The organism is Shimia ponticola, assembly GCF_007995215.1.
Lineage (GTDB): Bacteria > Pseudomonadota > Alphaproteobacteria > Rhodobacterales > Rhodobacteraceae > Shimia_B > Shimia_B ponticola.
The window spans coordinates 1251324-1308113 of sequence record NZ_VCDK01000003.1 but is presented as its reverse complement, the minus strand read 5'-3'; the positions used below and the strand labels follow the sequence as shown (position 1 = coordinate 1308113).

General features: G+C 58.0%; 55 protein-coding genes and 1 pseudogene (2 of these 56 running past the window's edge). 37 read left to right on the top strand and 19 right to left on the bottom strand.

Going from position 1 to position 56790, the window contains the following annotated elements; translation table 11 throughout:
- Positions 1-429 carry the final stretch of a 2-hydroxyacid dehydrogenase gene (locus FE702_RS09735; RefSeq protein ID WP_147126036.1) on the top strand. It extends 522 nt beyond the left edge of the window, so the window shows 429 of its 951 coding nt (coding positions 523-951); its start codon lies off the left edge, out of view; it ends in the stop codon at positions 427-429.
- Here FE702_RS09735 and FE702_RS09730 read toward each other — a convergent pair.
- From FE702_RS09730 to FE702_RS09720, 3 genes are read right to left on the bottom strand one after another with little or no spacing between them, the layout of a single operon-like run.
- The gene (locus FE702_RS09730; protein ID WP_147126035.1) at positions 426-1187 is read right to left on the bottom strand and encodes an SDR family oxidoreductase; all 762 of its coding nucleotides are present in this window, start codon (positions 1185-1187) and stop codon (positions 426-428) included. The two genes, FE702_RS09735 and FE702_RS09730, sit on opposite strands and share 4 nt — an antisense overlap.
- On the bottom strand, positions 1184-2221 hold the full coding sequence (locus FE702_RS09725) for a zinc-dependent alcohol dehydrogenase (protein WP_147126034.1): 1038 nt from the start codon (positions 2219-2221) through the stop codon (positions 1184-1186). Before FE702_RS09725 ends, FE702_RS09730 begins: the two co-directional genes overlap by 4 nt.
- A 9-nt stretch (positions 2222-2230) precedes the next feature.
- The gene (locus FE702_RS09720) at positions 2231-3334 is read right to left on the bottom strand and encodes a mandelate racemase/muconate lactonizing enzyme family protein (protein WP_147126033.1); all 1104 of its coding nucleotides are present in this window, start codon (positions 3332-3334) and stop codon (positions 2231-2233) included.
- A gap of 104 nt (positions 3335-3438) precedes the next feature.
- On the opposite strand from FE702_RS09720, the gene FE702_RS09715 reads away from it, so the two are divergent.
- The 6 genes and pseudogenes from FE702_RS09715 to FE702_RS19005 form a co-directional block, all read left to right on the top strand.
- Entirely contained in the window at positions 3439-4209 is a 771-nt protein-coding gene (locus FE702_RS09715) for an FCD domain-containing protein (protein ID WP_222611797.1), read from the top strand.
- Positions 4206-5123, top strand: coding sequence for a sugar kinase (locus tag FE702_RS09710; RefSeq protein ID WP_255449645.1), 918 nt, complete (start codon positions 4206-4208; stop codon positions 5121-5123). Before FE702_RS09715 ends, FE702_RS09710 begins: the two co-directional genes overlap by 4 nt.
- On the top strand, positions 5120-6028 hold the full coding sequence (locus FE702_RS09705) for an NAD(P)-dependent oxidoreductase (RefSeq protein ID WP_147126032.1): 909 nt from the start codon (positions 5120-5122) through the stop codon (positions 6026-6028). The genes FE702_RS09710 and FE702_RS09705 overlap by 4 nt, the downstream gene beginning before the upstream one ends.
- A gap of 1 nt (position 6029) precedes the next feature.
- Positions 6030-7049 carry a Gfo/Idh/MocA family protein gene (locus FE702_RS09700; RefSeq protein ID WP_147126031.1) on the top strand — a complete coding sequence of 340 codons (1020 nt, stop codon included), beginning with the start codon at positions 6030-6032 and terminating at the stop codon, positions 7047-7049.
- Complete coding sequence (locus FE702_RS09695; RefSeq protein WP_147126030.1) at positions 7046-8212, top strand: mandelate racemase/muconate lactonizing enzyme family protein; 1167 nt, start codon at positions 7046-7048, stop codon at positions 8210-8212. The genes FE702_RS09700 and FE702_RS09695 overlap by 4 nt, the downstream gene beginning before the upstream one ends.
- A gap of 685 nt (positions 8213-8897) precedes the next feature.
- A pseudogene (locus tag FE702_RS19005) lies at positions 8898-9032 on the top strand (IS6 family transposase); the annotation flags it as partial.
- A gap of 159 nt (positions 9033-9191) precedes the next feature.
- Here the strand turns inward: FE702_RS19005 and FE702_RS09690 are convergent.
- On the bottom strand, positions 9192-16559 hold the full coding sequence (locus tag FE702_RS09690) for a hypothetical protein (protein ID WP_222611796.1): 7368 nt from the start codon (positions 16557-16559) through the stop codon (positions 9192-9194).
- A gap of 585 nt (positions 16560-17144) precedes the next feature.
- Positions 17145-17516 (bottom strand): winged helix-turn-helix transcriptional regulator, encoded by a 372-nt coding sequence (locus FE702_RS09685; RefSeq protein ID WP_147126028.1) that lies wholly within the window; start codon positions 17514-17516, stop codon positions 17145-17147.
- Between the two features lie 130 nt (positions 17517-17646).
- Here FE702_RS09685 and FE702_RS09680 point away from each other — a divergent pair, with 130 nt between their 5' ends.
- Positions 17647-18255, top strand: a complete 609-nt coding sequence (locus FE702_RS09680) for an NAD(P)H-dependent oxidoreductase (protein WP_147126027.1) — start codon at positions 17647-17649, stop codon at positions 18253-18255.
- The gene (locus FE702_RS09675) at positions 18242-18943 is read left to right on the top strand and encodes a glutathione S-transferase family protein (RefSeq protein WP_147126026.1); all 702 of its coding nucleotides are present in this window, start codon (positions 18242-18244) and stop codon (positions 18941-18943) included. Before FE702_RS09680 ends, FE702_RS09675 begins: the two co-directional genes overlap by 14 nt.
- A 68-nt stretch (positions 18944-19011) precedes the next feature.
- On the opposite strand, the gene FE702_RS09670 is transcribed toward FE702_RS09675, so the two are convergent.
- Positions 19012-19941 carry a LysR family transcriptional regulator gene (locus FE702_RS09670; protein WP_147126025.1) on the bottom strand — a complete coding sequence of 310 codons (930 nt, stop codon included), beginning with the start codon at positions 19939-19941 and terminating at the stop codon, positions 19012-19014.
- An 85-nt stretch (positions 19942-20026) separates the two neighbouring features.
- Between FE702_RS09670 and FE702_RS09665 the strand changes: the two genes are divergently transcribed.
- The 6 genes from FE702_RS09665 (at position 20027) to FE702_RS09640 (ending at position 26500) form a co-directional block, all read left to right on the top strand.
- Positions 20027-21088: an ABC transporter ATP-binding protein gene (locus FE702_RS09665; protein ID WP_147126024.1), complete on the top strand. Its 1062-nt coding sequence runs from the start codon at positions 20027-20029 to the stop codon at positions 21086-21088.
- 68 nt (positions 21089-21156) lie between these two features.
- Positions 21157-22410: an ABC transporter substrate-binding protein gene (locus FE702_RS09660; RefSeq protein WP_147126023.1), complete on the top strand. Its 1254-nt coding sequence runs from the start codon at positions 21157-21159 to the stop codon at positions 22408-22410.
- An 84-nt stretch (positions 22411-22494) separates the two neighbouring features.
- Entirely contained in the window at positions 22495-23526 is a 1032-nt protein-coding gene (locus FE702_RS09655) for a carbohydrate ABC transporter permease (protein WP_147126022.1), read from the top strand.
- Positions 23527-23536: 10 nt separating this feature from the next.
- Complete coding sequence (locus FE702_RS09650) at positions 23537-24418, top strand: carbohydrate ABC transporter permease (RefSeq protein WP_147126021.1); 882 nt, start codon at positions 23537-23539, stop codon at positions 24416-24418.
- Positions 24415-25434: an ester cyclase gene (locus FE702_RS09645; protein WP_147126020.1), complete on the top strand. Its 1020-nt coding sequence runs from the start codon at positions 24415-24417 to the stop codon at positions 25432-25434. Before FE702_RS09650 ends, FE702_RS09645 begins: the two co-directional genes overlap by 4 nt.
- Positions 25424-26500: an ester cyclase gene (locus FE702_RS09640; RefSeq protein ID WP_430303168.1), complete on the top strand. Its 1077-nt coding sequence runs from the start codon at positions 25424-25426 to the stop codon at positions 26498-26500. The genes FE702_RS09645 and FE702_RS09640 overlap by 11 nt, the downstream gene beginning before the upstream one ends.
- A gap of 51 nt (positions 26501-26551) precedes the next feature.
- Here FE702_RS09640 and FE702_RS09635 read toward each other — a convergent pair whose 3' ends face one another.
- Together FE702_RS09635 and FE702_RS09630 are read right to left on the bottom strand one after the other, a co-directional pair.
- Positions 26552-27316 (bottom strand): SDR family NAD(P)-dependent oxidoreductase, encoded by a 765-nt coding sequence (locus FE702_RS09635; RefSeq protein ID WP_147126190.1) that lies wholly within the window; start codon positions 27314-27316, stop codon positions 26552-26554.
- A 121-nt stretch (positions 27317-27437) separates the two neighbouring features.
- Positions 27438-28064 (bottom strand): inner membrane-spanning protein YciB, encoded by a 627-nt coding sequence (locus FE702_RS09630; RefSeq protein ID WP_147126019.1) that lies wholly within the window; start codon positions 28062-28064, stop codon positions 27438-27440.
- Between the two features lie 155 nt (positions 28065-28219).
- Here FE702_RS09630 and FE702_RS09625 point away from each other — a divergent pair, with 155 nt between their 5' ends.
- The 5 genes from FE702_RS09625 to FE702_RS09605 all read left to right on the top strand — a co-directional run bounded on the left by FE702_RS09625 (position 28220) and on the right by FE702_RS09605 (position 35662).
- Complete coding sequence (locus FE702_RS09625) at positions 28220-28819, top strand: rhomboid family intramembrane serine protease (protein ID WP_147126018.1); 600 nt, start codon at positions 28220-28222, stop codon at positions 28817-28819.
- Between the two features lie 122 nt (positions 28820-28941).
- Positions 28942-29175 (top strand): mersacidin/lichenicidin family type 2 lantibiotic, encoded by a 234-nt coding sequence (locus tag FE702_RS09620; RefSeq protein ID WP_147126017.1) that lies wholly within the window; start codon positions 28942-28944, stop codon positions 29173-29175.
- A gap of 24 nt (positions 29176-29199) precedes the next feature.
- A complete protein-coding gene (locus FE702_RS09615; protein ID WP_147126016.1) occupies positions 29200-32280 on the top strand; it encodes a type 2 lanthipeptide synthetase LanM family protein in 3081 nt (1026 codons plus the stop codon).
- 5 nt (positions 32281-32285) lie between these two features.
- Positions 32286-33458, top strand: coding sequence for a gluzincin family metallopeptidase (locus FE702_RS09610; RefSeq protein ID WP_147126015.1), 1173 nt, complete (start codon positions 32286-32288; stop codon positions 33456-33458).
- Positions 33455-35662 (top strand): peptidase domain-containing ABC transporter, encoded by a 2208-nt coding sequence (locus FE702_RS09605; protein WP_147126014.1) that lies wholly within the window; start codon positions 33455-33457, stop codon positions 35660-35662. The genes FE702_RS09610 and FE702_RS09605 overlap by 4 nt, the downstream gene beginning before the upstream one ends.
- 1 nt (position 35663) lies before the next feature.
- Here FE702_RS09605 and FE702_RS09600 read toward each other — a convergent pair whose 3' ends face one another.
- Together FE702_RS09600 and FE702_RS09595 are read right to left on the bottom strand one after the other, a co-directional pair.
- Positions 35664-38831 carry an efflux RND transporter permease subunit gene (locus FE702_RS09600; protein WP_147126013.1) on the bottom strand — a complete coding sequence of 1056 codons (3168 nt, stop codon included), beginning with the start codon at positions 38829-38831 and terminating at the stop codon, positions 35664-35666.
- Between the two features lie 15 nt (positions 38832-38846).
- On the bottom strand, positions 38847-40040 hold the full coding sequence (locus FE702_RS09595; RefSeq protein ID WP_147126012.1) for an efflux RND transporter periplasmic adaptor subunit: 1194 nt from the start codon (positions 40038-40040) through the stop codon (positions 38847-38849).
- A gap of 336 nt (positions 40041-40376) precedes the next feature.
- Here FE702_RS09595 and FE702_RS09590 point away from each other — a divergent pair, with 336 nt between their 5' ends.
- On the top strand, positions 40377-40904 hold the full coding sequence (locus FE702_RS09590) for a cold-shock protein (RefSeq protein WP_147126011.1): 528 nt from the start codon (positions 40377-40379) through the stop codon (positions 40902-40904).
- A gap of 9 nt (positions 40905-40913) precedes the next feature.
- Here the strand turns inward: FE702_RS09590 and FE702_RS09585 are convergent, their stop codons facing one another.
- The 5 genes from FE702_RS09585 to rplS form a co-directional block, all read right to left on the bottom strand.
- Positions 40914-41723 carry a division plane positioning ATPase MipZ gene (locus FE702_RS09585; RefSeq protein WP_147126010.1) on the bottom strand — a complete coding sequence of 270 codons (810 nt, stop codon included), beginning with the start codon at positions 41721-41723 and terminating at the stop codon, positions 40914-40916.
- A gap of 124 nt (positions 41724-41847) precedes the next feature.
- Positions 41848-43047: a multidrug effflux MFS transporter gene (locus FE702_RS09580; protein WP_255449644.1), complete on the bottom strand. Its 1200-nt coding sequence runs from the start codon at positions 43045-43047 to the stop codon at positions 41848-41850.
- 121 nt (positions 43048-43168) lie between these two features.
- Positions 43169-43561 carry a GtrA family protein gene (locus FE702_RS09575; RefSeq protein WP_147126009.1) on the bottom strand — a complete coding sequence of 131 codons (393 nt, stop codon included), beginning with the start codon at positions 43559-43561 and terminating at the stop codon, positions 43169-43171.
- A 112-nt stretch (positions 43562-43673) separates the two neighbouring features.
- Positions 43674-43895 (bottom strand): 50S ribosomal protein L31, encoded by a 222-nt coding sequence (gene rpmE, locus FE702_RS09570; RefSeq protein WP_147126008.1) that lies wholly within the window; start codon positions 43893-43895, stop codon positions 43674-43676.
- Between the two features lie 5 nt (positions 43896-43900).
- Entirely contained in the window at positions 43901-44275 is a 375-nt protein-coding gene (gene rplS / locus FE702_RS09565; RefSeq protein ID WP_147126007.1) for a 50S ribosomal protein L19, read from the bottom strand.
- Between the two features lie 374 nt (positions 44276-44649).
- On the opposite strand from rplS, the gene ffh reads away from it, so the two are divergent.
- From ffh to trmD, 10 genes are all read left to right on the top strand, one after another.
- Positions 44650-46155, top strand: a complete 1506-nt coding sequence (gene ffh / locus FE702_RS09560) for a signal recognition particle protein (RefSeq protein ID WP_147126006.1) — start codon at positions 44650-44652, stop codon at positions 46153-46155.
- 49 nt (positions 46156-46204) lie between these two features.
- A complete protein-coding gene (locus tag FE702_RS09555) occupies positions 46205-46624 on the top strand; it encodes a YeeE/YedE family protein (protein WP_147126188.1) in 420 nt (139 codons plus the stop codon).
- Positions 46624-47052, top strand: coding sequence for a DUF6691 family protein (locus FE702_RS09550; protein WP_147126005.1), 429 nt, complete (start codon positions 46624-46626; stop codon positions 47050-47052). The genes FE702_RS09555 and FE702_RS09550 overlap by 1 nt, the downstream gene beginning before the upstream one ends.
- The gene (locus tag FE702_RS09545; RefSeq protein ID WP_147126004.1) at positions 47049-47561 is read left to right on the top strand and encodes a GNAT family N-acetyltransferase; all 513 of its coding nucleotides are present in this window, start codon (positions 47049-47051) and stop codon (positions 47559-47561) included. The genes FE702_RS09550 and FE702_RS09545 overlap by 4 nt, the downstream gene beginning before the upstream one ends.
- Entirely contained in the window at positions 47558-47854 is a 297-nt protein-coding gene (locus FE702_RS09540; RefSeq protein WP_147126003.1) for a chorismate mutase, read from the top strand. Before FE702_RS09545 ends, FE702_RS09540 begins: the two co-directional genes overlap by 4 nt.
- Positions 47855-47891: 37 nt before the next feature.
- On the top strand, positions 47892-48272 hold the full coding sequence (gene rpsP, locus FE702_RS09535) for a 30S ribosomal protein S16 (protein ID WP_147126002.1): 381 nt from the start codon (positions 47892-47894) through the stop codon (positions 48270-48272).
- An 8-nt stretch (positions 48273-48280) separates the two neighbouring features.
- Positions 48281-48427, top strand: coding sequence for a hypothetical protein (locus tag FE702_RS18610; protein ID WP_186827038.1), 147 nt, complete (start codon positions 48281-48283; stop codon positions 48425-48427).
- Positions 48427-48939: a ribosome maturation factor RimM gene (gene rimM, locus FE702_RS09530; RefSeq protein ID WP_147126001.1), complete on the top strand. Its 513-nt coding sequence runs from the start codon at positions 48427-48429 to the stop codon at positions 48937-48939. The genes FE702_RS18610 and rimM overlap by 1 nt, the downstream gene beginning before the upstream one ends.
- Before the next feature lie 67 nt (positions 48940-49006).
- On the top strand, positions 49007-49807 hold the full coding sequence (locus tag FE702_RS09525) for a sulfotransferase family protein (protein WP_147126000.1): 801 nt from the start codon (positions 49007-49009) through the stop codon (positions 49805-49807).
- 4 nt (positions 49808-49811) lie between these two features.
- The gene (gene trmD, locus FE702_RS09520; protein WP_147125999.1) at positions 49812-50597 is read left to right on the top strand and encodes a tRNA (guanosine(37)-N1)-methyltransferase TrmD; all 786 of its coding nucleotides are present in this window, start codon (positions 49812-49814) and stop codon (positions 50595-50597) included.
- Between the two features lie 3 nt (positions 50598-50600).
- Here trmD and FE702_RS09515 read toward each other — a convergent pair whose 3' ends face one another.
- Positions 50601-51065 (bottom strand): hypothetical protein, encoded by a 465-nt coding sequence (locus FE702_RS09515; RefSeq protein ID WP_147125998.1) that lies wholly within the window; start codon positions 51063-51065, stop codon positions 50601-50603.
- Positions 51066-51154: 89 nt separating this feature from the next.
- Positions 51155-51736, bottom strand: coding sequence for an FMN-dependent NADH-azoreductase (locus FE702_RS09510; protein ID WP_147125997.1), 582 nt, complete (start codon positions 51734-51736; stop codon positions 51155-51157).
- A 119-nt stretch (positions 51737-51855) separates the two neighbouring features.
- On the opposite strand from FE702_RS09510, the gene FE702_RS09505 reads away from it, so the two are divergent.
- Both FE702_RS09505 and FE702_RS09500 read left to right on the top strand, forming a co-directional pair.
- Positions 51856-52731, top strand: a complete 876-nt coding sequence (locus tag FE702_RS09505; protein ID WP_147125996.1) for a LysR family transcriptional regulator — start codon at positions 51856-51858, stop codon at positions 52729-52731.
- The gene (locus tag FE702_RS09500; protein WP_255449643.1) at positions 52728-53612 is read left to right on the top strand and encodes a DMT family transporter; all 885 of its coding nucleotides are present in this window, start codon (positions 52728-52730) and stop codon (positions 53610-53612) included. The genes FE702_RS09505 and FE702_RS09500 overlap by 4 nt, the downstream gene beginning before the upstream one ends.
- Here the strand turns inward: FE702_RS09500 and FE702_RS09495 are convergent.
- Together FE702_RS09495 and FE702_RS09490 are read right to left on the bottom strand one after the other, a co-directional pair.
- Positions 53601-53969, bottom strand: a complete 369-nt coding sequence (locus FE702_RS09495; protein WP_147125995.1) for an ArsR/SmtB family transcription factor — start codon at positions 53967-53969, stop codon at positions 53601-53603. The genes FE702_RS09500 and FE702_RS09495 overlap by 12 nt on opposite strands.
- A 31-nt stretch (positions 53970-54000) precedes the next feature.
- Positions 54001-54942: a hypothetical protein gene (locus FE702_RS09490; RefSeq protein WP_147125994.1), complete on the bottom strand. Its 942-nt coding sequence runs from the start codon at positions 54940-54942 to the stop codon at positions 54001-54003.
- Positions 54943-55201: 259 nt separating this feature from the next.
- Here FE702_RS09490 and FE702_RS09485 point away from each other — a divergent pair, with 259 nt between their 5' ends.
- The 4 genes from FE702_RS09485 to FE702_RS09470 all read left to right on the top strand — a co-directional run.
- A complete protein-coding gene (locus FE702_RS09485; RefSeq protein ID WP_147125993.1) occupies positions 55202-55534 on the top strand; it encodes an AtpZ/AtpI family protein in 333 nt (110 codons plus the stop codon).
- Positions 55534-56283, top strand: coding sequence for a F0F1 ATP synthase subunit A (locus tag FE702_RS09480; RefSeq protein ID WP_147125992.1), 750 nt, complete (start codon positions 55534-55536; stop codon positions 56281-56283). The genes FE702_RS09485 and FE702_RS09480 overlap by 1 nt, the downstream gene beginning before the upstream one ends.
- A 58-nt stretch (positions 56284-56341) precedes the next feature.
- Complete coding sequence (locus FE702_RS09475; RefSeq protein ID WP_147125991.1) at positions 56342-56578, top strand: F0F1 ATP synthase subunit C; 237 nt, start codon at positions 56342-56344, stop codon at positions 56576-56578.
- A gap of 74 nt (positions 56579-56652) precedes the next feature.
- Positions 56653-56790: the 5' end (the start) of a F0F1 ATP synthase subunit B' gene (locus FE702_RS09470; protein WP_147125990.1), read on the top strand. The gene runs 390 nt beyond the window's last position; the window shows 138 of its 528 coding nt (coding positions 1-138); its start codon is at positions 56653-56655; the stop codon falls past the right edge of the window.

The window sequence follows — 56790 nt, the reverse complement described above, 5'->3', positions numbered from 1 at the left end:
AAGCAGGACGTCCCTTATCGGTACTTTGACACTCTCGCGGCGATGGCTGCGCACTGCGATGTGCTGGTCAACATCGCGCCCGGCGGCGAGGCGACACATCACCTGATAAACCGCGACATACTGGAAGCGATCGGCCCCGACGGGCGGCTGATCAATGTCGGGCGCGGCTCGACCGTGGATGAAGCTGCGCTGATCGAGGCGCTGCGCACCGGCACGCTTGGCGGTGCCGGGCTCGATGTCTACGAGAATGAGCCGCACATCCCGGAAGCGCTGCGCGAGATGCACAACGTTGTGCTGCTGCCCCATGTGGCGAGCGCAAGCATCGAAACACGGCGCGCTATGGGTGATCTGGCCGTAGACAACCTGATTGCGTGGAAAGAGGGACGGCCGCTTTTGTCGCCCGTCCCGGAAAGCGCGTCGCTGGTTTAGCGGCCCATCCAGCCGCCATCGACCACGAGGATTTCACCGTTCACGTAGTCCGATGCTGCGGAGGCGAGGAAGACGGCAGGCCCACCAAAATCGGCGGGCGTGCCCCAGCGTCCTTGAGGGATACGTTCGAGAATGGATTTGGAGCGCGCCGGGTCGTCCTGCAGCGCCTGAGTGTTGTCCGTGGCGATATAGCCCGGCGCAATAGCGTTCACATTGATCCCGTGCGGGGCCCATTCATTGGCCAGGGCTTTGGTCAACTGCCCGATCCCGCCCTTGGAGGCCGCGTAGCCCGGCACCGTGATCCCGCCCTGAAAGGTCAAGAGCGAGGCGGTGAAGATGATCTTGCCTGAACCGCGCGCGATCATACCGCGTCCGATTTCGCGGCTCAGGATGAATTGCGAAGAAAGGTTCACGTCGATGACTTCATCCCACAGCGCGTCCTCATGCTCTGCCGCGGGCTTGCGCTTGATGGTGCCTGCGTTGTTCACAAGGATATCGGGAGCGTGTCCGTCCGCCTCGATCTGCGCGGCGAAGGCCTGCACCGCAGCCCGGTCCGAGAAATCGCACGCATAGGCGCTGAAGGCACGGCCTTTCGCAGTGACGGCCTGCTCTACGGCGCTGCCTGACGGCTCAAGGCTCGCGCTGACACCGATGATATCTGCGCCCGCTTCGGCGAGAGCTTCGGCCATGCCGCGTCCGATACCGCGCTTGCAGCCTGTCACAAGGGCAGTTTTCCCCGTCAGATCGAACATGCTCATGCGTCCGCTCCCACTTTGATAAGGCTCTTGAGGGCGGTCGGGCTGCTATCGAGCGCTTCGAATGCGGCCTGGATGTCCGACAACGGGCTGACATCGGTGATCACCGTATCCGCATCAATCGCACCAGATGCGACAAGCGCAATGGCTTTGTCGTAATCAGCCGGCTCGTAGACGCGCGCGCCGATCAGCTTCAACTCGCGCCAGAAGAACTGAAAAAGGTCGATCTGCGGCTTTTGCGCGTGGATCGCCACCATAACAATGCGCGCCCGGGTCGCGGCAACCGCCGTCATCGCGTCAACACCTGGCTGCGTGCCGGAGACCTCGAATACGACATCCGCGCCTTTGCCCCCGGTCCGGGCGTTGATTGCCTCCGCGAGGTCCTCCTCTGCCGGGTTCACGGTGTCAAAGCCAAGTTTGTCTGCGATGGCCAGGCGGTTCTTGTTCACCTCAGAAACGGTGACCCTGCCGCCCGCCTCCCGCGCGACCATGGCGCACAGGATGCCAATGGGGCCACCGCCGATGACGACCACATCTTCGCCCGGCCGCAAACCCGATAGGCTTATGTCATGACAGGCCACGGCCACCGGTTCGATCAGGGCTGCGTGGTCCATGCGCATGTCATCCGGCAGCACATGGATCGTGTGGGCGGGGACGGTCCAGACTTCTTGCATGGCGCCATCTGTGTCGAGGCCCAGAAATTTCATGTTGTGGCTGATATGCGGATACCCGGCCTTGCTGGCGGGGCAATTTAGGTCCGGATCAAGTGGCCGCACGACGACTTTCTGCCCGACACTTAGCCCCGTGACGCCTTCGCCAAGCGCGTCGACCCAGCCAGACATCTCATGCCCGACGATCCTGTTGTGACCGACGCGCGCGTCCATATTGCCGTGAAAGACGTGCATGTCCGTCCCGCAGATCCCGCAATACGCGATCTTCACAGCCACCTCGCCTGCGGCGGGTGGCACCGGTTCTTTTTGTTCCACGGCAAAGGTCTTGTTGCCGCGATAAAAGGCGGCCGTGATCGTATCGGTCATGCTGTTTCCTTAGCGTTGGCCCATCGCGGCGTGGGCGGCTTCGAGTTTTTGCCAGTCAAAGGTCACCCCGATCCCCGGTTCATTGGGGGCGGTGGTCAAATGATCTTCAACCTGCAGCGGACGGGTCGTGTATTGATCGATGGGAAAGCTGTGGACTTCAAGCCAACCCGCGTTAGGCTGGGAAGAGACGAGGCTGACATGGAGTTCCTGCATCCCGTGGCTGCACACGGGAATGCCATGGGATGCGGCCAGTCTAGCAACCTGCAACCACCCTGTGATGCCGCCACAATTGGAGGCATCGGGTTGAACGAAACTGAGTTTCGCATCGCGAAACGCGTATTCGAATTCGTGGATCGTGTGCAGGTTCTCGCCCATAGCCAGCGGGACGTTCGTGGCCTCCGCGATCTTGCCATAACCGACATAGTCGTCCGGGATCGTCGGTTCTTCGAACCACAGCACGTCGCAATCGGCGAAAGCGCGCGCCGCCTCAATCGCTTGCGGCACGGACATGGAATAGTTCGCGTCCACCATGAAGGCGCGGTCTGGTCCCAGCACCTCGCGGATGCGTTTGGCACGTTCGATGTCGGTGGCGAGCTCTGGTTGGCCGACCTTGATTTTGACGCCGTTATACCCGGCCTCCAGATAGCCTTCGGTTTGGCGCACCAGTTTGTCCAAAGAAAAGTTCAGATCGATCCCGCCGCAATAGGCCTTGCACCGATCAGACGCCCCACCTGCGAGTTTCCACAACGGCTGACCCTCGGCTTTCGCCTTGATGTCCCACAATGCGATGTCGACCGCGGAGATGGCAAACGACGCGATCCCGCCCCGCGCCACATAGTGCACGTGCCATTGCATCGCGTCGTAGAGGGCTGCGATATCGTCTGCCTCTTGGCCGCGTAGAAAGGGCTGCAGATCGTGCGTGATCATTGCGGCAATCGCGCGCCCGCCCTTGCCGCCGGTATAGGTGTAACCCGTACCTTCGACACCGTCCGAGGTTGTGATCGTTACGGTCACAAGCTCGAAATGCGTGTGATCCCCGTGTTTGGCGTCCGTCAGCACTTCGGCCAAAGGAACATCAAACAACCGTACCGCCAGTTTTTCGATTGTTCCCATGGTGTGTCCCGCAGCAGCCGCGCCTTCAGTTTTGGTATGACAAAAACGGTTTTCAGCGTCTACTTCTTTATTTCTATTGAGCCGATGCGGCTGGTCTGCCAGTTTTGGTTATACGAAACCGCGCCCTGTGGCGCATCATTGGCGGGCACGCTTCGGTGAACGAGCAGTCGACACAGTTAAGATTTCGCGCAGCAGATACGCTCGTATCCGCGATTGAAGAGCGCATTCGCAATGGCGATCTGCGCGCCGGCGACCCACTGCCGCCTGAGCGAGAGATTGTGCGCGACCACGGGGTAAGCCGAACGGTCGTCCGTGAGGCGTTACGGATCCTGGCATCCAAAGCGTTGATTACCGCGCGTCCCGGCTTTCGTCCGGTCGTGGCGCGGCTGGGCTATGACGCGGCCCTTGATGCGGTGGGCAGCGTGGCGGCCCAGCTTCTTGAACAGCCTGATGGCGTCAGAAACCTCTTCGACATGCGGGTCAGGATCGAAGCGTCATTGGCCCGTGATGCAGCCAAATCGGCGACCTCGGAGCAAATCGAGGAAATGGAAGCCGCTCTCGAAGCCAATCGCGCGGCAATCCCGGATACCAAGCTGTTTTATGAAACCGATGTTGCCTTTCACAGCGTACTGCATACCGTACCCGGCAATCCGATGCTTCCCGCACTGCATCGTGCTTTCACTGCTTGGCTTGCGCCAAACTGGATCAAGATGCCGCGTTTGCCGAAGCGCAACGAAATCAACTACGAAGCGCACAAGGCGATCTTTGACGCAATTCTACGCCGCGACCCCGACAAGGCTGAAACAGCTTTGCGCGATCATCTTGATTTTGCGTGGAACCAGGTCAGCGATATCATCGAAGGAGCACGCCATTGACCGCGCCCGCTGTTGCCATCGGATGCCTGGGTGAGGTGATGCTGGAGCTTGTCGCTGGTCAGGGCAGTCAAGCGACGCTCGGCGTGGCGGGGGATACTTACAATACAGCTGTCTATCTGCGGCACGTCGCGCCAGAGCTGCGGGTCGACTACATCACGGGTTTGGGTTCGGACCGCTTTTCGCAGCGGATTATGAAGCACATGGCAGGGTACGGCGTCGGCCATTCGCGGGTATTCATGCACCCCACGCGTGGACCCGGGCTTTATGCGATTGAGACCGACGACACAGGCGAACGCAGCTTTACCTACTGGCGAAGCGATGCCGCCGCGCGCGCTCTGGGCGACGAGGATACGCCGCTGCTGTCTGGGCTCTTATCCGGGCTGACACATGTCTTTTTGTCGGGCATCTCGCTGGCGATCTTGCCGCAAGATAATCGTGATCGCCTGTTCGCAGCATTGGCCGATTTCCGCGCGCGCGGAGGCATCGTTGCTTTTGACAGCAACTACCGGCCGCACCTTTGGAACGACCCAGAGCTTGCGCGAAGAGAAACCGAGCGCGCATGGCGCAGCTGCGATATTGGAATGCCATCCGTGGATGACGAGCAGGCTCTTTTTGGCGATGCCAACGAAGACGCAGTTCTCGCTCGGTTTGCAAGCTACGGCATCCTGCGCGGCGTTCTGAAGCGCGGCGCGTTGGGGCCCATATCCTTCTGCGGCACTACGCTTGCGCGCGCCGAACAGCCCGTGAAGGTCGTAGACACGACCGCAGCAGGCGACAGCTTCAATGCCGGATATCTGGCAGAGCTCTTGCGCGGGGGCGACGAACAGACCGCGCTCAAGACAGGGCACGACCTTGCCACCCGCGTCATCGGACAGCGCGGGGCCATCATTTTCAAACCGGAGGCTTTGGCATGATTTGTGGGGTTGTGGGCCTGGGTGACATGGGCAGCGGGATGGCCAAGAACCTGCGGGCTGCCGGGTTTGAGACCTGGGGCCTGAATAGAAGCAAAGCGCGCGAAGAGGCCTTTGCGAAAACTGGTGGCAACGTCGCGCGGGACCTCGCCGATATGGGGCAACGCTGTGATGCGGTGTTCGTCATGGTGATGGATGGCGCGCAGACGCGCGATGTCATTTTGGGCCCGAACGGTTTGCTGGCACATATGAAGTCTGGAAGCGTGATCCTCTTGACGGCGACGATCAAACCTCAGGAAGCTCGCGCGCTCGGCGACGAGATGGCGCAAAGCGGCGTTCACTTGATCGATACCCCGGTGTCGGGCGGCTTTCCCGGCGCGCAGAATGGCACCCTCACGATGATGGCGGCTGCGCCTGTTGCGGTGCTCGATGAATTTGCACCGGTGATGGAAGCGGTGTCGGCAAATATCCATCGTGTTGGCACCCGGCCTGGCGAGGGGCAAACCGTCAAGGCATGTCTGCAATCTCTGATCGGCGCGCAGTTCTCGGCAACGTTCGAGGCCGCCGCACTTGCGGCCAAGGCCGGGGTGCCCGGGCAGGTACTGCTGGACGTTTTTTCAACCTCATCCGCGGGCTGCGGCGTCGTGAACAACGCGCTTGAAAAGATCATCGACCGGCAGTTTGAAGGCACTGGCAGCAGCATTCATACGATGCATAAGGACCTGACGATATCCCTTGGGCTGGGCGAGGCGCTTGGCGTGCCACTGCACACGGCGGCAACGGCCATGCAGATTTTCCACGCCGGGCGCAGTAAGTATCCGAACGGTGATAACTGGGTTTGTACCCGCGTGATCGAAGAGATCGTCGGCGCGGAGCTTCACAGGAACGGCCCCGGGCCGAAAGACTAACGTGACCCAACCCGAAATAGCCGTCGTTGGGGCCGGGCTGATTGGCCAGCGTCACGTTAGAGAAGCAATCGCGCAGGCAAAACTGTGCGCAATCATCGATCCATCCAGCGAGGCCACTGAAACCGCGCGCCGCGTGGGTGTCCCGCACTTTCAGGATCTCGTGGGCTATCTGGCGAACAACCGGCCCGACGGCGCAATCATTGCAACGCCCAACACACTGCATGCCGACCACGCGGTGAGCTGTCTTGAGGCAGGGGTGCCGGTCCTGATTGAGAAGCCCATCGCCGAAAGCGCCGCGGCCGCCGCCCGGATTGTCGAAACCGCGGAGCGCACGGGCGTGCCGGTGCTGGTGGGCCATCATCGGCGTCACAACCCGATCATCAAGCGCGCCAAGGCCGCGATAGACGCCGGTGAACTTGGTGAAATCGTCACCGTGCAGGGGCAGTTCTGGCTCTATAAGCCGGATGACTATTTTCAAGCCGCGTGGCGCAAGGGCCCGGGGGCTGGCCCCACACTGATCAACCTGATCCATGACATCGACCTAATGCGTTACCTCTGTGGTGAGATTGCAGACATCCACGCGATGCGGTCGGCTGCGCAGCGCGGCCAGCAGGTCGAGGACACCGCCGCCATAACCCTTCGCTTCGCCAACGGGGCACTGGGTGCTTTCACGGTATCAGACACTGTGGCAGCACCCTGGTCCTGGGAAATGACGTCCGCGGAAAACCCCATTTACCCGCACCGCCCCGGCGCGTGCTACATGATCGGTGGGACGCACGGCTCACTATCGATCCCTGACCTAAAGTTCTGGCAGCACAAGGGCACTCGTAGTTGGTGTGATCCAATCGACGCCGACACGTTGGATGTTCAACCGGCGGATGCCTTTGCCCTGCAATTCACCCATTTCGTCGACGTCATCAAAGGCGCCAAGCCCCTAGTGTCGGCCCGCGAAGGTGCCGCCAGCCTTCGGGCTGTTTTGTCAGTTCTGGATAGCCCACTCATTGGCAAGGAAGCCCTATGAAGATCACCCGCATGCAAAGTCACGTCTTGCAGTACGATCTGCCGGAAGAGCTGGGCTATTCCCAACAGTACTACGCCCGCCGTACCGCGCATCTGGTCGAGGTGTCTACAGACGAAGGGATTACCGGGTGGGGTGAATGCTTTGGCCCCGGCCCAATCGCGGTGGCCAATAAGGGCATCGTCGAAGGCGTGATCGCCCCGATGGTGATCGGGATGAATCCCATGGATCGCGACGTGATCTGGCACAAGGTCTACAACCTGATGCGCGACCACGGGCAAAAGGGCATGCCCATGCAGGCGCTGTCGGGTGTTGATGTCGCCCTGTGGGACATCGCTGGCAAAGTGATGGGCCAACCCATTCACAACCTGCTGGGCGGTGCACATCGCAGCAAGGTGCCCGCCTATGGCTATGGCATGATGCTCAAACGCGAAAGCGTCCAAGACCATGTCGCGCGGTTCGAGGATGAGGTCGCCGCGATCCTGGATATGGGATTCAAAGCGACAAAGATGAAAACGGGCCTCGGGCCGGAGGCAGATGTGCAACTCTGTGCCGCCGTCGCGCGGGGGGTGGAGGGCAAAGGCCGGTTCATGGTGGATGCTAATCACTGCTACACAACCTCTGATGCCTTCTACGTCGGTCGCGCGCTCGATGAAATGGGCGCCTATTGGTTCGAAGAACCCGTGGCGCCAGAGGATCGGGACGGCTATCGCGAACTGCGCGCGGGACTAAAGACCAATATTTCCGGCGGCGAGGCCGAGTTTGGCCGCTGGGGCTGGCGGGACATCCTGGAGAACCGTGGCCTCGACATCGCCCAGCCCGAGGTCTGCGCCCTGGGCGGGATCACAGAATACCAGCGCGTTTTGGCGCTATGCCACGCACACTTCACCCCGGTCGTCAATCACGTGTGGGGATCGGCGATTGCTGTGGCGACGAACCTGCATCTGCTGGCTGCAATGCCGCCTTTGCCGGGCGGACTTTTTCCGTGGGAGCCCATGTTGGAATTCGATACCACCCACAACAGTTTTCGAGATGAGTTGCTACAAGACAGCCTAAACATACAGGCCCAAGTTTCGCAAAACGGCGGGTATGTTTCAGTTCCAAAAGGCCCAGGCCTCGGCGTGGAACCCGACCGGGAGTTCATTCAAAAATACGTCCTGACTTGATGACTGCGGCAGCAGACGAAGAGGAAAAACCGACCAATTATCAGCGACCTGTCCTAGTTGGTCTGGATAATGCGGGCGGCGCCCCCGTCCAGAACGCCGGCATTGCTACGGCATTCAGGAGGTTTGGACCCTTAGCGTCCCTGTGCAACAGCCCCATCGCAATGTCCATTTTGACGTGCTGCGCCGCAGTAGGCATGCCGCCTGGTGAGTGGCAGCTTTGGGCCGTTTGGGGACATGTTGCTCGACGTATGGAGTATTTTCGCTTGGCAGAATTGATCGATTTTCAGCCCGCTGGAGAACTCTTGTGTGAGAGTCGACAAAAAATGAACACCAACCGATGCAAGTCGTTTGACGTGCTTGCAAGTGCGCGCTGGTGTCGTCTTTCCGGCAAATGGTCCCCATCGGTCATTGGGTTCTCCAATTTCGTCGGGTCTTTGGCGTTTGATTTGACAGCCCTTCCGAAAATCAGTGCTGACTTGCGGGGCAGACGGCGCCCTTCCCCTCTTTCGACTGACCCAACCACAGGACGCTCGGTTTCTGGTGTCTGGTATTCAGCGATTTGGACCTCTAGGTGCGGTCAAACACCAGGCGTTGGGGTTTTTCGCTGTTTGCAGTGATGGACGCACTGGGTAGTGGAGCCTTTGCCGCCGCATAAACTGCAAATCTTTTTCAAATAACCGGAGCCACCGTTCGACGGGACGCGAAGCCGACCAAAGCCTTGCCCATTAAGACGATCGAGCAAGTACGACTGCAGGGACCGGTACCGATGTGCACTGATAAAGCGCAGGCCTATCGACGGGTCATCCGGGAGATCAGCTACTAATATCACCCGGATAACGGAGCACTCCCAAATCAATGGGTCCTACCCCTGGTCTCATCTAATCATGGTCGCGGCTACTTAGCTCATGAAACGACCGCTACCTTGTTTCCAGAGCTGCGTGCGCATGTGTCTTTCGACCCCCAAGCCCTAACAAAAAGTCTACTGACGGATCGATATTCCCTCTTTCACCAGAAGGGCGAGCACCTCGCTTAAGTCGGCATGCGACATCGCCGAGGCGTGGTAATAGTGGATCGAACGATCATTGAAGTCATCATTGAGGTAATTCAGGTAGTCAATATTTTCGTAATAGGCGTCTCCCATCGAAAACGATTCTTGCGAACGAGACAGCTTGTTGAACGCGAATTCGCCGACAGCTTCGCGGGTGAGTACCGTCTCGCTCAGCAGCGGACGATGTTTCAGGCTTCTTTCAACATCATCATCGCTGCCTTCAGTGAGGCCGCTCAGGTCGTCGTCACGGTAGAAGGGAACCCGCTCTTCGATTGTACAATCAAATGGGCTACTGATTGCAGTGTTGGTCGCCTCGTAGGGAACTGGCGGATTGCCGATATTGTCGTCGTAGATGGCGTGTAGTCCGTAGTGCTTCATATGTAGAAAAGTCAAAGCCATCGTCGTACCGGGACGGTCCGCGGGAAAATGAAGCTCTGATCCATAGAGGCCCGCGGACACATTCATCTCGCGAACATGTCGCGCGATCTGGCTATTCAAGGACGTGCCGAAGTGTTCGTAGAACGACTGACGACCCAACAATTGACGGCCTTCGTCCCAGTCCTTACCCGGCTCTTTGCGCGGACCCAGCGACTGCAAGAGAAGCGCATCGGCCATGACCTTGAGCCCGTTGAGCCGGTTTAGGATCGGAAAACGATAGCGCTCTAGCGTGATGCCAAGCCCTGCATAAGTGGCGCGGAAAAGGGCTTTGCGGAGCTTGTGGTGACTGGCCGGTTCATCGGCACAGTAGGAGGCTTCCGGGGGTTCCGTGGCGTCTTGCTCGGGAGTTTCGATTTCTGACAACCTCTTGTTGTTTATCAGGCAGTCGTCTGCCAAAGCATCACGCAGAGTAATGTCCAGCTCATCTTTGCTTGGGATTTCCCCGCCATCCTTGTCTTTGTGGACTGGTGAAAAGGTCTCATTTGCGAACCGCATCAAGATGTCTTTGTAGACCATCAGCGCGAGCGCCGTGCAGAGCGGGCCGCTATCTTCTTGGAGCAGGGCCAAAACCAACGAACAGGCCAGCGAGATGCCACGCGGCTCATCACGGAACGCCTGCGCAAGGTCATAATCGGCCTGCAACTCACGCCCAACGATGCCCTCGGCGGCCATAATACCGTCGCCATGTTTGGGGTTCCCGTGGTTCAGCGCCAGACGTGTCGCTGAGGGCCGATCAGAAAGCTGAATTCGTTCGATGGCGTCTTGTATTGAAGTGAGGCTCAGCAAGCCAATGTGAAAGCGATCTTCGTCGCTGCCGGAGGTGTCCGCCTGTTTCTTGAGATGTTTCGAAAAATGCCGGGCACGGTCACCAAACGCTTCTCCAGCCAGTTCTTCTCGCTGAAGAAAATCGACTGCTTTTGCGTCCCACAGAACCCTGTTGAGCGCATCGGCCTGCAGGAAATATTCGTTGGCTGTGTTGGTTGACTGGCCAATCTTTTGGCTCGCGCGTGCTGCAGCTTGGCCAAAGAACTTGTACGCATACAGTTGGGACAGCTCGTCATCGGCACCTTGGATATCCAATCGCGAGACGTGATGCGATAAGCTTTTATCCGTGGTCTCGAAGTCAACTTTGAACTGACCCAACCATTGCTTGTAGTTGCCACATCGAGGTTTGCGTTTTTCCAAGTGATCTAAAAGGACGCGATGAACGCGCTCACTAGCTCCTTTTGGAAAGTCAGACGCACGAGCGCTTGCAAGGATATCCGCGCTCGGTTCTCTGTCCACGATCCAGTCTTCGGCCAGCAGGTCCTCAGGGGTCGGTTCAGCGATCAGGTTCTTATTGAACTCGTCTGCTGCAGTGTTGAACGTTCGCCGCACGTAACGGCTGTAGTTGCGCAAATCGACAAGTGGAATATCGCACTGAAAGTGCTCAACCTTGGTCGCTGACGGCTCCGATGTTTCAGAGTCAGCCATCTCAAGCCGCGCAAGATCAGCCGAACAGCGCAGCGCGCTGCGACGAGCAAGGATCACCTCTGCAAGGTCGGTCAAACCATCGGCAAGAGTGGTATGGAATTGGCTCGACGTTACGCTGCCCTCGTCGAATACATTTGTTTTGGAGCTAGAAGAGTCGATCGCCGTCCAAGCTGTACCTGATATCATGAAGCGGTTGGTCAGGTACTTGCGGAGCATCCACAGTGACATCGCATAGTGATATTGTGCGTTGCCGAGGTAACCGATCCTCTTGGTATTCTCGTTCTGCTGCTCGTCTCCGATTTTGTATTCGATTGACTTTACAAGGTCTTGCATTGTCATCGTGTGAAGGGATTGCTGCCCCTTCATAAAGTAAAGATCGCCCAAACGATCATGACCCAGTGAGGCTTGCAGAAGAATTCCGCCGCTGAAAGGGGGGGGCGTCCGGTATTCTGACCTCATCGGCAGTTTGAAATACAACAGCGGTTCGCGGTCATAGAGTCGCCGCAGCCAGCTTTCAGCATAGACAACGCTGTCGTCGATGTTTTGACGCTCCTTTTCCAGAACCCATGCGGCCGCAAATCCACCCTGATAAAAGATAGCCTGATTGCGGATAGCCACGAGAGGTACCGCTCCACCCTCGCGCCATACGTCTTCTTCTTTCAGGTCATCCACGCGGGCTCCGGTGTCCGAGAGAGCATCCAGAACCACATCGCTGAATCGTGCCGCGTGCATATAGCTTGCGGCTGCGCGCTCAAAGTTCTGTTCTTGCTCGTAGGTCTGGCCGATTTGAAGCATCAGCCTCAGGCGCGCGATGACCCAGTGGATTTGCGCCTGAATGATGTCGCGCTGACGGTCGCGATCCTCGGTGGACAGAAGTTCCCCGAGCATTCGCAATTCGATGTGGCTGCGCCCCGCATCCGTTTCCGCCCGACCGCTTCGGCCACTATGGCTCACGGCCTTGATCATGAAGGTCTCGCCCTGAACGCTGTCCAGCATCGCAATTGCACGGCGGTAGTAATTGCGTGCGATCTCGTATTCCTGATCGTACTCATAGAGCTCACCCAGCCCGGCGATCGTGTCGATATTCTCACGCTCGCCGGTATTGATCGTCTGTTGATAGAGCCCCTTGAGCGATTGGGATTCATCCAGCGTGAAGTTCAGAGTTGCCATCTCTTCCTTGGAAATTCGCGACAAATAGTCGATCTCACGCGCGAAATCGCTGCGGAAGCGGAACGTGTGTACTCCGTTTAGAACCCGATGCAGGAACCGTTCAGAAGACACCTCTACCAGCAGGCTCATGACAGATCGCAGATCAGGCGCGCGGTGAATGTGACTGAGTTCGTCCACACGTTGCAAGTTCGTTCGCGAAAAGCCGCGGTTGTGGAATTTCATGAGAAAATCCATCAGATAGAAGATCGACATCGAGACCTTGTCGTCGCGGTCTAGCATCCGGCCTTCCGTGTGATCCATCAGATGCCGATAGAGCATGTCGATGAACTGCATCCGATAAAGGGCATTGTCATCCAGCATCAGCACATCATGCCCCTCAGAGCGCATCTTGCTCCAGCGGGCTTTGTGTTGCTGGTGATAGGGGTGGTCGTGCAGCGCAAGGGCATAGGAGCTTGTCTGCACGAGTGACTGCAACAATTCCTTCAGCTTCTTTGGATTGCCCGCGGATCTATACGTCAGGAAGTTCGTGAGCTGGTCGAGCGTTTCCTGCTGACCCAGCGACATCGCCTGTGAGTCTTCGGGATGCCTGCCTGTCAGCGCGCCATAGGCGATGGTGTAGTGCTCGGCCTTGGCATCCACGACCTCCATCCCGGTCGCGTGCGCGATAGCGGCCAGACGCCTTGGGTGGGACGGATATGGCAAATCAAATTGCAAGTATGTGGGCTCTTCTGTCCCTTTCGAAAACGAAAATGGCCCAAGTTTGCGCAACTCGCGCCAACTGTGCAGACGGTGGCGGGCATTGCGGTAGATCAGGGTAATCAGCTCGACCACGCGTTCGTTGATGCGGCCAAAGCTGTGGTCGCGGTCTGCCAAAAGGGACGTCAGATAGATTTGTCCACTGAAGATCGAGTTCAGAATGGGCGCTCGCTGTGCTTGGTCGGCGAGCCATTCGTCGTGATAAAGCCGACCGCCAATAAAAATAAAGCGCGCACTATGGCCCGAAATCAGGCGTTTCATATCAGAGAGCAATTGGTGCAGTTGGAGCGACCGCGCCCTCTCGCGCGAATTTTCTTCCAGATGAGTTGTGCTTTCGGCGTCTTTCGAGAGTGACGGGTCCACGATGCCAGAAAGCTTGTCCATTTCATCGAAGACAAAGGTAATCTCTGGCAGGATCTCCAAGGGATTGCGCGGGCCATCATTGTAGGATGCTTGGTGCGGTTTCATCCGGTTGAGCAATTCGATAAACCGCTGCTCGATCACGCGCGGATCGTTGGCATTCTCGATCGAGCGTTCCTTGGACCGGAAAGGCCACAAAGCCGCCATCCAGCCGCCGGGTGTCTGATCCTGCGAGCGCAGTGTCTCCTTGCCATTGATCAGCAAGATCAACTCGTTCATCGCATCGACATTGGCCTGATACGGCAAGATGCGCAGACGGCGATTGATCGTGAAGAACAACAAGAACGAGATCACGTAGAGAAGCAGGTGATAAACACGCAGCGTCGGCGACCCGTCAGAGAATTCGTTGTGTGGGGAAAACGCCCGATAGGCAGTGGCGCCGGCTATGTTCTGTGGGCCAGTGGAGGATGTGAAATCAATCAGGGGAAGGCCAAGGTTGCGGTCGAGCATGAACCGCACGACCTCGCTGTTGCCGACCTGCAGGTCGCCAGCCCGCCCCACAAACTGTTCACGAATGATTTGCGATTGCTCGATCCGATCCAAATCATGCAAAAATTCGACGAATACATTCTCGTCTTTGGTAGATGGTGGTTCTCCGGCGAGGCAGTTCGACCAATCGACCATTTCAACCGGTAACTGTGGGCTGGTGGCCCTTGGGGGTTGTACCAGGGGCGTCCCTGCCAAATAGGGGCTATGGCACTTTTCCAAATATGCCTCTCGGCTCGAATCACTCCGTCCAAAGCTGCTCTTGAACGTCGCGATTTCTGACTGAAAATCAGTGTGGATCTCCAAAACTGGCGAATACAAAAGCTCCATAACACCGTTGGAAAACGGCAAGGCGCAGATCAAACTCTTCGCGACAGGGGCGATCTCTGGGTAAACCTCAAAGAAACCGCAATAATTGGTTGCTCCGAACACCTGGCGCGAGCTCACCTCATTGCCTTCAAATCGGTAAACATATCCGCCGGGCCGGTCGTAGGCGTTCATGTTGCCGATATGAAAAACGGACTTGGACAAAAAGCTGGTTGTCAGGACCGCAAGGGTCAGAAGGATTGTCGCGTTTAATCCGCCGATGACGCTGGTGAGGCCAATGAACTTGCTGCGATAGACGTCTCTGAGCCTGCGCAGCATCGCTTCAACGATGCGGGAGTGTTCGAGATTGTCAAAGCCCAGATTGATCCAAACCTTCAGCACCGGATAACGGATCGAATAAATCCAATATGGCAGTGTCACGATCTCTAGCTGGCGATAAACATAGCGGGCGCGTGCAGAGAGCGGCGCAATTCCGTAGCGTTGATCTGATAAATGCCTTCCTGCCCAGGTGCCGGGTGTTGCAAGAACCTTGTGCGTCAAAGCCGACGTCTGACTATGATCATTGCTAAAGCTTCTGGGCTCCGCCCATTCCAAGTGGCTCTCAGGCTTATAAGGATCGCGCCGCAACAAACGGGTCATGAACAGGTCGGCAATGCGCCCAAGACCCCATCTGATAGACTTAGGTTTCCATGTTTCCTGCCACGCTTGATGGTTGTCGGGATGAGTTCTCGCACGGCCAAGACGTCCCATGGAACTATCTTGCCGGAAGGATCTCTGGTCACGAGCGATCCAGTTGTATTCGCAGCGATATATGAGAACGAGAATCGCAAACAAAAGCCCAAACGAACTGATGCCAACGTGGCTCGACTCAAGGTTCGGCAAACCGGGAAAAAACCCATCAAAAAGGGTTGGTTCTGCAACAAAGGCCCAGCCGAGAATGACGCGCGCAAAAGGCAAAAGACCCAGCAGCGAAAGGAAGAGCATGAAGTTTCCTTTGAGCACAAGGATCGTGCGGACCGGTGCAAAGGAGACCCCGTTGTCGAAAGGTGTTTTGTAAGTCTTGTGATTGGCAATCCAAAGCGCCTGGGCTGCCCAAACCACACCAATCGCGACAAACATCAAGACCATCGGAGAGAAGGCAAGGATAGCCCGAATATCCAAGAGCGCGCCAACTCCCGTCTCCCATTCAGTGTCATTGAACGCTGTTGGGTTCAGAAGATATTGGCACCATTGGTAGAATCCGGTTCCAACAGTCTTCCAGGTATCAAAGCTCGAAAACGGACCCTTGGGAAGTACAAAAGAAACGAGCGAGACAACGGCCGCGAGAGCAAAGCAGGCGGCGAACCAAACGTTCCGTCTGCGAGAAAAAAGTGCCTGGAATGCTTGGCAGCCGAATACGTAAAAGAGCCAATAGCTGATAAGCGTTTCAAGCCGACCTTCGAGCAACAGGCCATCGCTCAGCGCGTCTATGAGAACGGCCCAAGTGCCGGTGTCATCACTCTTTTCTTGAAACCCAAGAACGCGCGATCCGATTGCCAACAACCCGGCAAGAATGGCTAAGCAAATCGCTGTGTTGGTCATGACCGAAACGGAATGACGAGAAAACCGGCCGGATACAGCCAGATTGCGAACCAACTGCGACAGGGTCATCAGAGGTATCAAAACCCAGACAAAGCCCGATAGTATTGCTTCGACGTCTACGGATGTGATCGCCTTTGATATCAATCCTTCCGGAGCCAATTGCCAGACGAGGATCCAAGTCGCGGGCACACAGAACAGCAATGCCATCGTTGCCCAATAAACAAATCGCTGACCCCATGGTGTTTCCTGCAACTCTGAAACCGCCGTGGCCGTTCGCAGCACGAGGTAGCCTGGCACCAGCATCAATAGAGATCCCAGAAAAAACGGTCCAAGTATCCAAAGGACACTGCTGCGCGCCAAGCCATCGGCAGCGGAACCTTGAACTCCTTCTGCAAGGATTGCCTCAAAAATGTTCTGCGCGCCAAGTTCAAGAAACTGCGTCAGCAGCGCGTAAACGGTCACAAGGACGAGCGCGATAAGGAACAATCCTACGACGCCAGACAGCCTTGCACCGCGGCTAATGCGGATAGAACGTTGAAAGGCCATACGGTCATACTCAGCCAGGCAGTACTCAACAAAGGATGATTTGCCCGCGCCGCGATGACCTGAGACCAGAAACGCGCCAAACTGTTCTTGGTGCGTCAGCAATTCGATAAAGTTGGCTCGTTCTTTTTGACGACCGACAAAAACCTGATTGTAAGGAGGGCGACCACGGCCGGATAATGAGAATTTCCCGAATGGAATAAATCGATAAAGGTTTCGAATTTCACGCAATTTTTTGATTTCTTATCGTTGTTGCAGTCCTGACTTTGAAACCTAGGCCAAGCTTCTTGGTTCACGCAATTGAATTCTGATCGCTCGCCTTTCCGGTGCTTAATGAGGCTCCAGAGGGAGGAATGGTCTAGATCTTTTGTTTTGTGTTAATTTCGATCTGCCGAGAGTGAGGCAGAGCCTTGGTTTTGACGACGTAAATTTGGGAGTTTGGGCAGTGCAAATGTTGTTCCTAGGCGAAGGCAATCCTCCCAATTGGCGTCAGATTTTTTTGATATGCTTTTGATGTCCAATCTGTGCTGTCCGAAGACAGCTTGCTTGGTGATTGGAGTGCTGTTGCGCGCGAGAGTTGATCGTTATCCAGTCCGCTGGAGAATTTTAGCCTTAGAGGCGACGTCCGACAAATTGACACCAACGGGTGTCATGCGATTGACCTACGGGTAAGGGCGCGCTGTCGTGCTGTCAGCTGCTGGCAACGTCCTGTGGCAGGTTCTCGCTCCATTTCCGCAGTTCGTTCAAAAAGCTCAGCGCCGTCGATCCAAGATCGGTGATCTCGTAATGCACTGATATCGGAGCGGTCTCTTGGACGTTGCGCGTGACGAGACCCTGCGCCTCCAATTGGCGGAGCCGTTCGGTGATCATTTTTTTGGACGCACCGCCCACCATCCGGGCCAAATCATTAAATCGTACCGGGCCGTCCCTGAGGTGCCACAGGATCGAACCGGTCCATTTTCCGCCGATGATCCGCATGCCTTTTTCAATCGCGCAGGGTTCGACACAAGCCTCATAGACCTGCCGTTTTCCCTGGGCGTCGTCCTCAACTCGTGCCCGCATTTCGTGCTCTCAGCTCCAAACTGTAGGTTACAAAAAGTATACTGGTTGATTTCAGTTCCCTAGGTTCGCAACTGTCGACCCAACGGGCCATGAGTCAACTCGTGCCCGCTGGACCACGAAGGAGCTGATCATGAGCAATATCCTGATTCTGAACGGCGCACAGCCTTATGAATTCGCCCCCGGCACCTTGAATGCCGCCCTAGCCGAACGCGCACGCGCCTTTCTTCAGGCGCAAGGGCACAATGTTCGCATGACAACCGTGGCCGAAGGATATGACGCCAATGCAGAGGTCGAAAGCCACGTCTGGGCAGACACGGTCATCATGCAGTTCCCGGTGAACTGGATGGGCGCGCCTTGGTCGTTCAAGAAATACATGGATGAGGTCTATACAGCCGGCATGGATGGGCGCATGACCAATGGAGACGGCCGCACCCCCGAGGCACCCAAGGCAAACTACGGCATGGGCGGGGCGCTGACCGGCACGACATACATGCTGTCAGTCACTCTCAATGCCCCGCGCGAGGCGTTTGATAACGCGTCCGAGCCATTCTTTGAGGGCGCTAGTGTTGATGACCTGCTACGCCCGATGCACCTGAACGCCCGGTTCTTCGCTATGGCACCGTTGCCGACCTTTGCTGCATTCGATGTGATGAAGAACCCGGAAATAGAGGCTGATTTTGCCCGGTTTGATGCTCATCTGGACGCTGTATTCGCGGAGGCTAAAGATGTCGCAGCCTGATATTGTTCTTTACACCGCCAACACGATGAACGGGTGGAAGCCGCTGATCTTCCTTCACGAGGCCGAAATTGATTATGAATTGGTCAATGTAGATTTCTCGAAAAAGGAACAGCACGCCTCGGACTACGTGAAGATGAACCCGAACGGCAAGATCCCGACCATCTGGGACCGGGCGGAGGAGCGCGCGATTTTCGAGAGCGGGGCGATCCTTTGGCATTTGGCCGAGAAATACGGACGGTTTCTTTCGGACGATCCGGTGGAGCGGTCTGAGACGCTTCAATGGCTGTTCTTTCAGGTCGGCCATATTGGCCCGATCATGGGACAAGCCATGTTCTTTCAGCGCATCGCCAAACCGAATGGTGATGAGGTGCCTTACGCCATCAATCGCTACGTGAAAGAGAGCCGCCGCCTACTAGAGGTGCTGGATACAAGGCTGAATGGCCGCGACTGGCTGGTGGGCAGCGAGATGTCGATTGCAGATATCGCCACCTACCCTTGGGCGCGCAGCTATTTCTGGGCAACGGTTGAGGTGGATGGCTTGCCACACCTTCAGGCGTGGTTTGACCGGCTCGACTCGATGCCCAAGGTACAGGAAGCTCTACAATTGCCAGAGCCGCGTCCTTCGGCTTTTGGCAAGGGCGATATCGAAGCAGCGGCTACAGCCAACGCGGCCCGTTTCAAGGGATAAGTCCGTGGGCCCGCGCGTCGGAGGCCTTCGCTGATTTGGGACGCCTGTGGAGCATGGTCGCCGACCATCTAGCCAGCTACAATCGCCCGAAGTTTGTCTGACAGCCACGTGTGAAGCGGATTGCTGGCGTCGCGGCTATGGCGGACGGCGTGGAGCAGAAAGCTCCCGCCGTCTATCGGCATGGGGGCGTAGACGATGTTGAACCTGCCTGCGTTGTTGCGTGCGACCCGGCTCGGCAAGGTGACTACAAAATCCGAGCTTTCAATGATCGATAGTGCCGCAAAGAGCGATGGCACGACCGTCTGAATGTTTCGCTTCAGCCCTTTCAGGTGCAGGGCGTGGTCCACGAGATTTCGGTTGGGACCATAAGGTGAAATCAGGAGATGGTGCGACTTTGCGACGGCTTCCAATGTCAGTCCTTCGGCAAACAAAGGGTGATCGCGACGGCCAGCAAGCACGTAGTGCTCTGAATAGAGCTCTTCAGCTACGAAAGTGGTGGCGCGATTAGGAGGGAAATCGAAGTACCCGATGGCCAGGTCAATCTGACCCTGTACCAAGGCTTCCAGCGCCTCTTGGTTTTGCAAGGGAAAGGCGTGAACGTTGAGATTGGGGCTGACGGTGCGCAAATCAGACACCAGCGCCGGGATTATGCCGTTCAATTCATAGTCAAACGCGCCGATCCTCAATGTCGTCGCCGCAGTGTCGGGTGAAAACTCTTCCGTCCCTTCCAGCGTCTCGGAAATCAGTCTGACGATATGTCGGACCTTAGGTTCGAGTTCATGGGCAAGCGCCGTAGGCTCCAACCCGTGCGCGCGGCGAAGGAACAGCGGGTCACCATAAAGGTTTCGAAGCCGTTTCAGGGCGTGGCTGACAGCAGGTTGTGTTAGGCCCATTTCGCGAGCAACAGCTGTTGCCTGGCGATGGCGCATAGCTCCGAGGAACACCAATAGGATTGTGGTGTCGATCAGCCTGAGATCAACCTGATTTATATCTCTCATAGATCATTTTCATTATTCCGTATTTCTCGAAACGTCTAGCGTCTGCTCTATAGCGCGTGATGGGAATCCGCGTCGGGGAGGGGACATGGCTGAAATACAGCTGCGGAATATCGGTAAGCGATGGGGCGGATTTGTCGGCGTCGAGAACTTCGATCTGACGATCGCAGACAAGGAATTCCTAGTTCTGCTTGGGCCATCCGGCTGTGGCAAAACCACGACGATGCGGATGATCGCGGGGCTTGAGGATGCCACCGAAGGCGAGATCGTGATTGATGGCAAGGTCGTAAACGACCTTGACCCGAAAGAGCGGGACGTGGCGATGGTGTTCCAAAGCTACGCGCTTTACCCAAACAAGACCGTTTATGAGAACATCCGCTTTCCGTTGAAGGTGCGCAGGATTGATCCGTCGACCCACGACGAACGCGTGCGCCGCGCCAGCGCGATGGTGGAATTGGATGATTTCCTGCACCGACGCCCGGCAGAGTTGTCGGGCGGACAAAGGCAGCGCGTGGCCTTGGCACGCGCCATTGTGCGCGAACCCAACGTATTCCTGATGGACGAGCCACTCAGCAATCTTGATGCCAAACTGCGTGTCTCGACCCGCGCACAAATCAAGAACCTGAGCCACGAGCTTGCGGTCACAACCATCTACGTCACCCATGATCAGGTCGAGGCGATGACCTTGGCCGATCGCGTCGTGATCATGAAACAGGGTGTGGTGCAGCAGGTCGGAACACCCTTTGAAATCTACGACCGGCCCGCCAACACCTTCGTCGCTGGCTTCATCGGCAATCCGGCCATGAACCTGATTGAAGGCGACATCTCGAAAAGCGCCTTTCGGGCGGAAAACGTCGAAATTTTGGGCTTGTCAGTGCCCGACAAAAAATGCGTGCTTGGCTTCCGTGCCGAAGACGCATCGGTCGTCGCAAGCGGCGGACAGATCAACGCGCCAATCTATACGATGGAGCTCTTGGGCGACTCCACAATGGTATCGGTCCGCATTGGAGGGGCTCTTGTTTCGGTCAAGGCCGACAAGGGCTATCGAGCGGAAATTGGTGACGTCGTCTCGATCTCGGTGCCGACGGAGCAATGCCACCTGTTTGATGCCGATACCGGGGAGCGCATCGATAGCCGAGGCCAGAACTGAATACCGTGAAAGCGGGAAAACCGGGTGCAGGCTTCGAAGATGCACCCATCTGATAGGGAGAGAAAAACATGTATATCAGACACTTGATGATGGCGGGCGTGATGTCTACGCTGATGGGATCAGCGGCCTTTGCTGCGGGTCACGCGGCGTGCGGCCCAGAAGGTCAATCCGTTCGCATTCTGGCCAGCGACTTTCCGGCCATTCACGCGGTTGCCGGCACAGCTGAAGAGAACTGTGCATCTGGCGCGGCAGAGTTCACTCGCAACCACACGACCGAAGCACGCCAGATCATGAACGCGGCGCTGACGCCGAACCCAGCCGAGTATACCAGCGTGATCGTTGCAAACTCGACGCTGACGCAATTGATGAATGATGGGCTGGTTCGGCCGCTCAACGATCTGGTCGAGAAGTACGGCGACAACATCCCTGACAACCTGAAAATCTCGATTGATGGCAATGTCATGGCCATCGCGTTCATGGCCAACTCACAGCACCTCTTCTCGCGCTCTGACATTCTGGCCGAGGCTGGTGTCGACAGCGTGCCTGCGACCTATGACGAAATGATTGCAGCGGCCCAAGCCATTCGCGGCGCAGGGATCATGGAATACCCGATCGTCATGAACATGAAGACGGGCTGGAACGTGGGCGAGTCCTTCAACCTCGCCTTCCTCGCGCACGGCGGTGAGTTCTTTAAGCCGGGTACAGCCGAGCCAATGGTCAACAGCGAAGCTGGCGTCGCGGCGTTGAACACGCTGAAAGCACTGGTCGAATATGCGCACCCCGACCACCTGACACAGGCTTCGAACGAAACTCAGGCCTTGTGGGAAGCCGGTGAAGCTGCGCTGGGCATCATGTGGGGCTCGCGCGGTGCGGCTATCCTGGACGACGAGGGATCGACCGAGCAAGTGACGTCCAACACTGTCCTGTCCGCGGCACCATCGGTCGAACCGGGCGGCAAGCCGGGCGCGACGCTGTGGTGGGATGGTTTCACGATTTCGACCAATGTGTCTGACGCGGAAGCCGAGGCAACATTTGCTGCACTCGCCAGCGCGCTGACGCCGGAAATGGTTGCCGCGAACAACGATGACGCGGTCTGGTTGCTGGACGGATTCCAGCCCGGGGCGGCGGCTGCCGGTGTATCTGCAACGGCACAGGGCGGCGCAGCGCCGTATCCGATGCTGCCGCAGATCGGTCTGATGCATAACGCGCTTGGCGCGGAACTCACCGACTTTTTGCAAGGCAACGAGAGTGCTGAAAAGGCGCTTCAAGATGTCGAGGCCGCCTACATGACGGCTGCAAAAGAGGCGGGCTTTCTTCAATAAATCTCCCTGAAGAAAACCCAGTGAGGGGGGCCTTATCGCCAATGCCTCCCTCACCATACGACCCCTTTAGTTGGAGCGGGCACTATGAAGCACAAAACCTTCTTCTGGTTCATATTGCCGTCTCTGGCAGCGATGACGCTGTTCATCGCCTTGCCGATTGTCTCGGTGTTTATCCAATCGCTTTTTGTCGGCCATGAGCAGGTCTTGGTGGTCTCGGAGAGCTGCGGGCCATTTGGCTGCTCGCAGACAACATCCGTTGATCTGGAGGCGACCGAAAAGCTCCGGGAAGAAGCACCATTGGGCCAGTTCAATGGCCTTGGGACCTATTTGAACCGTTCACATCTGGCCTTTGCAGAAATTGGCGTCGCGTGGGCCGAAACGGACACATGGAACGATTTCTGGTCTGTGGTCGGGGACCTACCGTTTTATCGCGCGTTGGCCTTCACGTTGACCTACACTGCGGTCGTTACGCCGCTTGTCATCCTCCTTGGGCTGGCCATCGCCATGGGGGTCAATACCCTCCCAAAGCTTCTCAAAGGTCCGTCGATCTTTGTCTCGCTTCTACCGTTTTTGGTCACGCCGCTGGTCGGCTCTCTGATCTTGTTCTGGATGGTCGACAGCGATGGTGTGATCGGAGCCACGATCCAACTCATTTTCAACGACCCAAACCTCAGCCTGAAGGCGTCCGCGGCGCTGACCTGGACGATGCTGATCGTCTACGGCGTGTGGCACACGTTGCCATTCAGTTTCATCACCTTCTATGCCGGGCTTCAGACCGTGCCGGACGATATCATCGAGGCGGCCAAGGTCGACGGTGCCAGCAAGTGGGAAACCACCCTGCATGTCGTCGTGCCGCATCTGATGCCGCTTGTGTCCTTCGTGACGTTGATGCTGCTGATGGACAATTTCCGGGTGTTTGAACCGATCGTCAGCTTTTCGGCAGAGGCACATGCCCGGTCACTTAGCTGGATCATCTATAACGACCTGCGCGAAAGCGGGAACCCGCTCTACGGGTCGGCAGGCGCGACATCGATGCTCACGATTATTGGTGTCGTGATCTTGCTGACGCCGGTGCTGCTCCGGACGTGGCGCGACTTCAACCGCAAAGCGCACTGAGGAGGGGCATATGGCAACCGCATCCGAAAACCGCATGACCCCCGGCAAGATCATCGCTTTCTCGCTCGTTGGGTTGTGGCTGGTGATCGCCGCATTCCCGTTTCTTTGGACCTTCTGGGGCAGCTTTAAGGTTCAGGCCGACTTCTTTTCGAAGGCGGATTGGACCAATGCAATTTGGGGAACCAACACCATAGCAGAGACCGGCAGCGCTTATACCGGACAAGGCTATTTTGGGGCTTGGATCACGGAGGAGTTTTGGCAGAACGTCATCAACTCCGGGATCGTCGTGTTCTTTACGGTCGTGATCTCGCTGACTTTTGGGACCTTGGGTGGCTATGCCCTAGCGCGATCCGGGTTCCGCTATGCGTTCTGGCTCTTGATGGCGGCGCTGGTCTTTCGCGCGATGCCGCACATCACCCTGGTCTCGGGCTATTTGCTGCCGTTCTTTGAGTGGAACATTTGGGGCCATCTACCCACAACGATCATTGTGCTTGTTGCGATCAACCAGCCTTTCACTCTGTGGATGCTGCATTCGTTCTTCCTCAACATTCCAAAGGATATGGACGAAAGCGCCATGGTTGATGGCTGTACGCGCTTTCAGGCTTTCTGGCACGTGATCGTGCCGGTGATGTGGCCCGGCGTCATCACAACCGGTCTGTTCAGCTTTCTGCTCGCCTATAACGACTTCACCGTGACGGCGATGCTTCTGAGTGCCGAAAATGAAACCATTATTCCGGCGATCAACAGCTTCCTTGGGACCACACAAGTCGAAGGCAAGGTGATGTATGCGGTGGCGGCTGTGGTCTCAGCGACTGCGCCATTGTTCGTGCTCATTCTTTTCTTCCAACGCCAGATCGTCAGTGGCTTGACCGCAGGTGCCGTGAAAGGATGACACGGCACGACGCGAACAAGGCCTTGATTGCGCCCTTGCGCGCCGCTCTGAGGTCCGCAGACCGCGCGGCGATCCGGGGGGCTATCAACGCGGTCTTCGCGCCAGATGCGCAAATCCGGCTTGGTCATCCTCTCGGCGAAATGGTCGGACCAGAGGCCCTGTGGGATCAGGTCTATGCACCTCTTCTTGATGCGATGCCCGATTTGGAGCGCGCAGATTTCATCGTCATGGCCGGGCCTCGCTGGGGACAAGGCAAAACAGGCGACTGGGTGGGGCTAGGCGGCAATTTTATTGGGAAACTCACCGCGCCGTGGCTCAGAATCCCGGCAACAGGCCGCCCGGCTTTCATGCGGTACCATGAATATCTGCGGATCTCGGACGGCAAGATCGTGGAAATGGAGGGTCTCTGGGACATTCCTCAGCTGATGATCCAAGCAGGTGCCTGGCCCATGCCAGATCAGGCAGGTGTCGAATGGATGTGCCCCGGTCCCTCAACAGGGCAAGGCGTCATCACCGCACCCCATGACGCCACGCAGGCCGCGGCGTCCGTCCAAGCCGTCTGGGACATGCTGCATGATCTCAAGAAAGGCGACGCCCAAACGCCTGATCGCGGGCTGGGGGGGCATTGGCATCCGAATGCCCCCTGGTACGGGTCGGCTGGCATCGGCTCTGCACGTGGTCATGCCGGGATTCGTGATGTCGTGCTCAAGGCGTTCCGCGAAGGGTTGTCCGACAATACGCGCCACTTGGACGAGGGCGTTTTCTTTGGAGACCATGACTTTGTGGCCTTCACCGGCTGGCCGTCTGGAACGGCGACCCACTCGGGTGAAGGGTTCTTAGGTCTCAAGCCCACAGGCATTCGATTTACGCGGAGGTCTCTCGACTTCTGGCGCATCGAAGACGGTCGCATCCGCGAAAACTGGGTGATGGTCGACCTCTTGGATATCTACCGGCAACTGGGCGTCGATGTCTTGGCCCAGATGTGTGATCAAAACGGAGGCTCCCATGCCGCTTGAAACACTGACCCGTGCCGCGGACCCTCACACGGCAAACAAAAAGACCATCGCGACACTGCGCCAGTCGATGAACGAATTTGACGAGGCAAAAGTGCGCGCCGCTTTGGCGGATTTGATTGCACCGGATGCCGTCATTCACATGCCGCACCCTTTTGGCGATCTGCAGGGGCCAGATGCGCTCTATGAGACGTGCTATGCGCCGCTTTTTGATGCCATGCCGGATTTGGAACGCCGTGACTGGATTGTCGTGGGGGGCGTGACCGAACGCGGAGACGATTGGATCGGGTGCGGGGGCCACTACATCGGGACCTTCGTCGGTCCTTGGCTGGATATTCCGCCGACAGGGCATCTGACGCATATGCGCTTTCATGAATTCTATCGCTTCGTCGATGGCCGGGTTGTCGAAATCCAGACACTTTGGGACATTCCCGAGGTCATGATGCAGGCTGGCGCTTGGCCGATGGCGCCTTCGCTAGGGCTTGAGTTTTGCATTCCAGGCCCGGCGACAAATGACGGTATTGTTCCCGGTCCTTGGGACGAAGCCCGCGCGCAAGCGTCCTGCGATCATATCGTCACCATGCTGAAATACATGAAGCGGCACCCCGTCCAAGGTGGTCCCGAGGTGATGGAAATGCCCCGTTTCTGGAGTGACCGTGTCAACTGGTACGGACCTGCGGGGATCGGAACCGGCCGCGGCATCGCGGGGTTTCGAAATTGGCACCAGATCCCCTTTATCAATGCGATGCCGGATCGCGGCCAGTATGTGGACGAGATCACCTATCATTTCTTCGGTGATGGTGATTACGCGGCGGTCACAGGCTGGCCCAACATGATCCAGACGGTCACGCATGACGGCTGGATGGGGATCGCGCCGTCGGGGAAACGGATCACGATGAAATCCCTTGATTTCTGGCGGATTGAGAACGGCAAGATCCGTGAAAATTGGGTGATGGTCGACCTGCTCGACGCCTACCTGCAATTGGGCGTCGACGTGTTTGCGCGGCTCAGAGAGTTCAACAAGACCCGCGTGTCCGGACGGCTCCCGTTCCCGATTGGGGATGTCTAACTTAATAAGGCATCACCCCGGATACCTATCAGGCGCGCGACAACGCAGGGCCTATTTGGGAGCCATACGGATTGCGCCATCAAGGCGTATGACCTCGCCATTCAGCATCTGGTTTTGTGCGATGTGACTGACCATCGCCGCATATTCGTCGGGATCACCCAACCGCGATGGGAATGGAACCTGCGCTCCGAGCGATGTTTGCACCTCTTCGGGCAGAGACTTCAAAAGAGGGGTGAGGAACAGGCCCGGCGCGATGGTGCAGACGCGGACGCCTTTGTCGGCCAGATCACGCGCCATCGGAAGCGTCATGCCCACGATCCCGCCCTTTGAGGCAGCATAGGCGACCTGACCGATTTGTCCGTCATAGGCCGCGATGGAGGCCGTGTTGACGATGACGCCCCGCGCGCCATCGGGCGCAAGAGGGCTCTGTGCGACCATGCGTGCCGCAGCTTGGCTGGCGCAATTGAAGCTGCCGATCAGGTTGATCGCGATGGTCTTGTCAAAGACAGCCGCATCATGCGCTTCGCCGCGCGAAACTGTCTTGGCCGCTGGCGCGATGCCTGCACAGTTCACGAGAATGCGGATGCCGCCGGCAAGGTTCTCGGCCTCGGTCAAACCGTCAGCCACAGAGGCCGGGTCCGAGACGTCCACACGTATAAAATGGCCGCCAATACGATCAGCGGTCTCGCGGCCCGCGTCCTCGTTCAGGTCAAATATGGCGACTTTCACACCATCCGCAGCCAAGCGTGACGCCGCAGCCTCGCCCAGACCAGATGCCCCGCCTGTGACGATGGCCCCATGGCCCTGCCAATTCATCATGCTCATCCCCGTTCCTTTGCGTCCCTAGTAACCTGATCTACGTACCGTTGACCGACCCCTGTTTTTCATCCGCCATCAAGACTTTGTACAGACACAGTCTGGCATCGACACGTCCGCGTCACGACTTTCGGCGCGACGATCCAAAAGAGGCATGATCAACGAACAGCCGTATCTGAAACAGAAAGAACACAAAGATCACAACCGGCATCACGAGCGTTTCAAATATAACCCAGAACGCCTCAGATTGTGTGCGCCAAACCAATTCATTCGCCGCTGCTGATGCAAAGAACAGAAAAGTCATCCGCTTTGTCAGAAGCATCCAGCCCTTCTTTTTCAGAGGGATCATGTCTTCCATGATGTATTTCAGCCATGATCGGCCCAGCAAAAGTCCGATGCTGAGAATGATCGCCAAAGCCAGATAAATGGCCGTCGGCTTCATCTTGAAAAGGCGCGGATCATTCAGCCAAACGCTGAGCCCGCCAAATACGACGAGCATGACAGCGGTGGCGACCTGAATCCGGGCCACGCGACCTGTCAGATACCACAGAAGTCCGATAGCGAAGAGAAAGATCGGCATGAAAGCCGCGGTGACGATGACAAAGCCTGTATATTCGGTTCCTCCCACAACAAGCATCTCGTTGCGAAGGACAAGATAGACGAGGACAAACCCAAGGACGGGTCCGAACTCCAGAACGGCACGCAGGCCGGGTGACACTGGCCTTTCGGTGTTTGTGGGGGATGGCATTGTCTGGTCAGTCTCCGCTGCCTGAAGTCACTGCTGCCCATCAATTTAGGTCGTGCCGACCAAAATGCATCATCGCCGTAACCCCCGGTTGTTGAGGCGGGCCTTGGTCAATCGATGCGCCTTGAACCCCGATCCATGATGGGTAGTCTTACCCGATGATTGGTCCCAGAAACATGCGGGTTGTTCTGATCCGGCTTGCCACCCTGATCGGGTTTATTGCGGTTCTTTGGGCGATCCATCTGGCCAATACGGCGCTGGGCTTTCAGTTGAACTTTGCCTTTGGCCTGATCCCCCGAGAAGTCATTGGCCTTGATGGGATCGTGGGCATGCATGTGTTGCACGGCAGTTTCGATCATTTGGTATCGAATACGCCGCCTCTCTTGGTGATGGGTAGCTTGCTTGCGGCAACAGCAACGCGGGCGCTTGTCGCCGTCAATGCGGTGATTGCCGGATTGTGCGGTGTATTGGTCTGGTTGTTTGCCAGCCCTGCGATCCATATCGGCGCGTCGGGCCTGATTTTTGGGTGGTTCGGGTTTCTGGTGGCACGTGGATTGGTTGACCGGTCGCCCGTGACCATCGTTTCGGCCACCGTTGTGGGCGTCCTTTATGGCACGATTATCTGGGGGGTTCTTCCAGGGCAGCCGGGCGTTTCGTGGGAGGCGCATTTGTTCGGTGCGATTGCCGGTGTGGTCGCCGCCATCGTGATCCGCACGCATGTCCATGCCCCCCGCGCCCGCGATGTCGAGCGGTGGTGAGATACCGCATAATGCTGCCGAGCAGCCATTCGCCCGAAATCTACCGATGCGAGAAATTTTTTGATTTCCACAACTTCGCCAATATAGTCCGAGTCACAACTTAGAGATGAAGAGGATTCTGTATGTCGAAATTGAACATCGTGCGCGCTTGGAAAGACCCGGCGTATTACGCATCGCTCAGCCCGGAAGAGCAGGCGCTTGTTCCAGCCAACCCGGCAGGCGATTTCACCGCCTCGGTGGACATGGAGCAGGTTGTCGGTGGTCGGTCCGGTTCGGTTTCGGCACGTCTGGCGGCGTCCTGCACGAACAAGACAAGCACCTGCTGCAACTGCAAGCCAAAGACCGCAGAGCGCTAAAACCAAATCTGAGGGGAGGGGGCGATGTCTCGCCCTCTGCCCACTATTGCAAGACCATTGGTGGCCGGGGCTGCGACCTTGATTGATCTTCAAGCGACCTTGTCAGCCCTGCGAGATGGCTCCTCCGATATTCACATTCCTGCTGGTCACCCGTTGGCCGACACGAACTTGCGTGCCTTTTTTATCGAGGCATTCGAGAAGGTTGACGTGGTCGAATGTGAATGGGGCGCACCGGCGCAACCGGTGCGGGACGATGACCTGGTCCTCCACATCTCGCGACACGCGCCCATCTGTAGTTTTGCGGCAGGGCTCATCGGCGGCGCTCTCGCCGTTGCGCGCGCGCGGCTCAATGAGATGCCCAAATCGTCTTTGACGGATCGTCTGGGCGTTCTTTGCGATACCGAGTTTCGTGACGCTTTAATTTCCTCGGTCACTCAGAAGGTGCAGCAGACGGTGGCGTTGGAATACAATGTCGCGCGGCTCGATACCCCGGAGCTGAGTTTTGAGTGTTTTTGTTCGGGGCTCTTAGAGCGTGATGCACAAGACCGCATTCTGGCTGAATATCCAAAGCTCGCCCATCGTCTGGGTCACTATTGCCAACAACAAGCGGTTGTATTTGCGCGCTTTGCTGATCGGCTGATCCGCGACTGGCAGGCGGTGAATGCGCGGCTTGGCCTATCCGGAAGTTTGCCGAGCAGCCTGTCTTTCGGAGAAGGCGACGTTCACAACGGCGGACAATCGGTTGTGATCCTCACCTGCGATGACGGCGGCAAATTGGTCTACAAACCGCGGGATATTTCGGTCGAAATTGCGTTCGATGGCTTGCTGGGTCATTTCAACGAGGTTTTCGGCGAGACCCTGTTCTGGCGTGTCAAAAGCCTTGAACGTGACGGCTATGGCTGGGTCGAATACGTCACTGCAGAGCCCTGCCGATCCACAGACGAGGTTGAAACGTTTTATCACCGGGTCGGGGCGCTCCTCGCGGTTTTGCACCTTCTAGGTGGCTTTGATCTGCATCAGGAAAACCTGATTGCCCATGGCAGCCACCCGGTGGTCGTAGACCTTGAGACGCTGTTTTTCTCGTTCAAGAATGGCAGCTTTCTGGGGCGCGACGATCCGTTTTTGTCGGCCGCTGAGTATCCAGCGGTGAAGGCACTGCTTGGGTCGGTCATGAGCACGCTGATGCTGCCGCAACATGCACGCAATGAAAACGTGTCCGCCATCGCGGGGGGGGAGGCCGTCGCGCGGTTTGCCAACAGGTTTGATCCGGACCGAAATCGCATGGTCCAATATGAGGATGGCACCACCGAATTCCTGAACCGTCCGGTTTTGAATGGCGCGTTGGTCGAACCACACGCCTATGCGGACTTGGTCGCGGCGGGGTTTTCCCGGCTGTACGATCACATGATGCATGCCCGGGCGGACTATGCAGCCCCTGATGGTCCGGTCGGTGAGGTTGCTGATCACCTCACGCGCGTCGTTGTGCGAGACACGCAGATTTATACGGATTTGCTTGACCGCTCTTGGCATCCCGCGCTCTTGGGCGATGGCCATGACCTCGCTGTGCATTTCCTGCAGATATGGCGGCCCGCTTCGGCGACACCCAGCACCATTCCATTGATGTTTTATGAGATTGCAGAGCTGATCTCTGGCGATGTGCCGTATTTCACGCAGCAACCCAAAGCGTGCGAGGTACGCGCTGGTCATATGCAATTGGTCGAGGGGTATCACCTCGATCGTTCGGGTTTCGAGGCCTTTCAGGATCGCTTGGCGCAAATGAGCGAAGCGGATCGTGATCTGCAATGCTGGATCATTCGCGGGTCGCTCGATAGCGGTTTGCGCGAGGGCAAAGGAAGCTATGAGCGGTCGGACCGATCCGAGGTCACGGCAGAAGAAGAGCGCCGTGCCCTTGATCATGTCCACACCATGGTCATGTCGATGGCGCAGCGCGGCATCGGATTGCTGGATTGGCTCACCGTCACGCCAACGCCAGATGAACGCCTGATGCTCGCCCCTGTTGATGTGACCCTGTACAACGGCATCTCAGGCCTGACACTTTATCTTGCTTACCACGCTGAGGTCACCGGCACGGACCGCGTGCACGCCGAGCAGGCATTTGCCAATCTCGAGCGTCAGATTGACGATGATTGGGGCAATTTCGCTATTCCCGGCGCGATGAGCGGTTTGGCTGGGGCGGCCTATGTGATGGTGCATCTTGCCGTGCTGTGGGATCGGCCTGACCTGTTTGACCGCGCGTTTGAGTTATTGAAGCATGATGCTGATCTGATCATGCAGGATGACGGGCTGTTCGATGTGACCGTGGGTGCCGCCGGGGTTTTGTGCGTTCTATGTGCCGCGGCAGAGTCTTCGGGACAGGCGCGGTTTACCGGCCTTGCCCGTCGGATGGGGGAGCGTCTGATAGATATGGCGCGGCACGATGAGCGCGGTGCCTACTGGGTGGCACAGGAGGATGAGCGGCCATTAACCGGGCTGTCGCATGGGTTTTCCGGGATCATCCTTGCCATGGCGCGCTTAAATGACATTGACCCGGACAATCGTTGGGGTGCAGTGGCCCACGCGGCGATGCTCCGCGAGAATGCGGATTTTGTGCCCTCTGCTCAGAATTGGATTGATTGGCGCTATGCCAATCTGGACCCTGACACGTGGGATGACCCGTCAAACTTTCAGTACTTCTGGTGTAATGGCGGGGCGGGCATCGCGCTGGCGCGTCTGGCGATGCAGACAGAAACGGCAGATGATCGGGTCACCGATGATTTGAAGGCCGCAGCCGCAGGCACGCTCGCGGGTGGGATTGGGCACAATCACAGCCTGTGTCATGGCGATCTGGGCAATGCAGATATCCTTGCGCAGATTGCGCGCGCTTTGAAAGACCCTGCGCTCAAGGATCAGGCCGAAAGGGTCTACGCCCGCGCGGTGCACACCATTCTGGACGGACATGTGTTCGGCGGTGCGTCGCGGCTGGCGACGCCGCCCGATTTGATGACGGGTCTCAGCGGCGTGGGCTGGGGTATCCTGCGCCACATGGCGCCTGAACGGGTGCCGGATGTGATGACGTTGTCGCCGCCCCGGAGGCGTCTGTCGTGATACCGATGAGAGAGGGTATTTCCGCCGCGATGGACCGAGCGGAAGCGCTGATCGATGAGGTGTCCGAAGCGCTGCTTGAACCACCGAGTGGTGCGCATCTGTCGACGTTAGAGGCCGCAGGACAGGCGCTTTATGCGGCTGGAAGTCGGGTGACGTTGTCCGAAGTCATGGGGCAAGAGAAGGATCCCGATTTTGAGAAACGGAGGGCAGAGGCCGAAGAGACCATAGCTTTGATCGCGCGGCATCTCGCGGCCAATTTGGCGGTGGGCGAACTGCCACGGCATTTGCGCGGATGGAAGGCTCGTCTGACGGAGAACGTCGTCAACCTGCCATCGGCGCCGCAAGGCATTCCGACGAATGTTCCGGACGAATATCACGATGCTTTGGCTGACCATTTGGCCGGCCTCTCAGACGCACAGTGCGCAGGCTTGCTTTCGGGTGATCTTCGACTGCCCAAATCCGTAGTCGCGGAGTTGCTCGCGCAGAAGCTTCCGGAGACAGGGGACGTGCCCGATCCCGTGCCTTTGGACGACGCCCTTGTGCCAATGGCAAGGGAGGTGTTCGAGGGCTCGCCTTTGGCGCATTTCCTTCATGAATTGGAGGAGTCTGGGCGGATCAATTGTGATAAGGAAGGTGCCGCAGGGTTCGCTTTTTCGATCGCAGAGGATTTTGGCGGGCTGCCGTATATCTATGTCCCGCGCGACGGAACATTTCGCGACCTAATCCTGCTGTGCCATCACCTTGGACACGGATTTCATCAGTGGGTCGCGCAGCGCAAAGGGTCGGTTCTGGACCCCATTGGTCCGACGATTGATGAAGTCATCCCCGTGTTGTGTGAGTTGCGCTGTGAGGACTGGTTGGCCAGGGCAAACCCAGCCGCTGCAAAATGGATCACAGCGCGCCGTCGCGCCGAGGTCGAAGGCGCGCTGAGCAATTTCCAAGAGGAAATCGCTTTGATCCAAGCCACTCTGAGTGGATCGCCGCCAGAGAACTTGCAGGCGCTCGACCTGACAACGCTGCCAGGGTTTCAGCCCCCGCGCCTTTCTTCCTACAGTTTGGGGAGCGTCGTGGCCGAGCGTGTCTGGCGCCAGCATGGGTGGGATTTCGGCTGGATCGAAGGCTTTGCTGCACAGGCGGCTGATGCTGATCTGGTTGCCGCGATAAAGGCGGGCGCATGAACCGGCCTTTTCCTTTGGTTTACCAACATGACTCCAAGGATTGCGGACCGTCCTGCCTGCAGATGCTGCATCAGGCCCATGGTGGGTATATTCCAATCACGCGCATGCGGGAGCTGTGTGATCTGACGATCGACGGTGTATCGATGGCTGGGATAGAACGGGCCGCGCGCGCGCTGGGCATGGTCACTCAGGCGGCCAAGGTCACGCCAGATCAACTGGATAGTTTGCCGACACCCTTCATCGCCCATTGGCTACAAGAGCATTTTGTTGTCGTTGTTCGTGTGACGCCTGACAGGGTCCGGGTGGCCGACCCCGAATTGGGATGGGTGACCTATAGCCGTCAGGAGTTCATTGACCGATGGCTAGGCCGCAAGATGTTCGGCGAGGTGGAAAGAGACCCGTCACTGACCACCGGTGCGGTACTGATGGCATCGCCGGGGCCTGAGTTTGTGACAGGCGAAGCGCCAGCATCACAATCGGGCCTCGACTTGGTCCCTTTGCCTGAGTTGCTGAAGTCGAACGGTCGCTCTGTCTGGGCAATCCTTTTAGCCTTTCCGGTGATCGCAGGAGTCACCGTCGCACTGCCGATCCTGATGCAGCGGGTGATCGACAATGCGCTGGCTGAGACAGACCTAGGTCTACTGTACGTCCTCCTGGGCGGCTATCTGGTCTTGTCGATCAGCGGCAGCGTGATTGGCGCGCTGAGGGATCTTGCGCTGCTACGGTTGGGGGCAATGATCAGCCTTGAGATCGTGCAAATCTTCATGACGCGGCTTTTGCGGCTGAGGATGCGGTTCTTCGAGATCCGAAGCTTGGGCGATCTTTTGCAACGCCAAGCAGATCATCATCGCATCGAACAGTTCCTGACGAGCCACAGCCTGCCAACGCTGTTCTCGCTGATCCTATTCGTGATCTTCGCGGTCATGCTGGGCAGCTACAGCCTTTGGGTGTTGGCATGCGTTCTGGTGGCGGCGGCGCTGACCTTGGCATGGATCGTCGCGATTGGGCGTCGGCGGCGACGCTTTGACCTTCAGCAGTTCGAATTGGAGGGCTTGGTTCAAGACAACGCCGTTGAGATCATTTCTGCTGTGCGGGACCTCAAGGCGCTGGGCAAGACCGGGCAAAAAAGGCGCTTTTTTCGCTCGCTTTTGCAGCGGCGGTTCGACACCACATTCCGGGCGGCGCGTCTGGACGAAGTGCAGAGTATCGGCGCGCTTTTCCTGATGGAAATCGGTGAAATCGCAGGACTGATCGTGGCCGGGACGCTGGTCATCAATGGGCAAACGACTGTCGGGGCGTTTGTTGCGATCCTGTTCATCCTTGGTCAGATGCGCGGGCCGCTGTCGCAGATGGTCCCGTTCTTTCAGGCGGCGCAGGATGCTTGGCTGTCGCTTGGACGTTTGAAAGCCTTGCAGGAGGAAACTGTTGAACCGGACACTGCCCCTGCCGACGCGGAATTTGCGCGTCTCAGCGCGCGGGATGTCCAGCTCAGTGACATTGGATTTCGCTATAATCCGATGCATGAGCGCGAGGTTTTGTCCGATATCTCGCTGACGATCCCCGCGGGTCAGAAGACCGCCGTCGTTGGAGCCAGCGGCGCGGGGAAGTCAACATTGATCAAGCTGTTGTCCAAGTTTCACGACCCCAGTCGCGGAATGATGTCCTATGGTCCGCAAGACTTGAGCGACGTGTCTCCCGAAATCTGGCGCGCGCGGATCGGTCAGGTGTTTCAGGATGGCGTGATTTTCAACAGCACGCTGCGCTACAACATCACGCTCAGCCACGATGAACCGGACGACGAACGCCTGAAGCGCTGCCTGCAAATCGCGAATGTGGACGAGTTTCTGGGTATGCTTCCGCAGGGGCTTTTGACCAGCATCGGGCGCGGTGGATGGCAACTCAGCGCCGGTCAAGAGCAGCGTATCCTGATTGCGCGGGCGTTATATCCTGACCCTGAAATCCTGATTTTTGACGAGGCCACCAGCGCCTTGGATTCAAACAATGAGGCCCAGATCACCAACGCGCTGGCCAATGGTTTGACGGGTCGCACCAGCATCGTGATCTCGCACCGTTTGTCGACCATTTGCGATGCCGACCAGATCATTGTGATGGACCAAGGCAGGGTGGTGGCCACCGGTCGACATGATGACCTCGTGTCGACCTGTGGCGTCTACAGGGACCTGTTTGCGCAGCAGTTGAACTAGCTTATTCGGCCGCCACCGGTTCCGGTCCTTCCTGCACATTGCCGGGAAGGGACAGCACCAGACGTAAAAGCGGTGGCACGGTCAGCAGCGTCAGGAACGCAGACATCGACAGACCTCCAACGACAACCGCGCCCAGCCCACGATAAAGCTCCGAACCTGCGCCGGGAAAAAGCACCAGCGGCAACATTCCAAAGACGGATGTCAGCGTCGACATAAAGATGGGCCTGATCCTGTTCGAGGTGGCCTCTTCAATCGCATCGACCGGCGACATGCCTTCTTCGCGCAGGTGATAGAGCGTCTGGTGAACGATCAGGATCGCGTTGTTCACGACAATGCCGATCAGAATGACGAACCCCAACAATGTCAGCATGTCGAGCGGCTGTACTTGGTAAAGGTTCAGCACGGCTAGCCCGCCAACTCCTCCTGCTGCGGCGACCGGCACCGATATCATCACGACAAGCGGCAGGAAGAAGGATTCAAACAAGATCGCCATGACGAGGAACACGATCACCAACGCAATGATCAGATTGATTTGAATGGCATCCCACGTCTGCGACAACTGATCCGCAGTGCCTGATACGGACAGGCTCACACCATCCGGCAGCCCGCGCTCTGTCAGCGCGCCGATAACTTCGCTTTCGAGCAATTCGACGGCAGCAGCCAATGGCAGGGCGTCCGAGGGCCTGACTTCAAGCGTGACGGTTCTCAGGCGCTCGCGGTGCAGGATTTCGGTTGGTCCTGCCGTCAGGCGCACTTCTGCCACCTCTGACACGGGCAGGATCTGGCCATCGGCTGTCACCACCGGGAATGAGCCGACATCTTGGGTCCGCAGTCCCGCCAGTGAGGCGCTGTCCCCCATAAGTGTCAGGTCCAGACGACGGTTGCCGACGCTTATCTCATCGATCCGAATGCCGTCATTATAGGCGTCAACGGTTGCGGCCAGCGCTTCAGTTGTCAGGCCTGCATCGGCCAATCGGACGCGGTCGGGGATCAGGCGCACCTCGGGTGCGCCCAGTTCAAGACCTGGGATCGGGCGGAACTGGTGACCTTCGGATCGCGGCAAAATGCCAGAGATGATCCCGGCGGCCTGACCGGCCACGCCAAGAATGACCTCAAGCTCATTGCCGGAAACGTTCAGTTCAATCGTTCGTCCGCCGCCAACACCTCGACCAAAGAGGGAAGGTTGCGTCATGAAACCGAAAGTTCCGGGCTCGGCAAAGATCGGGCGCGACAGGATCGGGATCAATTCACCGACGCGGTCTCCGTCAACAGCGGCAGCACCGACAAAGCTATTGCCGGGGGTTGCAACGAAGAAGAAGCTTTGAAGCGCGGGCTGCCCATCTTCGGTTTCGGTGTCAGGACGTGCTTCCCACAGAGGACGGGCAACGCCTTCGATCCGTTCCGCGATGGTTTCGGTCGTATCTAAGTTGTAGCCCGGCGGCGGAATCAAAAGGCCGAATACGAGGTTGCGATTGCCTTCTGGCAGGTATTCCAGTTTCGGCAAGAACGCCCAGGCCAGCGCGGCGGCACCCCCTGCGATACCCACAACCAGCGTCAGCCCGGCAATCCGCCACCGAACGGTCAAACGCACATAGGCCATCACAAGCCAGCGAAACGCACGCCCGAAATGATCGATGATCGGCAGTTTTATTTTGCTGGTTTCGCCGCTTTTGAGCAGCCGCGAAGACAGGGCTGGAATCACGGTGACAGCAACGACAAGTGAGAGCAGAACCGAGACCGAAATCGCCACCGCAATATCACGGAAGAGTTGGCCTGCCTCAAGCTCCATCACGAGGATCGGGATAAAGACCATGACGGTTGTCAGGGCCGAGACAAGGATGGCTCCCCAAACCTGACGCGCGCCTTCGTAGGCTGCCTCGCGCCGAGAGAACCCTTTTTCGCGCAGGCGGTAGATATTCTCCAACACCACGATTGCGGCGTCGACAATCATACCGATGGCAAATGCGATGCCGGCCAGCGAAATGACGTTCAATGTCCGCCCGGTTGCGGCCATGGCCACGAAAGTCGCGACAATCGACACAGGGATTGCCAGCGATATGACAAGCGTGGCGCGCGGGCTGCGCAGAAAGACAAGCAATATCCCAGCGGCGAGTAACCCGCCGATCCAGATGTTCTGGATCACAAGGTCAATCGCACCGGTGATGTAGATCGTCTCGTCATAGACCTGTTCCATGATCAGGCCTGCATCGGCCACAGGCCCCTCGGCGAGATCATCAAGAACGAATTGGACCTCTTCCATCGTGGCGATGACGTTTGCGCCCTGTTCACGGACGATATTGAAGGCGAGGCCGGGTTCTCCTCGGAACCGCAACCGTGCGGTCGGGTCTTCGTAGGCAAAGGCGACATCGGCTACGTCACTGACCAAAACGCGACCCCTTGGTCCATCGCTGCCCTGGGTTTGCGAGCGCAACACGACGCCTTCAATGGCTTCAATCGTGTCGAGGCTGCCTTCGGCACGCACGACATAGCGGCGCTTGCCTTCGTCCACGTTCCCAGCAGAGATCGAGATGTTTTCAGACCGGAGTTGGCGGATGACATCCGGAATGGTCAGGCCGAAACGCGCCAGTTCCTCTGGGCGAATGACGACCTGAAGTTCGCGGGCCACGCCGCCAAAGACATTGACAGCAGACACGCCATCTATGCGTTCCAGCCGCGATTGGATCACATCTTCCATGAAGTCGCCGTATTCGGGCAGGGCGCGTGTGTTGCTCTCGGCGGCACGCAGGGTCACCCATGCAATGGGGCTGTCATCCGATCCAGACGTGTTCAGGGTGGGCTCACCGGCTTCGGCGGGATAGCCGCCCACACGATCAAGCCGGTTGGACACAAGCAAAAGCAGATCACCCATGTCCGAGCCGACGGCGAATTCCAGCGTGACCGAGGCCTGACCGCTGCGCGAGCGGCTGGTCATGCGTTCCAGACCCTCAAGACCGCGAAAGGCGTCTTCCTGAGGATTGACGATTTCGCGCTCAATTTCGGCAGGGGCGGCACCGGGCCAGACGGTTTCAATCGTCACGACAGGTTTGCGCACATCGGGGGCAAGCTGCACCGGGATGCGCGACAAAGACAACATGCCAAAGAGAACGGCCATGGCGACAACGGCCATGACGGCGACGGGGCGTTCGATTGCGAGCTTGATGGGGTTCATGTCACGGCCCTCGGATCAACCATCTGCCGTGTCGGCAGATGCCTGACGGACCGCTGATTGTTCTTCGGTCGCGGGACGGCCAGAGGCCCGCTCTTCGGATGCCGGTGGTCCGCCTCCACCAGCCGGGCGCGGCGCGATGGATTGCCCGGGGCGCAGACGCTCATTTCCGCGCACAACGACCATGTCACCCGGGGCAAGACCCGACAGGACTTCAAGCCGATCACCAATGGCTTGGCCAAGCTCAACTGTTCTTGGCTGTGCCACCCCATCCTGCGCGATGAACACTTGCCATCCTCCGCGTCCTTGGGTCAGGGCGTCTTTCGGCACGGCAATAACATCGCGCGGCTCACTGATGGGGACCTGAAGCGTAACAGACTGCCCGGCTGCCAGATCCTGAGCGGATGACAGAACGTCAAATATGACGGGGCGTGTCCGGGTTGATGAGAATTCGGTCGGCAAGGCCGTGCGCAGCTTGAGCGTCATGGCTCCGCCAGCGTCGGTGAGCGCAGCGACGTCGGACTCAGGCCGAAGCGCGTCGACGAAACGTGCCGGAACAGCAGCCTCTACTTCCATGTCAGTGGTGTCGATCAGGCGCGCGACCTCTGACCCTTGCGACACGAATTGGCCAAGCTCGGTTCCAACCTCAATCACGACACCATCAAAGGGCGCGCGGACGACAGCGTTGTCGAGGTCATATTGAGCCCGGCGCAAAGCGATGCGCGCGGCGGCGACACGGGCCTCGGCTTCGGACTTGGCCCCGCGGGCGACGGCAAAGGCGCTGCGCCGTTCTTCGTAAGCTGCATCTGCGATCACGGAACTGGCTCGGAGATTTTCGGCGCGGTTATAGGCCGTTTCAGCGTTGCTGGCGGCGATCGCCGCAGTGTCGGCAGAAGCCTCTGCCACAGCGAGGTTTGCTTCCGCCTGTGCCATCTGGATGCGCAACAACTCGCCATTGATCTCGGCCAGGATGTCGCCCTCTGCCACGCGATCACCGGTTTCGACGCCGACCAAATCCGCCACGCCGGAAAGCCGCGATGCCACACGGCTTTCGCGGCCCGGTACCACCTCTCCAAAGACGGATATGGTCTCAGCAATCTGTTCGGTGGTCACGGTTTCTACCAAGACACCAGAGGGTCGGCCTTGCGCCGACGAAAGGTTTGCAGCGGAGGCCAGCATGACGCTCAGGCACAGAAGGAATAAGTATCGCATGGGGCTATTACGATGACGCAGGGGAAATGGATCAGATTTGCTCGTCCTGCCCGTTGCACTGAGCCGAAGGTTTGTCTGCGATTTCGGCGCGTAAACGGCTGATTTGACCAATACGCATGCAGGATGTCTGATCTTTGGGCATCCGCGGCGCGCTTGTAGCGCCCAACATGTCCTTTTGGTCAAGTATTGCGCCAAAACCACATTTTTTTACGTGAAAACCGGTCCAGAATTTGAACTTTGCGGTTTGGAACCATTGATTTCGGCGTCTGCAGCATAGAGTGTTGCGTTATGGGCGAGCGTTTGTCTGATCGCCTTTCACATGTCTGAGACAGAATTATGACCGAAGACTCTGTCGTCGACGGCGTTGTAAAGTGGTTCGATCTTGCTAAAGGATTTGGGTTTGTAGTCGCTGAAGGCGTCTCTGAAGATATACTTCTTCACGCGAATATCGTGCGTGAGGCTGGCCGCACAGCTGTGGCCGCTGGTGATCATGTCCAAGTGACCACAGCGCAAACGCCAAAAGGCGTGCAGGCGACGCAGTTGATCAGCGTCACCGAGGTTGCCCCAGTGGAGCAGTCCGACCAACCGATGGTGCCTTCGGTGGATGAAGATATCCTACCCGCGCGCCTTAAGTGGTTCGATAAGACCAAAGGATATGGTTTCCTCAATGCCTTCGGGCAGGGCGAAGACATCTTTGTGCATGTCGATACGATGCGGCTGGGTGGCATGATGGAAGCCGCCGTTGGTGAAGCCATGTGCGTGGTCATTGCCCGCGGTGCAAAGGGCGCCTCGGCGACGGCGGTCTATCCGTGGGACGCCGCGCGGTCTTGGATGGATCAACGCAAGCAGCACCGCGCAGACTAAAAGATCACATCAAAACTCGATGGTTACGCCGGGCAGGTTGAGAGACTTCAGCAGGTCGCGCAGCTCTTGTCTGGCCGCCACGTTCGAGATGTTCATCCGCTCGATGCCTATATCCTTGAGGTCGAGCAGGGTCAGGCCACGCGGGAACAATTCGCGAAAAATGACGCGCTCGCTGAAGCCCGGGATATGACGGAAGCCGATGCGGCGGGCGAGCTTGTCGAGTGCTTCGCCCATTTTCTTTTTGTTGACCATCTGCTGCGCGCCCAGACGGTTACGCACCACAATCCAATCGATTGGATCAAGTCCGGCTTGCGCGCGTAGCTGTCGCGCGTGCCACACCATTTCGGAATAGACAGATGGGCCAAGGATCGTCTGGCCGTCCGTATCGACCTTCGCCAAGAGGTCAAAGTCGACGAAGCTGTCATTCAGCGGTGTCACAAGCGTATCGGCCAGCGAATGCGCGACTTGGCTCAGGCGTGTATGCGAGCCAGGGCAGTCAATCAGGATGAAGTCGCTGTCTTTTTCAAGCTGCGCAATCGCGACCGACAGACGATGGTCATAGACGTTTTCGCCCTGCTTCAGTTGCGCAGGGTCGATTTCGGGCAGGTCGATGTAGTTTGGCGTCGGCAGATCAAGGTCCTGCGCCGCAGCAAACCGGCGGCGGTTTTCAACGTAACGGCCCAACGATTTCTGGCGAAGATCAAGGTCAAGCGCGCCAACGCGATGCCCCATGCGCACAAGGGCGGTTGCAATGTGCATTGAGGTTGTCGATTTGCCGGAACCGCCCTTTTCGTTCCCAACCACCAAAATATGCGCCACGTTACCTGTCCTCTGCGGTCATCTCTTTTGGCGCAACCATATGTGGGGTGCACTTGCTTGGAAAGCGAAAGGGCGCAGCTTGGTTCGTTTCGTCGTGCGAAATCCGCAGATGCTGGTGTTTAGGTCACGGCGCACTTTGGGCAGATGGGGCCGACCGGAGAACCGCGAGCCCGATGACGAGCGCAATCAGGGAACACAACGCGATTGAGCACAAAAGCGGGGTGGCGGAGCCATCAAAGAAGGGGGCGGTCAAAACAATCATGACCCCACCTGCCACCATTTGCAGCGTCCCGCCCAGCGACGACGCAAGCCCGGCAATTTCGCCATGCGGATCAAGCGACATGACCATAGTGGTGGGGATCACAAGGCCCAGAAACGCGTTCGCGCAAAACAGCAGCCCGACCATCAGAGGAAGCGTCAACCAACCTGCAAGACTGACCATGGCGGCAAGACAGGCAAAGACCGCAAAGCCAATCGTCCCGATGAGGACCGTGCGCTCCATCCCGATCTTCATGCCGAGCGGCGCAGCCACCTGCGACGCCGAAAAGAACCCAACGGCGTTGATGGCAAATGCCACGCTAAAGCCGATCTCTGACAGGCCGAATTGCTGGGTGTAGACAAAGGCCGCCGAGGCGAGGAACACGAAAAAGGATGCCATGCCGAACCCTCCCACAAAGGTCAGGCCCATAAAGGTCTTGTCCGTCATGAGAACCCGTGTGCCGCGCGCAAGGCTGCGGAGATTGACCGGGATGCTTGCCTCTGGCTCCAGCGTTTCCTCGACCACGAGGTAGGTCAGGATCAGGCTCAACAGAGCAGCGACGCCCAACACAACAAAAATCATCCGCCAGTCCGCAACCAGCAAGAGAAGTGATCCTGCAAGCGGTGCGAGCATCGGCGAGACCGAGATCACAAGCATGATCATCGCCATCAATTGCGTGGCCTTTGGGCCGGTATGCAGGTCACGGATAACGGCGCGGGGAACGACCATCAAAACTGCCGCACCCAGCGCCTGCACGACGCGGGACCCGATCAGAATTTCGATGCTGGGCGCGACGACACAGCCGACCGTTCCAAGTAGAAAGATGATCAGACCAGTGTACAGCGGCGGCTTGCGTCCGACTTGGTCGGCCCATGGTCCATAAACCATCTGTGCGAGGCCGAAGGCGATAAAGTACGCCGTGAGTGTCGCCTGAGTGGCCGCGATGGTGGTGTTGAGATCCTCGGTGATCGCGGGCATCGCGGGGAGGAACATATCAATGGCAAACGGGCCGACAGCCGCCAAAAGGCCAAGTATCGCCGCTGATTTCAGCATGCTTCCCCGCATGGGACACTCCGTATCTGAGATAGAGATCGATAGCTGACAGCTTTGCCGCTCATCGCCAAGTGCGGTTTTCCGTTTAGGGGGTATGCATCCGCATGGGTGTCAGAAGTCTTGGGGGCTGCGCTTAGGGCTTGAACACCATTTTTCGCGCGAAGAAAAAATTGATCCCAACGCCGCTGAGCGATCCGATGACAACCGCGATCTGCGGCCAAGTGGCGATGAAGCTACTGGAGAGCACCAAGAGCACGTAGATGCCGTTGTTCACGGCCCAACCTGCGATGTTTGCGAGAATGTATTTACCAAGCTCGCGCCGCCATGGCTGGGTGCTGCCAAAGGTAAAGCGACGATTGCACCACCATGCGACCAGCACAACGATTGGGAACGCCAGGAACTGTGCGGTGATGGGGTGCATCACCAGATTAAACAGGGTGAGGGCGACGATATTGGTGACAAAAGCAATGCCGCCCACGACCAGAAAGCGCAGGAATTGCGGGCCAAGTGCGGTCGATTTTGTCATAGGTTACGTCACACAGATCGGGGCGTAGAATTTCGGCCAAGCCTGGTCGCCCCTATTACAAAAAAGCCGACGCAGTGCGCCGGCTTTCCTGGAATTCGTAAGGCGGGCAGGATTAGAAGCCCAGGCCTTCGTATTTCTTTTTGAACTTGGACACGCGGCCACCGGTGTCCATCAGCTTGGTGTTGCCGCCGGTCCAGGCAGGGTGTGCCGAAGGATCGATGTCGAGCGCGAGCTGGTCGCCTTCTTTGCCCCAGGTGGAGCGCATTTTGACAACGTCGCCGTTCGTCATTTTGACGTCGATGAAGTGGTAGTCGGGATGGGTATCTTTTTTCATCGCAGTTACCCTTTCTTCGGCTTGTAGTTGGTGTCTTCTGCGATTCGAGCGGATTTACCACGGCGCGAGCGCAGGTAGTACAGTTTGGCGCGGCGGACACGGCCACGGCGCACAACGGTGATCGACTCGATGTTGGTCGAATGCAGCGGGAACACACGCTCCACGCCTTCACCGAAAGAAATCTTGCGGACAGTGAACGATCCGGCGATGCCTTCGCCGTTCTTGCGCGCGATGCAGACGCCTTCGTAGTTCTGCACACGGCTGCGCGTGCCTTCTGTCACTTTGTAGCCGACACGGACGGTGTCACCGGCTTTGAAGTCGGGAATGTCTTTCCCGAGGGCGGCAACTTGTTCCGCCTCAAGCTGTGCGATCAGATCCATCTGATGCTCCTATATGTTCGACGCGGTTTGCCCGCGGATGATGTCTGATCAGAGGAACCGGTCGAAACCGTGAGGTTCATTCATCAGCTATTCTTTGCGCCCGTGCGAGTCACCCCGCGCGGGATGGCGTCGTATACGCATGCCATACGTGGCTGGCAAGTGGTCTTGGGTCCTACCGCCCTTGACTCAGGCCGCTCTGCCCGCCATACGCCGCGCAACCCCGGAAGAGTCAAACCTTCCGGTCCTTAGGCTTTGCCAGGATCGCCCTCCGTCAGCGCGTTGCGCCCACGGGGGTAAATCTCGTTTGGGTCTTTGGTTTTCGCGCGGTTGCGTCCACATAAGGCGTAGCTGGAATATGAAGGAGGGCTTTGCCCATGTTTGAAAATCTGTCCGACCGCCTGTCAGGCGTCTTTGATCGGCTGACCAAACAGGGTGCGCTGTCCGAAGACGATGTGAAAACCGCTCTGCGCGAAGTGCGCGTGGCCCTTCTGGAAGCTGACGTGTCGCTGCCCGTGGCCCGCGATTTCGTCAAAGCGGTGCAGGAAAAGGCAACCGGTCAGGCCGTCACCAAATCGGTCACTCCCGGTCAGCAAGTCGTCAAGATCGTGCATGATGAGCTTGTGCATGTCCTTGCAGGCGAAGGTGATCCCGGCACGCTGAAGATCGACAATCCACCCGCACCGATCCTGATGGTCGGTCTGCAAGGCTCTGGTAAGACGACGACCACCGGTAAACTTGCCAAACGGTTGAAGGAAAAAGAGGGCAAGCGTGTGTTGCTTGCCTCGCTCGATATCTACCGCCCTGCGGCGATGGATCAGCTGGCGGTTCTCGGCATGCAGGTCGGCGTTGATACGTTGCCGATCGTCAAAGGTGAGACTGCCCTTCAGATTGCCAAACGCGCGAAGCAACAGGCCACCATGGCTGGCTATGACGTCTATATCCTCGACACGGCAGGTCGTCTGCAGATCGACCAGACGCTCATGCAAGAGGTCGAGGATGTTCGCGACGTTGTCAGCCCGCGGGAAACCATGCTGGTTGTCGATGGTCTGACCGGTCAGGTCGCCGTCGAAGTTGCCGAAGAGTTTGACGACAAGATCGGTATCTCGGGCGTTGTCCTGACCCGGATGGACGGCGACGGACGCGGCGGCGCGGCTCTGTCGATGCGCGCGGTCACAGGCAAACCTATCAAATTCGTCGGTGCTGGCGAAAAGATGGACGCGCTGGAAGAGTTCCACCCAGAGAGGATTGCTGGCCGCATCCTCGGCATGGGTGATATCGTCTCCCTCGTCGAAAAGGCGCAGGAAACGGTCGAGGCTGAACAAGCCGAACGCATGATGAAGCGGTTCCAGCAGGGCCGCTTCAACATGAACGACCTCAAGATGCAGCTGGAACAGATGACCAAGATGGGCGGCATGGAAGGCATGATGTCCATGATGCCCGGCGTCGGCAAAATGAAAGGCCAAATGGCCGAAGCCGGCATCGACGATACGATGTTGAAACGGCAGGTCGCCCTGATCAACTCCATGACGAAGAAAGAACGCGCCAACCCGCAGATCCTTCAGGCGTCCCGTAAGAAGCGGATTGCGAAAGGCGCGGGTCTTGAAGTGAGCGAACTCAATCGCCTGCTGAAACAGCACCGCCAGATGTCCGACATGATGAAGAAGCTGGGCAAGAAGGGCGGCAAAGGCCTGATGCGTCAGTTGGGCGGCATGTTCGGCGGCAAAGGCGGGATGCCGTCCGAGGCCGAGATCGCCAAGGCGCAGGCCGAAATGGGTAAAATGGGTGCAATGCCGCGCGGCGCAGGGACGGGCGGTTTGCCCGGTCTGGGCGGTGGCATGCAGTTGCCTCCGGGCCTGAGCGGGTTTGGCAAAAAGAAATGATGATGGCCGTGCGCGCGAACAAACAAAATCACAAGGACACGACTGAATGATCCCGATGGATTGGATTTTGGGCCTGATTGGCGGCCTGATGATCGGCAGTGCTGCTGCGATCTATCTGTTGGTGTCCGGTCGGATCATGGGCGCATCCGGTATCTTGGGCGGGCTCGTGGATCTGAGTAGCCCGTCGCTTGAGAAGGCAGTCTTTGTTGCGGGCTTGGTCGCAGCGCCTTTGGCTTACGGGATGATCTGGGGCTTTCCCCAGACCAATCTGACAGCCGACACCAGCCTTTTGATTATTGCTGGCCTGTTTGTTGGGATCGGAACTCGGATGGCCAATGGCTGCACATCGGGTCACGGCGTCTGCGGGATATCGCGGTTTTCGGTGCGTGGGATTACGGCGACGGTGACCTTCCTCTTTTTCGGAGCGCTGGCAATGTATGTCTTGCGCCACGTCTTGGGGGTCATTTGATGCGGCTTGTCATTGCTTTGATCTCTGGTGCCCTGTTCGGCCTTGGTCTGACCGTTTCCGGTATGACCAACACCGCCAAAGTGCAGGGGTGGCTTGATTTCTTTGGGGCTTGGGACCCGACACTGGCATTTGTCCTTGGCGGAGCAATCCTGCCGATGCTGGTGGCTTGGCGGATCGCTGAACGTCGCAAGGTGGCCGTGCTCGGCTCGCCCATTCCGGCGAAGCCCGATCCGGTTTTGGACCGCAACCTGATCGTCGGTTCCGCCTTCTTTGGCGTCGGATGGGCGCTTGTTGGGCTTTGCCCCGGACCAGCGATCGCTGTGCTGGGATATGGCGGTGGCAATGCGCTTTTGTTCTTTTTCGCGATGCTGATCGGGATGGCGGGCTACCGGTGGGTGCCGTTGATGTTGCGGGGCGCGCCTGCATGATCCCTACACTGCACACAGATCGCCTGACGCTTGGTCCGTTGGCTGAACGGCATTTTGAACCGCTAGCGGCGTTTTACGCGTCCGACCGGTCAAAGTATGTCGGCGGGCCTCTAACGGCAGAGCGGACGTGGCGGATGCTGGCGACTGAGGCTGGTCACTGGAACCTGCGCGGCTATGGGCGCTTTGCGGTGGAAGAAACCGCGACAGGCGCAATGGTCGGTGTGATTGGCCCTTGGAACCCGCATGGCTGGCCAGAGCCGGAACTGGGGTGGGACCTGATGAATGGGTTCGAAGGCAAAGGCTACGCAACCGAGGCCGCGAAAGCCGCGCGCGACTGGGCCTACACCACCTTGGGTTGGACCACCGCCATCAGTCTGGTTGCACACGGCAATGACGGCTCGGCACGCGTGGCGCAACGCCTTGGCTGTACGCTTGAGGGTCCGTATTCCCACGAAATCTTTGGTGAGATGACCGTTTGGCGCCACCCAGGTCAGGAGAGTTCGCAATGACAGACGCCGTTCAAAAAGCCGCCGAAGTGCTGGCCGAACATCGCGACAGCATCGACCGGCTGGACGCGATCCTCGTCTATACACTTGGTGAGCGGTTCAAGCACACCCAGGCCGTGGGGCGCCTCAAAGCCACCCATGACCTGCCTGCCTCGGACCCTGACCGGGAGGCCAAACAGATTGCACGGCTCGAAGACCTCGCTCAGCGCGCGGACCTCGATCCGGAATTCGCAAAGAAGTTCCTGAACTTCATCATCGCTGAAGTCATTCAGCACCACAAAAAACACCAATCCTAGGGTTTCGGCCCTGACCGCCATTCAAGGAGAACAAACAATGGCCATGAAAATCCGTCTTGCCCGTGGTGGCTCGAAAAAACGTCCTTTCTACAGCATCGTGGCTGCTGACAGCCGCATGCCACGCGACGGCCGTTTCATCGAAAAACTGGGCACCTATAACCCACAGCTGCCAAAAGACAGCGAAGAGCGCGTCAAAATGAATGTTGAGCGCATCCAGTACTGGCTGGGTGAAGGCGCGCAGCCATCCGACCGCGTGAGCCGCTTCCTCGAAGCTGCTGGTGTTGTTGCGAAGAAAGAGCGCAACAACCCACAGAAAGCCGTTCCAGGCAAGAAAGCCCAGGAGCGCGCTGAAGAGAAAGCTGCCAAAGCAGCAGAAGCTGCCGAAGCTCCTGCTGAAGACACGGTTGCTGAAGAGTAAGACCGCCAATGTTCGGGATCGGGCGCACTGTGATCCTTGTGGTGATCGCGTTTGTGGCGGGCATGCTCTTTGAGCGGTCCAACGCAGGCGCGCTCTGCAAGGGAGCGTCCGATTGGAACGGTTACCTGCAATGCGTGCTATCGGAGATGTTGTGATGGCAGAAGACACCCGCATCTGCGTTGGCGCGATTGCAGGCGCATATGGCGTGAACGGAGAGGTGCGGCTCAAGAGCTTTTGCGCGGATCCGTTTGCATTAGGCGATTACGGCGACCTCACCAATGAGGCCGCCGATCGCGTTTTTCAGGTTCAGATCGACCGCGCCGGTAAAGGCGAATTGATCGGACGTCTGTCTGACGTTCGCACCAAGGAAGATGCTGATGCCCTGAAAGGTGTTCGGCTTTATGTGCCGCGCGATGCGCTGCCTGACCTGCCGGACGACGAATACTATTACTCCGACCTTGAGGGCCTTGAGGTCGTTGATCCCGGTGGTGCGGTTTTGGGCAGTGTTCTGCGCGTCGTGAACCACGGTGCGACAGACATTTTGGAAATTCGCGTGCCGGGCGCATCCGAAACGGTGCTGCTGCCGTTTACCCATGCGGCTGTGCCCACGGTCGATCTTGGCGCGGGCCGCATCATTGCCGATCCGCCAGCAGGCATTTTCGACTAAGCTCAAGCTCTGCAACGCCCCATGATTGCGATTGCCTGAAGGGACGTATCCAGTTACCTCTCGGCGCATGGCACCCGTTCTGATCCATGCTGGTTTTCACAAGACCGCCACGACGACCCTGCAAGACACGGCGCGCGTCAACGCAGACCTGCTGGCAAAATACCTGCGCGTGTTTCTCAAGGCGGACATGATCGACGTGACCGAGGCAGCGCGTGCCTATTCGGTGGCGCCAACACGGGCCAGTCTGACGTTGTTCGAAGACGCCGCTCAGACGCTATTTTCCGCGTTGGACAAAGATGATGAGCGGCCGGTCGCCCTTTTATCTGAAGATTTGTCAGGGATGATGCCGGGACGCTCCAGCGTCACAGACTATTCCGCCGCCGTTGCCTTGATGCCCCGTCTTGTCCGCGCCTGCGCGGAAACGTTTTCGGACACCGAAATCGAAGTCTATTTCACGACCCGGTCGGCAGATGACTGGTATGCCAGCGCGCATTGGCAACTGATCCGGCATTCCCGCAAGGGCGTGACACTGGCCAATTTTCGCAAGGACTACGATACGGCAGCGGACTTTGGCCCGCTGTGCGACAGGATTTCCGATGCCGTGGACGGGGCCTCAGTCACCACCATGACGCTCGAAGACCTGCGTGGGTTCGAACACGGACCGATTGAGCCGGTATTGTCGGCCCTTAACGTCCCGACCGAGGTGTTGGCTCAATTGGAGAAACCGCCAAGAGCGAATTCTTCGTATCCGGAACTGCGTGGACTTTTTCGAGAGTTGAACCTCTCGCCATTGACCGACGCGCAGGTCGGGGAACTCAAGGCGACGGCTATCCGCATGTGTCGCGGGCAGACCGTGACTCGAAAGTAAAGAAATGACCGACAAGCCATCTAAATCGCACGGTCGCAAAACTGTGCGGGTCTCTGTGAAGCCTCGTTCCTTGATGGATGGACCGGCTGATCTTGCCGGTGTCTGGACTGCGCGGATTGTGACGCTCTTTCCCGACGCGTTTCCCGGTGTTCTGGGTGCATCCCTGACCGGGAAGGCGCTTAAGGAAGGCAAGTGGCAGTTGCAGACCACGGACCTGCGTCTGTTCGGGGATGGCAAGCATCGCAATGTGGATGACACGCCAGCAGGCGGCGGCGCGGGAATGGTGCTGCGCCCTGATGTGGTCGGTGCCGCCATTGAGCACGCCCATCGGTCTGGACCCATCCTCTATATGTCACCGCGTGGCACGCCTTTGACACAGGAGATGGCCGCTGATCTTGCGCGGGGTCCGGGCTGTACGATCCTGTGCGGTCGTTTCGAAGGCGTGGATCAACGGGCAATCTACCATTACGGCATGCGCGAGGTGTCGATTGGTGATTACGTTCTGACCGGCGGTGAATTGGCGGCCCAAGTGCTGATTGACGCAACCGTTCGGTTGCTTCCGGGGGTCTTGGGCAACGAGGCGTCGACCGAAGATGAAAGCCATTCGAATGGCTTGCTGGAACACCCGCAATATACACGCCCGGCCGAATGGCGGGGGCAGGGCATCCCCGAGGTCCTGACCTCTGGCCATCACGGGAAAGTCGCAGATTGGCGGCAGGATCAGTCCGAGCGTCTCACGCAGGAACGTCGCCCGGACATGTGGGACCGGTACACCAACAAAGACGGGTAGTGATTATCGCCACGCGTTGATGGTGGCCGCGATGCGTTCCGCTCCGCGACCGCTGTAGTACGCTTCTGTTACGGGATGACGTCCCGCGCTCATGCCGCGAGACAGGATCAGGACGGCTCTGTGGGTTTGGCTGTCTGAACTGCCAGAGGTTTCAACCTCGGCCCTGTCGAAATCGGCAAGGTCATGAACTACGCGGGTTTGTGATGTCAGGGATTTTCGCCGAATGTCGATAGTCCCAGCCACTCGGTCAAAGATGATCTGACTGCGTCGGACAAATGCCCAAAACGCCAAGGCCCCCATCCCGACAAAGGGCACCCCGATCAGAACGCCCGTGATGTCGCCCTGATCAATGGTCATGTTCCACGCAACTCCGACCCCGATCATGATGAACGTCATGGCCAAAAGCCCGGGCCAAACCGGGCGGTTGTCTATGATCAGTTTTTCCTTGGTGCTCTGAGTAACCTTCATGGACCAACGCTGACACGGCGCAGGCCAAACAGGCAAGTCTGTTTGGCCTGACCATGCTGGGTCGGAGGACTGCAGTGTTTCAAGCGCGGTTATGCCGCGAGTTGTCTGACAGCTGTCTCGGCACCGGCCAAGGTCGCTTCTGGATCGAGCGCCATCTGGTCAGCGGCGATGACATCAACGTCTTCGATCCCGATAAAGCCCATGACATGGCGGATGTAATCCGTCGCAAAGTCGATGTCCGAGCCTGATTTCGTGCCGCCGGAGGCAACAACGACGATTGCGCGCTTGCCTTCGAGCAAACCCTTGGGACCGGTTTCTGAGTATTTGAAGGTGATCCCGGCGCGCGCAATCTGGTCGATCCATGCTTTCAACGCGGCAGGAACCGAAAAGTTATAAATCGGAACACCGATGACCAGCGTATCGGCCTCTTTCAATTCGGCGACCATCTCGTCCGAGACCGCGAGTTCGGCCTTTTGCGCGTCCGTGCGTTGGTCGGCAGGTGTGAAGTTGGCGTTCACCCACGCTTCGGAAATTAGCGGCACACCATGAGCAAGATCGCGTGTGATGGTTTTGGCCGGTGCCAGTTGCGAAATGATCTGATCTGCTAGTTTCCGTGTGATGGAACCTTGCAGCCGTGCGGATGAATCAATTCTCAGAACGGTCTTGGACATTGGGTGTTTCCTTTCCATATCGGTTGATGCGGAATGTAGGTTTATGAACAAATTTGCACCATTGTCTGAAATGGTGTTATTGATGTGCAAAATTGCACAAAAAAGACAAAGGAAGACCCATGGAAAACTGGGACGAGGTGCGCACGGCCTTTCAAGTGGCACGTCTGGGAACGGTCAGCGGCGCGGCAGAGGTGCTTGGCGTTCACCATGCGACGGTGATCAGACACATTGATGCGCTGGAGCAGCGGCTTGGTGTCAAACTGTTTCAACGCCATGCGCGCGGCTATACCGCGACAGAGGCTGGGCAGGACCTTCTTCAGGTCGCCAAGGCGACGGACGATCAGTTCACCCAATTGTCAGGACGCCTGAAGGGGCGCGGGTCATCGGTGACCGGGGACCTCGTCGTGACATCGCTGGCAACATTTTCGCCTTTGCTTGCGCCGATCCTCGCCGAATTTCAGGCAGAGCATCCAGAGCTGATCGTGCGCTACCTGACCGGGGACCGTCTGTTCCGCTTGGAATATGGCGAAGCCCATGTAGCCATCCGTGCCGGAACAGCGCCAGACCAACCCGACAACGTCGTGCAGCCCTTCATGCGCCAGAAAATCGGTCTTTATGCAGCGCACAGCTATATCCGGCGCAAGGGACGTCCGCAGGGCGAAGAGACCTTTGCTGACCATAACTTTGTCGGACATGACGCCGAAACCCGCGCCCCGTTCAACATGTGGCTGCGTGATAACGTGCCGCTGGAAAACATCGTCTACAGAACGATTGATAACCGGTCGATGGAGGACGCGATTGTTGCCGGTGCCGGGATCGGGTTCCTGCCGCATTCGCTGGCGTCGCGCTACAGCAATCTGGTGCAGGTCGAGCCGCCCCGCCCGGAATGGGCAGCGCCTTTGTGGCTTGTCACCCATGTTGATCTTCACCGCACGGCCAAGGTGCAAAGCTTCCTCACCTTCCTGAAGGCTGCGGTGAAAGACATGGACGCGTGACACGCGAGGCCGCTGGCCATCTGGCCATGTTGGTCTTTTCGGCACTGGTGGCTGGATCGTTTGCCTTGGGCAGCAAGGCTGCAAACCTGCTGGACCCCGCGGCGCTCAACGCGTTGCGCTTTACCTTGGCAACCGTCCTCATCGGCGTGGTGGGGTTTGCTCTGCGACGGATCAAGCGGTCTGACGCGCGTGCGCCTTGGCGCTATTTCGTGCTTGGGGCTTTGCTGGCGACCTATTTCGTTTTGATGTTCGAAGGCTTGAAAACCGCCGCGCCGGTGTCGGCGGCAGCTGTTTTCACGCTGACGCCCATCATGGCTGGCGGGTTTGGATATCTTGTCATGCGGCAGGTGATGACGCTGCGCATGGCATTGGCCTTGTTCATTGGCGCTATTGGCGCGTTATGGGTGATTTTTCGGGCAGATCTTGCAGCGGTCTTGGCATTTCAGGTGGGACGCGGCGAGGCGGTGTATTTCTGGGGCTGCGTTGCCCATGCTCTTTATGCGCCCATGGTGCCTCGGCTGAATCGCGGCGAAAGCCCGGTCGCCTTCACCTTTGGAACCTTGCTCGCGGCGACCGTTATTCTCTGGACGCTTGGCGGCCCGGAATTGATGCGCGCAGAATGGTACGCGATCCCAGCCGTCGTTTGGATCACGATCCTCTACACGGCTATCGCTGCCACGGCTGCAACTTTTGTGCTGTTGCAGTTCGCCTCCCTGCGTCTGCCAGCAGCCAAGGTCATGGCTTACACCTATTTGACTCCCAGTTGGGTCATCCTTTGGCAGATTGCATTGGACGGGCAGGTGCCACCCCTACTGACACTGGGTGGTGTCGGGCTGAGTATCCTGGCGCTACTTTTGCTGTTACGCCGCTCAACCGCCTGATGGGCGGGTGTCGTCAGGAGCGTCGCCGAGTTCCTTTTCCAGAAACGCCTCAAACGCATCCAAGTTGACGGCTTCAAACTGACCAAAGCTTTGCATCCAGACCGATGCATCCCGCAGCGCGTCGGGCTCAAGCTTGCACCATTTCACGCGGCCGCGCTTTTCCTGACTGATCAAACCGGCCTGTGTCAGCACTGTCAGGTGTTTCGAGATCGCGGCCAGAGACACATCAAACGGCTCGGCCACATCCGTGACGGCCATGTCATCTTCGAGCAGCATCGACAGGATGGCGCGCCGCGTCGGGTCGGTCAGAGCCGCAAAGACGCGGTCCAGCGCAGAAAGGTCAGCATCAGCAGCCATGGCTTGGCCTAGACCGCCGGCGCGGCAGCGGTCAAGGGTGGGTACGCCGGATCAATTGATGCGCAAACCACTCCATAAGGTTGAATTTTGCCAAGGGGCGACCGGTCTCTCGGCTTAGGAACCGCAACGCGACGTGCGGGTGCGGACCCTCCAGCATGGGGTCACCGATCATGGGCAGGCGGCTGAACGCGCGCCCGTTGATTTTTGTGTACTGGTAGATCGGTGTGCCGTGGCCGACCCCGGTCAGCCGAATTTGAAATCCACCAGAGCGTCCCAAACCAGCGTCAGAATGAACGTTCGAAGAGGCGGCAGATGATGACAGAATGTGTGTGACCTGACTCAGCCTCGCGGGCGTCAGAGTCAGACAGGCCGGGGCGCGTCGTGCAAGTGACACCGTTGCATCGCAGCGGTTGCCGCGCGGTGCGATGCGATACACCACGCCTGACGCTTCTCCCAAGGCACCGACATATGTGCGCGGAAGGAAAATGGCCTCAACTCCCGTGGCTTCAAGAATGTGGACGCATGTCGGTCCGCATGTGCCAGAGCCGCGTCCCAGATGACCGGGCATATCCATAACAGCGATAATGTCTTGCGGCGCAAAGCGGGGAATTTCACCTCCGTCATGTTGGGCCAGCGACATCAATCTGTGGTCCGATATCGGCGCGATGACCAAGGCCTGCAGCAGGAATGGTAAAATGGCCAGTCCGATACTCTGCCATTGTTGCCAGCGCGCCAATCGACGGGCCGCCAGATAAATACCTGTGCCGACGCATAGGCTTGGCGCAGCCATGATGCACCAAGCCAGCGGCGTGAGGAGGAGCGACGCGTTCATCCACACAAGCACTGGTGTCAGGATGTCACCAAGGTAGAAAACTGAGACGACGCATAAGGCGCCGTAGATCACGAGAAACAGGGAATCGTGTGACCACTGATCAGAGGTCGACGCGCGGGGTGTGAGGGGCAAAGCAAACATGCCTAACCCGTCTTGCCCGCACCGGGCGGAAATGTGGCGGCCCGGCGGTCGCTACATGGAGCTTTGATCAAATGCTCAACCAAACGGTTAAGTTTGGGTTTGCCATGCCATTAGATGCGGCAAGGCAGCGAGGACTGGAAGTTTATCCCTTTACCAAGTAAATACAGATACTTAGAGATGAATGGGCTGCGTCAAACGCGCAATTGACTCTGTGGCCCCAGCGCCATAGCACCTGCAGCAACACGTATGGGGCGCACGCATGAGCGACGAACAGCGACTGAAAGCGCTGGAAGCGCGGATCGCGGAGGCGAAAGGCCAGGCCGAAGCCGAAAAACCCCGTGCGGACGAACACTACTCCATGGCCAACGTGGCCTGGAGGATGGTCGTGGAACTGGTCGCCGGGTTAGGCATTGGTTTCGGGATCGGATACGGACTGGACATCGCACTTGGCACGACGCCATGGCTGATGATCCTGTTTATAATGTTTGGCCTCGCGGCTGGTGTGAACGTGATGATGCGCACCGCCAAAGAGGTTCAGGATAAGCAAGCAGCCGAGCAATCGGCGGCGCATGAGACGGAAGAGGGCCAATAATGGCGGATGAAGCAAAAGGCGGCGGTCTGGTTATCAAGCCAATGGACCAGTTCGAGGTCAAACCGCTGTTCGGTGGTTCTGAGATCGGCATGTTCACCATCACCAACGTGACATTGTGGATGGCTTTGGCCGTTCTGGCCGTGGTTCTGATGCTGGTCGTCGGCACACGTGGCCGCGCAGTGATCCCAAGCCGCGCTCAGTCAGTCGCCGAGATGGTCTATGGCTTTGTCTACAACATGGTTGTGGACGTGGCCGGTAAAGACGCCGTCAAATACTTCCCGTACATCATGACGCTGTTCGTGTTCATCCTGTTCTCGAACTTCCTCGGTCTGATCCCGCTTAGCTTCACGACAACCTCACATATCGCTGTGACAGCTGTCCTTGCTCTGGCTGTGTTCATCACCGTCACCGCAATTGGCTTTATCAAGAACGGCGCCAGCTTCCTGAGCCTGTTCTGGGTTTCGTCGGCACCTCTGCCGCTGCGTCCGATCCTCGCGATCATCGAAGTCATCTCGTACTTCGTGCGGCCGGTCAGCCACTCAATTCGTTTGGCAGGCAACATGATGGCCGGTCACGCCGTGATCAAAGTGTTCGCAGGCTTTGCAGCCGTCGTCGCGGTCGCCCCGCTGTCGATCGTTGCTGTGACCGCGATCTACGGTCTCGAAGTCCTCGTGTCGGCCATTCAGGCCTACGTGTTCACCATTCTGACGTGTGTCTACCTGAAAGACGCGCTTCACCCGCATCACTAATCAACCAAGTTTCGCGGGTCCGCCCGCAAACGAACTTCCAATCTAAGGAGATACGGACATGGAAGGCGATATCGCACAAATGGGTCAATTCATCGGCGCAGGCCTGGCAGCCATCGGCTCGGGCGCAGCTGCTATCGGTGTGGGCCACGTTGCTGGCAACTTCCTGGCGGGCGCTCTGCGCAACCCATCCGCTGCTGGCGCACAAACCGCGACGCTCTTCATCGGCATCGCGTTCGCAGAAGCCCTGGGGATCTTCGCGTTCCTCGTGTCGCTGCTGCTGATGTTCGCTGTCTAATCTTGCTTTAAGAGTTGCCCCGGCCCCCATGTCAACGGGCCGGTCGGGGTGCCCTCAGAAAGTAGGAGGACGACATGGCAACTGAAGCCACCGTTGCGGACGCCGCCAGCAAGCCTGGGATGCCGCAACTCGACTTTTCGACCTTCCCGAACCAGATCTTCTGGCTCGTCGTCACGATCGTCGTCATTTACCTTGTCCTGAGCCGTGTGGCA

Excerpts from the sequence above, each read along its gene's own strand:
- FE702_RS09730 (WP_147126035.1), bottom strand. The coding sequence starts at position 1,187 with ATGAGCATGTTCGATCTGACGGGGAAAACTGCCCTTGTGACAGGCTGC.
- FE702_RS09725 (WP_147126034.1), bottom strand. The coding sequence starts at position 2,221 with ATGACCGATACGATCACGGCCGCCTTTTATCGCGGCAACAAGACCTTT.
- FE702_RS09720 (WP_147126033.1), bottom strand. The coding sequence starts at position 3,334 with ATGGGAACAATCGAAAAACTGGCGGTACGGTTGTTTGATGTTCCTTTG.
- FE702_RS09705 (WP_147126032.1), top strand. The coding sequence starts at position 5,120 with ATGATTTGTGGGGTTGTGGGCCTGGGTGACATGGGCAGCGGGATGGCC.
- FE702_RS09695 (WP_147126030.1), top strand. The coding sequence starts at position 7,046 with ATGAAGATCACCCGCATGCAAAGTCACGTCTTGCAGTACGATCTGCCG.
- FE702_RS09685 (WP_147126028.1), bottom strand. The coding sequence starts at position 17,516 with ATGCGGGCACGAGTTGAGGACGACGCCCAGGGAAAACGGCAGGTCTAT.
- FE702_RS09680 (WP_147126027.1), top strand. The coding sequence starts at position 17,647 with ATGAGCAATATCCTGATTCTGAACGGCGCACAGCCTTATGAATTCGCC.
- FE702_RS09675 (WP_147126026.1), top strand. The coding sequence starts at position 18,242 with ATGTCGCAGCCTGATATTGTTCTTTACACCGCCAACACGATGAACGGG.
- FE702_RS09670 (WP_147126025.1), bottom strand. The coding sequence starts at position 19,941 with ATGAGAGATATAAATCAGGTTGATCTCAGGCTGATCGACACCACAATC.
- FE702_RS09665 (WP_147126024.1), top strand. The coding sequence starts at position 20,027 with ATGGCTGAAATACAGCTGCGGAATATCGGTAAGCGATGGGGCGGATTT.
- FE702_RS09660 (WP_147126023.1), top strand. The coding sequence starts at position 21,157 with ATGTATATCAGACACTTGATGATGGCGGGCGTGATGTCTACGCTGATG.
- FE702_RS09655 (WP_147126022.1), top strand. The coding sequence starts at position 22,495 with ATGAAGCACAAAACCTTCTTCTGGTTCATATTGCCGTCTCTGGCAGCG.
- FE702_RS09650 (WP_147126021.1), top strand. The coding sequence starts at position 23,537 with ATGGCAACCGCATCCGAAAACCGCATGACCCCCGGCAAGATCATCGCT.
- FE702_RS09645 (WP_147126020.1), top strand. The coding sequence starts at position 24,415 with ATGACACGGCACGACGCGAACAAGGCCTTGATTGCGCCCTTGCGCGCC.
- FE702_RS09640 (WP_430303168.1), top strand. The coding sequence starts at position 25,424 with ATGCCGCTTGAAACACTGACCCGTGCCGCGGACCCTCACACGGCAAAC.
- FE702_RS09635 (WP_147126190.1), bottom strand. The coding sequence starts at position 27,316 with ATGAATTGGCAGGGCCATGGGGCCATCGTCACAGGCGGGGCATCTGGT.
- FE702_RS09630 (WP_147126019.1), bottom strand. The coding sequence starts at position 28,064 with ATGCCATCCCCCACAAACACCGAAAGGCCAGTGTCACCCGGCCTGCGT.
- FE702_RS09625 (WP_147126018.1), top strand. The coding sequence starts at position 28,220 with ATGATTGGTCCCAGAAACATGCGGGTTGTTCTGATCCGGCTTGCCACC.
- FE702_RS09620 (WP_147126017.1), top strand. The coding sequence starts at position 28,942 with ATGTCGAAATTGAACATCGTGCGCGCTTGGAAAGACCCGGCGTATTAC.
- FE702_RS09615 (WP_147126016.1), top strand. The coding sequence starts at position 29,200 with ATGTCTCGCCCTCTGCCCACTATTGCAAGACCATTGGTGGCCGGGGCT.
- FE702_RS09610 (WP_147126015.1), top strand. The coding sequence starts at position 32,286 with ATGAGAGAGGGTATTTCCGCCGCGATGGACCGAGCGGAAGCGCTGATC.
- FE702_RS09605 (WP_147126014.1), top strand. The coding sequence starts at position 33,455 with ATGAACCGGCCTTTTCCTTTGGTTTACCAACATGACTCCAAGGATTGC.
- FE702_RS09600 (WP_147126013.1), bottom strand. The coding sequence starts at position 38,831 with ATGAACCCCATCAAGCTCGCAATCGAACGCCCCGTCGCCGTCATGGCC.
- FE702_RS09595 (WP_147126012.1), bottom strand. The coding sequence starts at position 40,040 with ATGCGATACTTATTCCTTCTGTGCCTGAGCGTCATGCTGGCCTCCGCT.
- FE702_RS09590 (WP_147126011.1), top strand. The coding sequence starts at position 40,377 with ATGACCGAAGACTCTGTCGTCGACGGCGTTGTAAAGTGGTTCGATCTT.
- FE702_RS09580 (WP_255449644.1), bottom strand. The coding sequence starts at position 43,047 with ATGCGGGGAAGCATGCTGAAATCAGCGGCGATACTTGGCCTTTTGGCG.
- FE702_RS09575 (WP_147126009.1), bottom strand. The coding sequence starts at position 43,561 with ATGACAAAATCGACCGCACTTGGCCCGCAATTCCTGCGCTTTCTGGTC.
- rpmE (WP_147126008.1), bottom strand. The coding sequence starts at position 43,895 with ATGAAAAAAGATACCCATCCCGACTACCACTTCATCGACGTCAAAATG.
- rplS (WP_147126007.1), bottom strand. The coding sequence starts at position 44,275 with ATGGATCTGATCGCACAGCTTGAGGCGGAACAAGTTGCCGCCCTCGGG.
- ffh (WP_147126006.1), top strand. The coding sequence starts at position 44,650 with ATGTTTGAAAATCTGTCCGACCGCCTGTCAGGCGTCTTTGATCGGCTG.
- FE702_RS09550 (WP_147126005.1), top strand. The coding sequence starts at position 46,624 with ATGCGGCTTGTCATTGCTTTGATCTCTGGTGCCCTGTTCGGCCTTGGT.
- FE702_RS09545 (WP_147126004.1), top strand. The coding sequence starts at position 47,049 with ATGATCCCTACACTGCACACAGATCGCCTGACGCTTGGTCCGTTGGCT.
- FE702_RS09540 (WP_147126003.1), top strand. The coding sequence starts at position 47,558 with ATGACAGACGCCGTTCAAAAAGCCGCCGAAGTGCTGGCCGAACATCGC.
- rpsP (WP_147126002.1), top strand. The coding sequence starts at position 47,892 with ATGGCCATGAAAATCCGTCTTGCCCGTGGTGGCTCGAAAAAACGTCCT.
- FE702_RS18610 (WP_186827038.1), top strand. The coding sequence starts at position 48,281 with ATGTTCGGGATCGGGCGCACTGTGATCCTTGTGGTGATCGCGTTTGTG.
- rimM (WP_147126001.1), top strand. The coding sequence starts at position 48,427 with ATGGCAGAAGACACCCGCATCTGCGTTGGCGCGATTGCAGGCGCATAT.
- FE702_RS09525 (WP_147126000.1), top strand. The coding sequence starts at position 49,007 with ATGGCACCCGTTCTGATCCATGCTGGTTTTCACAAGACCGCCACGACG.
- trmD (WP_147125999.1), top strand. The coding sequence starts at position 49,812 with ATGACCGACAAGCCATCTAAATCGCACGGTCGCAAAACTGTGCGGGTC.
- FE702_RS09515 (WP_147125998.1), bottom strand. The coding sequence starts at position 51,065 with ATGAAGGTTACTCAGAGCACCAAGGAAAAACTGATCATAGACAACCGC.
- FE702_RS09510 (WP_147125997.1), bottom strand. The coding sequence starts at position 51,736 with ATGTCCAAGACCGTTCTGAGAATTGATTCATCCGCACGGCTGCAAGGT.
- FE702_RS09505 (WP_147125996.1), top strand. The coding sequence starts at position 51,856 with ATGGAAAACTGGGACGAGGTGCGCACGGCCTTTCAAGTGGCACGTCTG.
- FE702_RS09495 (WP_147125995.1), bottom strand. The coding sequence starts at position 53,969 with ATGGCTGCTGATGCTGACCTTTCTGCGCTGGACCGCGTCTTTGCGGCT.
- FE702_RS09490 (WP_147125994.1), bottom strand. The coding sequence starts at position 54,942 with ATGTTTGCTTTGCCCCTCACACCCCGCGCGTCGACCTCTGATCAGTGG.
- FE702_RS09485 (WP_147125993.1), top strand. The coding sequence starts at position 55,202 with ATGAGCGACGAACAGCGACTGAAAGCGCTGGAAGCGCGGATCGCGGAG.
- FE702_RS09480 (WP_147125992.1), top strand. The coding sequence starts at position 55,534 with ATGGCGGATGAAGCAAAAGGCGGCGGTCTGGTTATCAAGCCAATGGAC.
- FE702_RS09475 (WP_147125991.1), top strand. The coding sequence starts at position 56,342 with ATGGAAGGCGATATCGCACAAATGGGTCAATTCATCGGCGCAGGCCTG.